Raw genomic sequence first — 57,671 nt, forward strand, 5'->3', positions numbered from 1 at the left:
ACATCGCTGAAAGCGGTATTCAGATTGATGCTGTATGGCGTAAAGTCTTCCGCCAAGGCTTGGTCTGCAATGCTGCTTTCAACCACAGGCGTGTCGTTCACCGCATTTACGGTGACGTTGACCGTCGCTTGGTCAGTCAGCGAACCATCGGTCACGGTGTAAGAGATTACAGCGTCACCATGGAAGTTCTCAGCCGGTGTGAACACCAGTTTTCCATCAATAATTTCGACAGAACCTTGGTCACTCGGCACAGACGCTGATTCAATCGACAGCTTATCACCATCAATATCGGTGTCGTTTGGCAGGACATCAATCGTTACTGAGCTATCTTCCTCTGTAATTGTTGTATCATTAGAGGCAATAGGCGCATCGTTAACTGAGTTTACTGTTACCGAAACTTGAGCTTCATCCTCTAACTCACCATCTGAGATGGTGTAGCTAATCGTTGCATTACCGTTGAAATTTTCAGCCGGAGTGAAAACAAGCTTACCATCGATAATCTCAACGATACCTTGCTCTTCTGGTACAGAAGCAGAGGTAATGATTAAATCATCACCTTCAATATCACTGTCGTTAGCGAGCACATCAATTACAACCAGGGAATCTTCGTCAGTTTGAATCGCATCATTAGTTGCTATTGGCGCGTCATTAACAGGCGTAATATCTAAGTTAGCAGTGCCATTAATAACACCACCATCATCAATGATGTCATAGGAGAATGACACTTCAGTGTCATCATCAGCTTCTGGGATGTAAGTCCAAGAGCCATCGCTGTTATCAATTAAGGTGCCATTCCCACTCTCAATAGTGACGTTTGTAATGACAAGAGTATCGGCATCATCAATATTGACATTCGATAGTAATTCTTCAGTAGTTATCGTGATTGGATCGCTATCTTCCTCAACAGCGCTTAATGTCACTGGAGAATTAGTAAGTGGCTTACTTGAGCCATCCCCACTTGTCTCGATACCTGTTGTGAAGAAGTCATTTAAGGTCAACGCTTGTGTTTCAGATAAGCCGAGGGATTCTAGGCCAATAGTTTCAAAGTTTGTTGAGGCTAGCACTTCAGTACCATCTCGTACAATCGTGGCACTATTTTGCAAACTGGAGCCACTATTTTCACCCGCTGCAGGTGCGAGTTCTTCATCAATAGCAGAAGGGTCTTGACCTTGCTCAATAGCACTAATAATCTGTGCTACATCGTCTGAAATATCTTTTAAACCTTGCTCTTGAGCAAGCTGAATTTTCAGGTCTTGAGGCGCAGCATCTGTCATTGCCACTATCACTTCACCTGGTAGAGGCTGCTGTCCTTCTGCAAGGACTCTCAGCTGCCCATCCAAACCTATTACGACGACTTGATTACCGAGTGGCACTAATGCTGTACGATCCATATAAACCTTAACCCTAAATAACTGTCAAGTTTTTGACTAACAATACTAATTTGCTATATATTGCCCGAATATATAGTGCAATAACAGCAATTTGATGCTCAATAAAGTAATTATGTGTCATACATCAATAAGAATCCAGATGCATAAGTGTTTTATTTTATTAAAATCTGGACTCTCGTTTCTAGCCATTACCTCCATGTTTAATTTGAGATCTTAATTCAATTTTTAGGCAGATTTAGTAGGTTGATTTATCAAAATTGAAACAAATGAACAGCGAATCAACAGGTTACTTCATCGCATATTAATGTTATTGTGCGCTAAATTATTGACGCCCTTATAAGTATTCCACTTATAAGCCCTATCACCTCGAGAATTTTTACCATTATCTAGGAGAATCACAGTGAAGTGGACTCGTGCCAACGCCTTTTGTATTGGTATGTTCACCGCTAGTCATGCTTTTGGGCAAACGCTAGAGCAAGCGGTTGAAAACACATTAAAAACCAATCCTGACATCAAAAGTGCGTTCAATGAATTCGTTAGCAAGCAGTATGTGAATGAAGCATCTGGTGGTGCTTACCTCCCATCCGTAGACTTAGATGCCGGTATCGGTTACGAAGGAATCAAACCTGCAGAGTCAGGGCGAGATTCAACCGATCTGACAAGAAAAGAAGCCACCGTGACACTAACCCAGCTAATATGGGATGGTTCAGCGACACTTAATGATATGGATCGAACAGCAGCTGATGCTGAATCGGTCCGTTATCAACTTCTAGCTGATGCCCAAGACACCGCTCTAGAGGTCGCGAAAGTTTATTTAGACTCAGTAAAAGCTTATGAAATTCTTACACTTTCCGAGAATAACTTGAAAGTGCATAAGAAGATCTATGAAGACATTAAAAAGCGAGTTAACTCAGGTATCGGTTCTACAGCAGACCTAACCCAGGTAGAGGCTCGTTTAGCAAAGGCTCACGGTAACTTGGTGGCAGCTCAGAACAACTTATATGACAGCCACACCACCTTTACACGCCTTGTCGGACAGTCACCACAAGGATTGATTTTCCCAAGAGCGGACCAAAACTTTATTCCCTACACCATCGATGAAGCGATTGACTTGGCATTCGAGTCACACCCAGTAATCAAAATCTCGGTAGCTGATGTGGACTCTGCAAAGTTCCAATACAAGCAATCTAAGGGAGCTTACTACCCAACGATATCGGTAGAAGCGGCTCAAACATGGCGTGATGATGCAAGCGGTATTGAAGGAAGCAGCGAAGAGACAACAGCGATGTTGCGCATGCGTTACAACCTCTTTAACGGTGGTAGTGACGTAGCCAACGCTGAAAGTTTTGCCTACCAACTAAATAAAGCAAAAGACTTAAGAGAACGTGCATACCGCCAAGTCGAAGAAGGTCTTCGTCTATCTTGGAGTGCGTTAGATTTAACACTTCAACAAAAAGAGTTCCTAGCGGATCACGTAGATTCGGCCTCTGAAACTGTCATCGCCTACGAAAAGCAGTATCGCATTGGAAAACGCACTCTGCTGGACTTGTTAAATACTGAAAACGAACTTTTCGAAGCGAGAAAGAACTACTTGGATGCTCGATACTCAGAGCAGTACGCCAAGTACCGCGTTATGAACGCGACTGGCCAATTGTTAAATGCCTTGCGTGTCGATGTACCTACAGAATGGAATGAAAAGGTGGAGTACTGATCATGAAACCAGTGAAGATTCTATTTGCATTGGGTATGCTCGCCATCACTCAACACGTTGTTGCTGAAGACGAATATGAGTATCGTCCTGTACCAAATGCAGAACAAATAGCAGATTTGCAAGATGACGATAACGATGGTGTCATCAATGCTCGAGATATGTGCCCAGGTACACCTGAAGGCTCAGAGGTCGACAACGACGGTTGTGGAGAATACATTAAAGCATCAGATAACATGCAAGTGCGGATACTTTTTGCTAACGACTCTGATGAGATCAATCCAGTCTTCAGAAGACAAGTTCGAGAGCTTTCCGACTTTTTAAAAGAGTACCCTACTACTTCGATAGAGCTGCACGGCTATGCTAGTAAAGTTGGTGGTTCAAAGCATAACCAAGATCTTTCTGAAAGACGAGCACGCAATGTCCGTGAAGCCCTACTAAGCTACGAAATCGAACCGAGTAGAGTCCGCATTGTTGGTTTTGGTGACACTCACTTAGCACAGCAAGGGACCGATGAAGTCAGCCATGCTTTAAATCGTCGAGTAACCGCATCAGTCGTTGGTTACAAAGGCGAGATAAAAAGAGAGTGGACAATATTCACAACTCTTCCAGAAAGGTAAAGTACCTGTTTTTGTTTGCTCTGTGAGCATAAAGCAAACAAAAACGAGTGAATACTTAACCTCAGAAAAGGAGCTTCGGCTCCTTTATTTTTACTCATTTCGACAACCGTATTATGCTTTAGGAATCGGCACTTTAGTGTTACTCTAGCCACGTCATAACAACGAGAGTTTTGAAATGAGCAAACTTACATCAGATATCCAAGCGAACCTTGACCTTTTTGTTGCAGAAACGAAAGAAAACCAATTGGTTTGGGGTTTACGCAATGAAGAAGGTTGGCTATCTTGCGATTCAACTGAATTCGAAAACAGCGAAGTCATGCCTTTCTGGTCTTCTAAAGAAGATGCAGAAGCACATAATGTTGAAGAATGGGCAGATTTTACTGTACTAGAAATCCCATTAGATATCTTTGTTGAGGATTGGCTTTTGACTCTTGCTGAAGATGGTGTTCTTGTTGGAACTAACTGGAACGATCAGTTAGAAGGCAAAGAAATGGAGCCTCAAGATCTAGCAAAGCTTTACATTGATTAAAGATTTCTGACCTCAACTTTATGTTGAGGTCTTTCTTTTTTATGCCTCTTTTTTCAATATCTCGACCAAGTACATAGTTTTACTGCTCTTTTTCTTAGTACACCCAACTTAATCACAACGCTGATGCGTTAAAAGCGCTATGATAACTCAACTTTAAAGGCACCTTAAATTAAAGGCTCGTTTAAACATGCGCGTGCTCTATCCCTTGCTTGCGTCACTTTTGCTCACTCCAGCATACGCAAGCGACACTCAAGATATTGAACCAAACCAAAATATCACACAGTGGCACTCTGTCTACCAAACCACACTACGAAGCAACCCTGAGTCGGCATTGAGCATGCTTCAAGATCGCTACCATACAGCGAAATCGGACAGCGAAAAGCTCTACGTAAGTGGATTGATTTATGAATATATGTCAAACATAAATCAGCCTTACTACGGCAGCAGTCAAGTCTTAGACAACCGTTTTTCTCAATTAGAATCAGAATATATTCTTGCCTTAAAGGAACGTAAGCATGGTAGTTACGAGGCCTCAGTAGATAGCTTTTCTTCTTTGCGACAGACAATGAAGAAAATATCCGATTCCGAAGGCAAGGCTCTGATGAACTATCAACTTTGTTATACGCTGAATCAACAAGGTCGTTATCACAAAGCAAACTTTTATTGCTCATCCTTAGAGAGCCACTTAAATCATAAGCATCAAGAAAACTTCCCTGTTGATCTTGCTTTGCGCGTAATAGCAAATAACTACAATTACCGCGGTGACTATGAAAAAGCCTTAAGTTTGTATCGACAGTTGATGGCCAACATGTCGACGCAAAGCGATCCTTCAGGGATTTACAATGACGTCGGCAATTTACTTGCAGAGCTGGGGCAATTTGAACAATCAGAGCAATATCTCATTCAAGCCTTACTGGTTCGCCAAGATGAAGGGACACCTCTTGAAGTTGCGCAAGTCGAACATAGTCTAGGAGCGATGTACAGAAAATGCAAAGAACTCGATAAGTCCATCAGCCACTACAAAAATGCATTAACGATTCTCGAACAACTTCATTATCCATACGGGCAAGGGTTGACCTATTTAGGGTTATCTGCTGCTTTGGCCGATTCTGGGCAATTGGATACCGCGGTAGATTACATTGGAAGAGCATTAAACATTGCCCAAACTTATGAGAATACGCACCTTGAAACAGAGGGTCATTTGGCTGCTGGATTGGCATATTTAAAGAACCATACACCCGAAAAATCGATTGAACACGGTACAATTGCGTTAAGATTAGCGGTAAAAAACGCTAGGCCCTTATTGCAAGCGCAAGCCCAATTACTCCTCTCAAAAGCATACCAAGCTCAAAATGATTACAAAAAGGCACTGGAGCATCACAAGGCCTACTCGACGATTGAACTAACGAACCGAGACGCGAGTAATATCAAGGCGTTAGAGGCACTAGATCTCTCTAAAAAAGAGTATGAATATGATCTACAAGTCGCGCAGTTGAACAACGAAACTCTTCTAAGTCAGTACCAGTTTGAAAAACTCACAGACCAACAACGCACTTATAATTTTGTTGTTTTCTGTTTATTGATTCTCCTCGCTCTGGCATTGATGGTTCAGCGACAAACACGCTTAAAAGCCAAAATAGACAGCTTAACGTGTGCATTAAACAGAGCGGCAATTATAGAGACGATTAAAAGCCAAACCTCCAAAGCGGAAGGAGACTTCCGCTACGTTCTAGCATTAATCGATCTAGATGACTTTAAGGCGATTAATGATCAGTACGGTCATCCGACTGGCGACTTAGTACTACAACAGGTATGCAAAGCGCTTAAAGCTAAACTTAATAAGGGAGATTACTTGGGTCGTTTAGGTGGAGAAGAGTTTATCTTGCTATTGAAAAACGTCGATGAGATTGACGTTCCCTTTAGAATACAAAGTCTGCATAAAACAATTTCAGAAAAGAGTGTACATTCGCTTAATGACCATCAATTGAATATATCTGCGAGTCTGGCCTATCTATCAACCTCAATGCCACTCACCAACTTTGATGAGCTCTATTCGATATTAGACCAAGCGTTATACAATGCTAAGAAGCAAGGAAAAAACTCCCTTGTGGACGCATACAACGAGCCGATCAGTTTAAGTGCTGAGTATATTCTCTAATAAAACCAAACCACCAGCGTAGTGGTTTGTTATAGGTGGAAGCATCAGTAAGCCATTCAGATGCAACACCATCATCAAGGAGTCTTTGTGCCCAAGGCAAGAAAAAACATTCAGTCTCTAGAGCGAGGTTTTCTAATCCTCGAGTTGCTCTCGATGAGTGAGTCTCCCCTATCATTACAGACGATCAGTAATGCGATCCAGTTAAATAAGACGACTGTTCACGGGTTACTTGCGACTCTACACTCTCTTGGATATGTATCCAAACACAACCATAGCTACAGCCTAGGGTTTAGATGCTATGAACTGTCTAAGCCGATTGAACAAAAAAACGAAGCTATCCGACAACATTTTGTTCCATTGCTGAAAAAAATGGCCCAAATGACTAACAACACTGCTTACCTCGCTGTACAAAGTGGCGCTAAAGAGTACTTGTATATCGATGCTATAGAGCAGGATAACCCTCTTACTATCCGTAGCCCGAGAGGGAAACGAGAAGGACTCACAACATCTGCGATCGGCAAGGTTTTTCTTAGTTTTGATGATGAGCTTCGCCGAACATTGCGCCTTGAAAGCCAAATATCCCCCACGTTAGAAACTGAACTTAATCAGGTTGTATTATCAGGTTACGCACTCGATTTAGAAGAGGCAGAGCCAAACCTCAATTGCTTAGCGATCCCCCTTTACTTGGATGGTAAGGTCGTTGCTGTTGCAGGTGTCAGCGGTGCTGCCTCCGAACTGACGGTCACTAGGCTAAAACACTTTGCCAGCATCTTTCTCAAACTTTAAGGTTTGACAATGTCGAATTCTAGGCCATTTTTATACTGTTTTGATTACATGCTTATACGTCGCCTCTAATATGGTCGTTGTTCAACTCAACAACGTAGGAGAAGCGATGTCTACTGTATTAATCACTGGCGCTAACCGTGGCTTAGGCTTGCAATTTGTCCGCCACTACCTTGGAAAAGGTTGGCAAGTTATCGCAACTTGTCGTTCACCAGAAAATGCTAAGCAGCTCAATGAACTAGTAACCCAATCTAATCAACTTCAACTGATGGCTCTAGACGTCACTAACCAACAAGATATCGATCAGTTAGCCACTCGATTAGCGGATCGTCCGCTCGATCATTTAATTCTGAATGCAGGTGTATTAGGCGAAGAGTGTGCAACGCTTGGCGAAATGACCCAGAAAAAATGGCTAGAAGTACTAAACATAAATACCGTCGCACCTGCCCTGCTAATTCAAGCACTACAAGACAACGTTGCGAAAAGTCAGCACAAAACCATCGTGGGAATCTCAACCCGAGTTGCGAGTTTAAGCGATAACAGTTCAGGTAACATGTACAGTTATCGAGCATCTAAAGCAGCGCTTAATCAGGTTCTAGTATCAGCAGCACGCAATCTCGAATCGCGAGGAGTAAAAACTGTCGCAGTTCATCCCGGCTGGGTAAAAACCGATATGGGCGGTGAGGACGCAACCTTTTCTGCCGAGGAAAGTGTTGCTGGTATTGTTTCGGTCGCAGAACAGCTAACACTTGAGCAATCCGGAAGCTTCCGCGTATTTGATGGCTCTACAATCGAATGGTAACTGTTCTCTAAATGACGTCTCCCGGCCAAATTGAAGGCCGGGAGAATACAGTAAACTAATAGGCCAAAAAGATAAAAGCTCGCACTATCGTCAGACAAGCGAGCCGTTATCGTCTATGGTGTTGTACTACCGTCAAACGCTGAGGAAGTCAGCGATTGCAGAGGTGTCATTTAGACAATGATTTCCCGTGAAACTCACTCAATCATCCCACTCAGGCGCTAGCCCTTCAGGGTTTACTTCGCGGCCATTTCTTTCCAACGCATCTATCTTTGCAATCGTCTCTTCACTCAGATTAAGTTCAAGTGCTTTCAGGTTACTTGCCAAATTCTCTCGTTTAGTTGAAGACGGGATCACCGCGTAACCTTTTGACAAAGCCCAAGCAAGCGCGACTTGAGCGGGCGTGGCCTGATAGTCCTCAGCAATACCTGCAATAGTTGGGTCCCCAAGTACTTTCCCATATGCCAAGGTCATGTAAGACGTTACCTGAATATCGTTTTCCTGCATGAAGCTGACCAACTTACGATTTTGCAAATAAGGGCTAAGCTCGATTTGGTTAGTAACAATATTCTCTTTACCGACCACTTCTATCGCTTGTTGCAACAAGTCAATATTAAAGTTGGATACGCCAATATTACGGGTTAACCCTTGCGATTTAGCTTCAAGTAATGAAGCCATGTATTCGTTCAAGTTATTGTTATTGCCAGGCCAGTGGATCAAGGTCAAATCCACATAATCTGTATTTAGCTTTTCTAAGCTCTCTTTTAGACTTGGAATGAGTTGTTCCGTGTTCATGTTATCAACCCAGATCTTGGTCGTAATGAATAGCTCATCACGTGCAATACCGGACTGTGTCAATACTTCACCGATTTCTGCCTCATTACCGTAAATCTGTGCAGTATCAATTACGCGGTAACCCACTTCTAACGCATTACGGACTGAATCCTTAACTACTTCACCCTCTAAACGAAACGTGCCGACGCCAAATGATGGTACTTTCATCTAAATCTCCTGAATTATCGATTTTATAGTTGATTCGAAGCAAAACTTTACGCCGCAAGAAATTTTCCGTAAAGTTAACAATACTCAAATCTAATTTGAAATATATTCAACAATGAAAGCTACTCTAGATGAAATGCGCACCTTTATGGCCGTGGTCGATACGGGTTCAATCAGCTCTGCGGCTGAACTGTTATCGATGACCGTCTCGGCGGTGAGTCGATCGGTATCTCGGCTAGAAGCCAAACTCGAAACGACCTTGTTAAATCGCACAACCCGTAAGTTAGATGTTACTAATGAAGGAACGATATACCTCGATAAAGTCAGACATATTGTAGAAGCAGTAGAGAATGCCGAAGCACAACTGAAAAGCCAGAAATATAAGCCTTCTGGCCTCCTACGAATAAACGCAGCTACCCCCTTCTTACTGCACGTACTAACGCCGCACATTGCTAAATATCAGAGCTTGTATCCAGAAGTCGAAATCGATCTCAATTCCAATGAGGAAAATATTAGCCTTTTAGGAACAAAAACCGATATTGCTTTTCGTATCGGTGAGCTACAAAACTCAACCATGCGCGCGATATTTCTTGGTAAAAGTCGGATTCGAATCGTCGCGAGTCCAGAGTATTTAAGACAACATGGTACTCCAACCTCAATAGATCAGTTACTCAATCACAAGCTACTTGGATTCAACAAGCCGGAGTATCTTAAGGAATGGCCGATCATGGATGATAAGAACAAACTTCTGCGTATTATGAGTAGCCTAAGATCTGATAATGGCGAGACGCTAAGATGTTTAGCCTTACATGGTGCGGGGATAGCTTGCCTGTCTGACTTTATGACCTACTCTGACCGACAAGCTGGTCGCTTAGTGGGCGTGCTTAGTGAACACACGCATAATGTCGAACAGCCAGTTCATGCGGTGTATTACAAAAATGCCAGTACCTCACGCCGGATCAGCTCTTTTATTGACTTCATCAAGCAAGAAATCAAGGTAGAGAACCACCAGTTCCTTTAAAGACCACCGCTGTTTGTGGCAAAACACTTTTGTCTTTTTGCCGCTTTTTCTCACAACAAAAATCTCATAGTGTCCTGAATATCAGGGAGGCACCTTGCCTCCTAGTACTCAAAGTAATAGTCAGGCTTCATAATGCATAAAGATTTAAGTAACAGATTCACCATCGGTGTTGAGCTCCCCCTAGATAATGACTGGACCCAAGAAGGCCAGAAAAAACGGCTGCTCCAACGAAAACCGTTCGGCGTACCAGACATGAGTGCACATAAACAGCGTATTATGTTAGCCGATAAGTTAGGCTTTAACGTAGCGTGGGTGAGAGATGTCCCGTTGTACGACCCTAACTTTGGAGACGCGGCACAAATTTATGAACCGTTCAGTTATCTTGGCTATCTCTCTGCGTGCACCGACAACATTCTACTAGGGACAGCAGCGATAGTATTACCGTTAAGACAACCTTGGCTAGTGAAAAAAGCCGCTGCGACCATCAACGAGTTAAGTGGTGACCGCCTGATACTCGGTGTGGCTAGTGGAGACCGTCCTAGTGAATATCCCGTTTTTAACGCCAACTTTGACAGCCGTGGCTCAGCTTTTCGAGAAAGTGTAGAGATTTTGAAAGATACGCAAAATGATAAGCTGGGTAACGATCTACAGTTATTACCCGAGTTTGCTGATATTCCTATCTATGTCGCAGGGTTAGCGCAGCAAAGTCCACAATGGATAGGAGAAAACCTAGACGGCTGGCTCGCCTACCCAGGCACACCTGATGATCATGAACACCGCGTTGCACTTTGGCGCTCCGTAGCGGGAAACAAACCCTACGCCAGCTTTATTCATCTTGATTTAGTCGATAACCCAAATGCACCAGTCGTTCGGCATCATTTTGGTATCCGGGCCGGAGTCAATGGCTTGAGCGATGAGCTAGAAAAAATGCAAGAAGCAGGAGTCAATCACATCGGGTTGCATTTCCGTCGTAATAGCCAACCAATTGATAAATCAATGGAACAGATCGCTCAGTACGTGTTGCCACGCTTTAACTAAGATCAAATAAAAATATGTGCCACCTTACTAAGGGGGTGGCACGCTAGGCTTGGCACTTGGAAAAACAAAAGCTGCAATAACGACAAAACTCTTTTGTTAAAACAACAATAATAGAGTTATTTTAAAGTAAGTCTTGGTTGAATAAAGTCGATGAACGCGGAAATACGTTTAGAGACTGAAGAAGATTTGTAGAAGACAGCATTGACCTGTTCTCGTCCAGTATTTGTGATTTTTTCCGATTCAAACAATGCCACTAACCGTCCAGAATCAAGATCATCTTTCACCATAAAGCCAGATAAACATGCAATGCCGTTCCCTGCCAGCACTAACTGTCTAACCGTTTCACCACTGCTGGATAGGGTATCAGGCTCTATCATCTCAAACCCTCGTAATGGCCACTGATTTAACACTTTAGCGCCAGAAAAACCGATCAAGTTATGACTGCGCAAATCGCTCACCGCTTCAGGGAAACCTCGTTTAGATAAATAACCAGGCGTGGCAACGATAAATAGTGGGCTTGTTCCTAAAGGTTTAGCATGCAGTGTTGAATCCGATAATCGTCCAATACGTATCGCCACATCGGTTCTTTTTTCCAATAGATCCACAAAACCCTCATTAGAGGTAAGATCGAGTTGAATATCAGGATAAGCCTCTTTAAATGGCTGAATTAACGGCACGAGTTGATGTAAAACAAATGGGCTAGCGGCATCAACTCTTAAGCGCCCCTTGGGTAATTCACCTCGTGTGATGATCTCTTCTTCAGCTTGCTGTATTTGTAGTAAACCTAACCGAACCGCTTCAACAAACTGATGCCCTTCCTCAGTAACTTCCACTCTGCGCGTCGTGCGATTCAGCAAGGTTACCCCCAACTGTGATTCAACTTTACTAACCGCACGAGATACCCTAGCGACTTGAATACCTAGTGCATCAGCAGCGGAAGAAAATCCACCACTATCCACAACTGCCATAAGAATCTCTAATTCATCTGATCGGGTTAACATTTCATCCCCTTTCTTAACTGCGCACTTTCATCATTTATAACAAAAGTATTTTGTTATAAACACCATTTTTCGCAACGAATAACTCTTTAATAATACACGACATGGAGACGGGCTATTCGTTTATCCATTCATATTCAATGATTTTAAGAGAGAGTTGTTATGCCTTTAGCTTTACTTGCATTGACGCTGAGCGCCTTTGCTATTGGAACCACGGAGTTTGTAATTGTCGGTCTGATACCGACTATGGCCTCCGACCTCAACGTATCATTACCTTCAGCGGGTCTTTTAGTTAGCCTGTACGCACTTGGTGTCGCGGTTGGTGCTCCCGTTTTAACAGCGCTGACTGGTAACTGGAAAAGAAAGTACGTTCTGCTTTCTGTTATGGCACTGTTTGTTCTTGGCAATCTGTTAGCCTGGCAAGCACCTGGATACAACACACTAGTTACAGCAAGGATACTGACCGGGCTTGCACACGGTGTGTTCTTTTCGATCGGCTCGACTATCGCCACTGGCCTAGTGTCAAAAGAAAAAGCCGCTAGCGCAATTGCTATTATGTTTACCGGTCTCACCGTAGCTCTAGTGACGGGCGTGCCACTTGGCACCTGGATTGGCCAGACATTTGGTTGGCAGGCAACCTTCCTAATCGTCGCGATCCTTGGAATCATCGCACTGATAGGAAGCGCTCTACTAGTGCCGAGTAATCTGAAACAACCACCAGCAACCAAGCTGTCATCGCAAGTAAAAGTCTTGACTCAGCCTCGTCTACTTTTGGTGTACGCAATCACCGCGCTCGGTTACGGTGGTACGTTCACAGCCTTCACTTACTTGGCTCCTATTTTGGAAGAAGTTTCGGGGTTTGGCTCTAGCGCTATCAGCCTAATTATGTTGGTTTATGGTGTATCGGTCGCATTCGGCAACATCTGGGGCGGAAAGATGGCCGACTCTATGGGGCCAATCAAAGCTCTGACAGCGATTTTCTCGGGCCTAATTGTGGTATTGCTCGTGTTTAGTGTCACAGCATTTAATCCAATTTCTGCAGTAGTGACCATTCTTGTCTGGGGTGCCTTTGCCTTTGGTAACGTTCCAGGACTTCAAGTTTATGTTGTCAAACTAGCAGAGAAATATTCACCTGATGCAGTCGACGTCGCTTCTGGTCTCAACATTGCTGCATTTAACGTAGGTATTGCACTGGGTTCTTGGGGCGGTGGCCTTATCGTGGCCAATGCTGGGCTGATGCACACACCTTGGATTGGCGCGATCGTAGTATTAGGTGCTCTACTACTAACCCGTTTCAGCGGAATGCTAGACAAGCGTGGAGAGCAGCACGCAACGGCACACTGATTCACGTTCCGAATCGATAAAAATCACTTAAGTTAGCCCGGCATTACGTCGGGCTTTCAATACAGAGTTTAAATACACCATTGACAGAGGTAGAAAGTTTATTCTACCCTTAGGTAAAACAAACGTTCTACCTGGTATGTCAAATAGTGAAAGAAAAAATCGCAGCAAGCCTAGAAAAAGCATTCAGTCAGTATGGCTTCGCCGAGCCGAGCGTACCCCAACTCAAAAACGCCTGCGAAGTCAGCCTGAGAACCCTGTACAAATACTACCCCTCCAAGGAAGCGATGATTGTTGCAGCTCTCGAGCATCGCCATCAAAGGTATTTGAGTTTTTTGCTCGAAGACGCCCCTGCCAATGGAACACCGGCTGTATTACACCTATTCACTCGCCTCGAGGATTGGATGAAGGAGTTTGCACCGAATGGCTGCATGTCCATCAATGCATTAGCAGCCTATCCAGAAAATCTATCTATTAATCAAGCAGTAAAACAACACAAATTGGCGGTTCGTCAGCTTATGGTCCAACTAAGTCAGCGAGAAGACCTCGCAACCACACTCTTCTTGTTACATGAAGGTTTATCCAACGCATGGCCGGTTCTCGGTCACGCTGCCTTTGCATCCGCTGAACACACTCTGCTAGAACTAATGAAGGAGAACAATCAATGACCACAATCCCGAAAGTCATGAAAGGCGTCCAACTTATCGGTCATGGTGGGCCAGATATGCTTCGTTACCGCGATGATCTACCTGTGCCAGTCCCCTCTCCTGATGATGTATTGATCCAAGTTGCCGCCGCCGGAGTCAATAACACCGACATCAATACCCGAACAGCATGGTATTCTAAAAACGACGCCAATAGCATGGATGCAAGTTGGTCAGGAGACGCGCTATCTCTCCCTCGAATCCAAGGTGCCGATGTATGCGGTACCATCGTCGCTGTTGGTGAGAATATCTGCCCATCACGAATCGGTCAGCGTGTGCTTATCGAACCATGTATTACGCGCTTCAACAGTCAAGCACTTAGCTCGCCTTGGTACTTCGGTTCAGAATGTGATGGTGGCTTTGCTCAGTTCACTGTTGTTGACAGTAAACATGCATTTGCTGTGAATAGTAGTTTATCGGATATCGATTTGGCCTCCTTCCCTTGTTCTTATTCAACTGCCGAGAACATGCTTGTCCGCTCTAATGTCACAGCGAGCGATACCGTACTGATTTCAGGGGCATCCGGCGGTGTTGGCTCTGCCGCAATCCAACTGGCGAAGGCGCGTGGAGCATACGTCATTGCTATCGCCAGCCCAGAAAAGAAAGAACAGATCACGGCATTAGGAGCAAACCAAGTTATCCCTCGCGATGCAAATTTGCCGGCGACTCTCGGAGAAAACAGCGTTGACGTAGTGATTGATTTGGTCGCAGGAGAGCAGTGGCCACAATTTCTTCAGGTACTAAAGCCAGGATCAAGATACGCTGTTTCCGGCGCCATAGGCGGCCCAATTGTCGAGCTGGATGTAAGAACTCTTTACCTTAAAGACCTAGCGTTATTTGGTTGTACCGTTTTGGCACCAGAAGTATTCGGTAACTTGGTTCGCTATATCGAACAGAACGCAATTCGTCCCTTAGTCGCGGAGTCATTTCCCTTGAACCAGATAGGTCAAGCGCAAGAAGTATTTTCACGCAAGCAACATATTGGGAAACTGGTTTTGGAAATCACATAGCTTTTGTGATTAACAACGACCTATACAAGTCATTGTAATTTGAGAACCCTTTAAGCATTCTACAAAATGTTCAGTAATTAGGAGTACGCTACGGTTGGCTTAGCTTGTTATCCCTTTTCATCACGCTAAGCCAGCTTGTAAAAATATGCGGTGTTTGCTTCTGAGTTATAAATGTTTAATACCAACATTATCTTACTTCTGGCGTTCATGAACAGAACCGAGATCTGAACGACTTCGGTGTTAAACCTACGATTCTATTAAATATTTTCCTGAACGCGCTCACATCTTGGTAACCCACTCTAAATGATATTGCGTCAAATGTTAGGGTTGTCGACTCAAGTAAATCACAAGCTTTTTGTACTCTTAAGCTTTGTATGTATTGGTTAACATTGAAACCTGTCGCCTTTTTAAAGCGTCGCTGCAATGTCCTTTCTGTTAAACAACTCAACTCTGCAAGCTCTTTATTGCTCAGTTTTCCTTGATAATGATCGTTTATATAGTGCTGTAGTTGAACAATTACCCCATCACCATGTTGGAAGTTTGGAGTAAACTGTTGATAAAAGCGTTGCTCTCTCGGACCAGTATCAATAACCAACATTTTTCCTAGCAGGCGCATTACTGCCGGTGACGCAAATAAGGAAACCAATTCCAAACCTAAATCCACCCATGACATCATACCCCCAGCCGTAATGATCGTTCCTTCGTTAATAAGGATGGCTTCTTGTCTTACATGGATATCGGGAAACTGACTCGCTAATGAAGGAGCCAAGCCCCAGTGTGTTGTACAAGACTTATTGGTCAACAACTGGGTTTGAGCAAGAATAAAAGTACCGGCGCAGGCGGAGGCTAAAATCGCACCTTTACTATGTTGGACATTTAACCAGTCGAGTAGCTCTGGCTCTGGTTCTAAGTAATATTGACCAGTGCCGCTAGGCGGAATCATTACCGCTGTTTTCACATCGAAGTGCGTGTTTGGCCAGTGATCCAATATCTCTACTTCAAAGTGCACATCAACGCCCAATTTAGCCGCCGCACGGTTTGCCATCTCGAAGAGTTCGCTTAAACCATATACGGAGGCTTGCGAGCTATCTGGGTAATTAACGAGTGCTATTTTCATTTTCAATTATCTTCAAGTGTCGCTTTTTGACTCTTTTGTGTCATTTTAGACTCTAAAGAAGGTGGCTAAAAGTCTTTATATTATTCGTACCGCAATGATCCTGAATAAAAGGAAAAGAAAATGACTCAAAAAGCCCTACTTGTAATTGATTTGCAAAACGACTATTTCCCGGAAGGAAAGTTTCCTTTATGGAATACAGAATCGACTTTAGACAATGTTAAGAGAGCAATAACTAAAGCCAATGAGCAAGACATTCCTGTGATTCATATTCAGCATATTGCCGATCCTGCCATGGGCATTGCACCATTCTTCAATGAAGGCAGCGACGGTGCCAATATTCACCCAGAAGTTCTTGCTTTAGCGCCGAATTCCGAAATCGTGGTAAAGCACTTCGCAGATAGCTTTGAAGGAACACGTTTAGAAGAAGTATTGGCAAGCAAAAATGTAACGGAGTTACTTGTATGCGGAATGATGACACAAAACTGCGTCACACATACTGCTATCTCAAAATCTGCGGACAAGTATGATGTTTCGATCTTAATGGATAGCTGTACCACGGTCGATGAAATGATTCACAACATTGCACTTCACGCTGTCTCAACGAGAGTTCCCCTCGTAACTATTGAAGATAAGCTGTAATACACGCACAACCTTTCGCTCACACAATGCGGGCGAAAGGTCACACATATATGCACTTTCATTGATATTTGCTTACTTTGTGTTAAACATTGGTTTCCAAATAGTTACAAGGAAACGTTTATGAAATGGATAGTCGTATTGTTTATTAGCTTATTTTCAGTTTTCAGCCATGCGAAAGAGTGGAAACAAATTCGCTTCACTGTTGAAGGGGCTTACCCCCCATTTAGCTGGACGACAAAAGAGGGAAAGCTAGAAGGGTTTGAAGTCGACCTCGCTAACGCGTTATGCAAAGAGTTAGAAGTAAAGTGCGTTATCTCAAAAATGGATTGGGATGGCATCATCCCTTCTCTCCTTAGTCGCAAGAACGATGCGATTATTGCTGCAATGACAATCACAGAAGAACGAGAAAAGAAAGTCGATTTCACCGTCCCTTATGCAAAAGTACCGACTCGTTTTGTAATGAAAAATGATAGAGAAATCAACATGGATGACGGCAGCCTAAATCGTTTATCTATTGGAGTTCAAAGAGCCACAATTGGTGATAAGTACCTTTCTGCCTTGTATCCAGATATTGATATTCGTCGTTATGGTACGTTCGATGAGGCATTTACCGATCTACTCAATGGACGGTTAGATGCTGTATTTGGCGGCTCAATCGGTTTAAGTGCTGGTTTTCTTGAAACTGCACAAGGTGAAGGCTATCACTTTACTGGACCAGCGTTTACAGAGGAAAAGTGGTTCGGCCGTGGCATTGGCGTAGCAGTGAGAAAACAAGACAAAGAATTAAAAGCATTACTCGATAGCGGAATACAAAAATTGATCCAGAGCGGTAAGCATAAAACCATCGCCAGCAAGTATTTCTCCTATAGTATTTACGAGTAACCTCGTTATTTTTTTATAGTCTGCGCGGTATAGGAAACTTCCCTTTCCCTATATGGCGACAAAAACAGAGCCCTCGAGCAATCGCCCGAGGGTTATTTTTATAAAAAAGCCCAGCTATATAAGTAACCCGCTCCCATGGCCATCGTTAAGATAACGATTAGGAAGGCAGCGATCATTTGGTTCTTAAAAATTGATTTCAACAAAATCACTTCTGTAAGACTTGCGCCAGCACTACCAATAATAAGCGCCATAACAGATCCAAGAGCCATACCTTTTTGTACTAGTGCCGCGCTAAGTGGAATGACCGCCTCTGCACGGATGTACAATGGAATACCAATGATTGCTGCGACCGGAATCGCGTACCACTTCGCTTCACCAGCGAACTCCGCAATGAACTCCGTCGGGATGAAGCCATAGATAAATGAACCAATCGCAATGCCCATCATGAGATAAGGGAACACTTGCTTAAAGTCTTTCCAAGTTGATTGCCAAATACGTACCCAGCGGCTAGGCTCTTTCTCTTCCACGACTGTCGCTGTTGCACTACCGCCAGATGAACAGCAAGATACTTCCACTTTAGGTTCAGGTTTTGGTACATCACCACAACAAGATGTTTTCGCCGCAACTGGCGTAGGTTCATTGCAGGCGCTGGTATCACAGCTTGATGCTGGTCTCGCTTCTTCTTTTTTCTTGCTTGAATCGCCACAAGAAGTACCGCACGAAGAAGAACCTACCGCTTGATATGCTTCTGGTTTGACGTAACGTTCAAACCCTAGTTTTTCAAGTACATAGCCTGCTACCACTGATACTGACATCGCGATAGCAAAGTAAAATACCGCAACTTTCCAACCAAAAGTCACCACAAACAAGCCAATAATCACTGGGTTAAGCAACGGGCTTGCAAATAGGAACACCATCATAGGTCCAAAACCTGCTCTTGCACGCAACAAGCCTTTTAAGAAAGGAATGGTCGAACACGAACAGAAAGGCGTAATCGAACCTAGCAACGCAGCAATGAAGTAACCTTTACCCTTTTTCGAGCTGAGAATAGATTGAATTTTTTCTGGCGTTAGAAAATCTTGCAACACACCGACAATGTAGCTAATTGCCAGAAATAAGATGATAAGTTCGGTTGCTAGAAACGCAAACATATCCAGCGCTTCTTTAGCCATAGTTATAATTTCTGTATTCACATTTACTCTCCTCGTCATTTTTCGCTAACAAGCTTACCTGATAGATAAGCCTTTATTTCGATATTTCTGGAATTATAGAATCACAAAACAAAAGATCAACAAAATATTTCCATAAAAATGGAATAATAAAACTAGTCATTACTTATCATAAAGTGACATGTCGTTAGCTATGCAGACTGGTTGTCGATGATAATTTCAGAGCATCTCGAATCCTTTTTATCAAACATAACCTAAAATTATCAAAATAAGAAAAAACCATAATTATTGCAGCAGCACCCTCTGAGTTAGTATGACTTTCGACCATTCTTAATAATAAGGAAAACCTATGAGAGCGATAACTTACCAACGAGATAAAGATACTTTCTCTTTATCCGAATTACCTACACCAAAACTAGAAACCCAATTTGATGTATTGGTTAAAGTTAACGCTGTTGGTTTGAACCCTGTCGATGCAAAAATCCATTATTGGTCAGACATGGTCACTAACATGGATAACAATTTTGTTGGCGGGTTAGACGTATCAGGAGAAATAGTCTCTGTAGGCGATGTGGTCGTTGATTGGAAGGTTGGCGATAAAGTGTTGTATCACGGAAACATGAGACGCCATCACGGAGGATTCGCTGAATTTGCTATCCATGATTCAAGAACGCTTATAAAGCACCCTCAGGTTCCGGTTGAAGTAGCAGCATCTACACCTTGCGCAGCCTGGACCGCATATCGCGCTTTGGTAGACAAGCTCGATATTTCAAATCGAAGCAGCATTTTTATCGCCGGAGGTGCTGGCGGCGTTGGAAGCTTTGCTATTCAGTTAGCAAAGACATTTGGTGTTGAACAGATCATTGCTACTAGTTCAGAAGCTAATCACGCATATTTGTCCTCGTTAGGAGCAACCCATATGATTGATTATCATCATGAAGATGTAGTTCAGCGAGTAATGGACATTACCGGAAATCATGGCGTTGAGGTTGCACTCGATTGTGTAGGCGGTGATAACGACCGAATTGCAGCCTCGGTGTTAACCTTTGAGGGCGAAATGGTGGAGCTCGTCAAGACTGTCGACCCTTCTCAATATCCAGATGCCTTCTTAAAAGGCTTGGGCTTCCACCAAATAAGTTTGGGCTCTGGTCATGTCTTTGGCGAGAGAGGGTTTGCAAGTATCGTTAATGCCGGAAAGGAAGTGTCTGAGCTATTAGAAAATGGAGAATTGGAAGTACCGAAACTGAAGATCATCGGCTTAGAGGATGTAGGTAACGCACTCTTGGACATGCGAAATCAGAGAACAGTTGGAAAGATTGTCGTTAATCTGAACCAAAAATAATTAATAAAGATCTCGAGGAAAACTGGCAAAGTAATGAGCAAGTTAAAGCATCTTGTTACTTTGCCAGATATGAAAGACCTTTATTTTGTCTATAACGATGAATGAAAAACAAAACCTCTTGCCATACTTCCCTGCGCTTCACCAAAATTAAGCGTTTTCGAGAGTGTCTCTCCAAGTCGCTAGCAATTTAATATGACGTGGTTCAATCCCACAGCAACCACCAATAATGCTCGCTCCCTGCGCATGCCACTTTTTAGCATACTCAAGATATTCAGTCGGAGAGAAATGACGAACTTCCTGAATGGTCTCGTTGGCTTGGTGCGCTTGCTTTATCGGAGCAAAGCTATTTGCGAAAACACCTATCGTCAATTCTCTACCTGACTCACACAATACTGCTTGTGTATCAATGATCGCTTGCTCGACAACTTCAGGAATAGAGCAATTGAAAAAGATACCTGAAACATTTGTTTTCAACAGCGTATTAACCGCGACTTTAAGAGATTCCCCTGAGCGAAGGCGAGGCAAAGAGTTAGGCTCGTCCATTAAGGTGAAAGCAATATAATTGGGCTTATCTGTTTTGGCTAAAATTATTGATAGAACTTCAACTTCAGCGAGGCTAGACACGGTCTCAGCTAACCAAATATCAACATATTGATCTTGAGCTTCAAATAACTCAGAAGCCACTTCCAGTGCCCTTTTCGGCTCGAATAATTCAGGCCTGTAAGACCCCATTACAGGAGGAAGAGACCCCGCAACGAGCACTCTATCGTTAGAGCTGGTGACTACATCTCTGGCAATTTTAGCTGCAGATTTTGCTAACTCAGTCCCCCGTTTTGCATAGAGTTCCTCGCCTAAGTGAAATGGAACACATGCATAACTGTTGACAGTGATAATCTCTGCGCCAGCGTCTATGAAATTCTCATGTGCCATTTTTACATATTGTGGTGATTCAATTAGCGCTTGTGCACTCCAAAGCGGCTGAGAAAAAGGGGCGCCAATACGTTTTAACTCTCGCCCCATGCCACCATCTAAAATTGTTACTTTCTTCATTTAGACATCCATACCGCCAAACATCCATAAGCTCTATTCAAACACAATTTTTATCAATTCAAAATGAAATTGTTATGTTTAAAGTGAACAAAAACTTAATGGCTGATTAAACACTCTAGTATTTACCAGACCTTTCATTCGGACCAAGCTAATGTTATCGCCATTAACTTCGAGTAAAAAGCCCATTATCTATGTCTCTCGGCGAAGCGAGCGTTACGAGCCACAATAGTGCATGAAGTGATTGAGGGACTCGCCCTCAATCAAATTTTCTTTTTATTATAAGACTTTAGATAAAAACTTCTGCAATCTAGGGTTGGTGGGGTTATCAAAAAATCGCTCAGGAGAGTCAGAAACCAAAAGCTCACCATCTTCCATAAACAACACCCTATCAGCGACCTCTTTTGCGAAACCCATTTCATGAGTAACCACTACCATCGTCATTCCGTCCTTGGCCAAATCTTTCATCACATCAAGAACTTCTCCAACCATTTCAGGGTCTAGTGCTGATGTGGGTTCATCAAACAACATAATGTTGGGCTTCATTGCTAACGCACGAGCGATTGCCACGCGCTGCTGCTGTCCACCTGATAAATGATTAGGATAATTATCCATTCTCTCCGACAGACCGACTTTATAAAGCAAATCTTTTGCTTCTTTCTTCACCGATTCAGGGTCACGTTTAGAAACCTTTAAAGGTGCTAACATGACGTTCTCTATCGCCGTTTTATGTGGAAAAAGGTTGAAGCCTTGAAATACCATGCCCACATCAGCGCGTAGTTTATTGATATCCGTAGATTTGTGGTACATATCGATACCATCTACGATTATAGACCCACTATTTATTGTCTCTAATTGATTGATCGTCCGTAAGAATGTTGACTTACCAGAACCTGACGGTCCTACGATGACAATCACTTCCCCTTTTTCTACATTTACCGATACGTCCTTGAGCGCATGGCAGCCATTAGGGTAAATTTTATTAATTGTTTTTGCTGAAATAATGTATTCCATTAATGACTCCACCATTAATCACTTGCTGCCAATTTCTTTTCTAACGTTTGTATTGCCCAAGATAAGGTACTAGTTAGAAGCAAATAAAGGGCCGCAACGGTAAACCAAACTTCAAATGGGGCAAAACTACCACTTACGACTTCCCTGCCCGCTTTTGTCAGATCAGTAATCGAAATCACGGAGACAAGTGAGGAATCTTTTATCAGGTTGATAAACTGCCCGGCTAAGGGAGGTAATGTCTGCTTAAACGCTTGAGGTAAAATGACATAAATCATCGCTTTGGGATAATTCATTCCTAGTGAACGCGCCGCTTCCATTTGTCCTCTTGGGATTGACTGGATTCCTGACCGCACAATTTCTGCGACATAAGCAGCGGTAAACACGGAGAGCGCTATCACTCCCGCAGTAAAACGCTCAAGGTCAAGCACAGTACCAATAAAGAAGTAAACGATAAAAATCTGTACTAAAAGAGGCGTTCCACGAATAACCTCGACATACACAAGCGCCAGCTTTTTTAATGCCGGATTGCTGGATATACGCATTAGTCCGACCACTAAGCCCAACGCTAGAGCAATGATAAGTGACCAGAGTGAGATTTTAATGGTCGTCACAACACCATCTAAAATTGGGCCAGAGCGCCACTCTTTTATAGTTGCTAAGGTATCTCCTTCAAAAATAAGATCACCTTCATAGACGTCCACAGACTTATATTGGCTTAGTTCAAGAACAATATCACCATGAATACTCTCCAGAGCCAGTTGGTTATTCTCGTCGAGAATGATGTTCCCATCGACAGGCGCGGTAATGGATGAAGCAGCGTTAGTGGCAATATAAGGAAGGACACGCTCCCAATTCCAGCTGTAATCGATTCGCTTACCTGACAGATAGACAAGACCGCAAATTGATAGCAAAACAAGAACAAAAACAGCGTTCCACAATAGGGATTTAAAGTTATTTTGCATGTGATTCCGAGAATGACTTTGATTAAAGTTGGTTGGGTATTTGAATAAAGAAAAGCGTTAGCTTCACAGCGCGAACCTCTTGATTGGCGAAGAACCGAGCCAGAAGCTAACCGCTCCTCTACAATAACAATATGATTACTTGACTTGCTTTAACCATTTATCGTCGTTAAACCACTTATCGTAAATGCGATCGTAAGTTCCATCGCCCTTAATTTGACGTAAATAGTTGTTTAAGAAGTTAAGCGTATCTGGATTTCCTTGCGGCACAGCCCAACCCAAAGGCTCGTAAGTAAACGGTTTAGCTAAGTGCATTAACTGCTTTTTGTTTTCCGCCACATAAATAGAGTTGTAAGGAAAGTCATAAACAAACGCATCTACCTTTCCGTTGGCAACCTCAAGTACCGCTTCAGACTGAGTTTCGTATAGATTTATCTTAGCTTTCGGAAGGTATCGTTTTACCGCTTGCTCACCCGTTGTCCCAAGCTTAGTTGCAACAACATATTCTGGACTATTGAGATCTCGGTAACTAGACACTTTACCTTCATGTTTGAGATCTACGAGAATGGATTGACCAATAACCACATAAGGATCAGCGAAATTCACCTGAGTATTTCGCATAGGTGTGATAGTCATCCCTCCCATAATCATGTGACACTTACCAGTCAACAGTGTTGGGATAATGCCATCCCATGAAGTGTTTACCGGCACAAACTTAACATCCATGGCACGCGCCATTTGCTTACCCAAATCGATATCAAACCCGATGTACTGCCCATTTTTTGCTGTCATTTCAAAAGGCATATACCCAGAATCAAAGCAGACTTTTAGCTCCCCTGTACTTTTGATGTCGTCTAAAATTGGGTCTGCATTAACCGTCGTCGAAACAGCTAACCCCAGTGCAGCAAAACACAATAACTTTTTCATGGATATTCCTTTATCATTTGTTGTAAAGTTTTTTTATACACGACAATAGAATAAAAAACCACAAACAATGACTTTTTAATCACTGGAATTTGTAGGATCGTTACTACGCTGGAAGATCTGAATGAAAATCTATACCAAGCCATTGCAATTGAATTGCATGCATTAAGTGATTAAGTTGTAGGCAGGTCACTATAACGACAAGAAACATACGCTTTGACTGAATAGTCAGCGTTTCCGAGAGTGGTTTAATTATTAACGAAACCATACAGATATTCGCTTTTTCACATTGACCGTAGTGTCAAAAGTGCTTGAGTTTTATTGTTGACAATTCTTCCATAGTTAATGGTCACAAATGTGATGTACAGCACATTTCTATAATGGCACTATCACCTTTGTCGAGAGATATTAACAAGGATTCGTTGGACATCTTGACTTTGTAATACAAATAAAAAGGTGACTATATGAAAAAACTAATGACGCTCTCATCACTATTATTATTCAGTTTATCTGCTACTGCTGGTATTCATGTCGAACACTCTACAAACAAAGTTGTTCTCAATGACTTTACGACAAAAGATGCCGCTTATAGCTCTGCGTTTGATCTTGTCGATGAATACCAAACGCTATCAAAACATGAACTTAGAAATCGTCTAAACATCATTGGAAGCGGTTTCCCTCGTGATATTGCAATCGATGATAGTAAAGTGAGAGTTGAAGAATACGCACTTAACCGTGATGAAGTTAAATATCGTGCAATCATAAACTTCGATTATCACTTCAGAACAAGTGACGGCGGTAAAAACTAAAAAATCATCTGCACCTTTACTTTCTTAGAGCCCTTCCTATTTTAAGAAAGTAAAGGTGTCTAATCATATTGAAACGACTGCTTTTCATAAATCGCTCTCTCCTTACATAAACAGTATCAATCCCTACCTCTATCGTTTACATAAAAATAATTTTTCCAATCTTCATTGAGATACATTTCGTCGTTTGGCGCTTTATCATTCACTTGGTTCGCCATATGGATTCCACATCACTTAAATGAAAAAGACCCTTGAAATTGAGTTCACTTTTTTATGAAGATTAACTCAACCTAAGATTGACAATTTTCGTTATATTTTTCTCGTTTATAGCAATATATAAAAAACTCTTTTTGTTTTAATTAACCATAAGACGTAAAAAAAAGGCAACAAGATACTTCTTGTTGCCAAAGAAAAAATCATCATTCAAAAAATATGAAAATGAAAACTAGCAGTGGACTAGCTAACAAAACAATTATATCCAAAACACTTTAACAAGTAACGATCAATATAATCCATTATATATGGATGAAAATCAGCACTTATAAAATTACACCGATAAAATAAAAAGCCTGAAAATAGTTTCAGGCTTTTTATATTTATTAATTTTTTAGAATGAATATCTCGCAGCTATTGCAAGAATATCGTCTTCATTGTCTACATCTGTAATTCTGTATTCTGCTAGTGCTTTAAAATTAGAAGTCAAATCGTACTCTGCACCTAGTGAGTAGTAATCGACGACATCTTCATCATCACGCTCTAGATTGTTATAGCCAACTAGTGCCCAAAGCTTATCTGTTACTTCATAAGTGGCAACTGCTTCAATACCGGTGTAATCAATATTACTTTCAGAACCATCTTTAGCCCAGTTTTCACCATCACTGTATAAAACAGAGGCATAAAACTTGTCGTATTCAAATGCAATAGCACCCGTTAGCAGCTCTGCATCTTCTGCACCCGATTGCCCTTCACCTTCGTTGTAACCAAGCGCAACTTTGAAGCCATATGGCAACTTGTAGTCCGCCGCCGCACCATAAGAGGCTGCATCTGTTGACACTTCATCGTTTTCAGCCTGATAGCTAACATGAATATTCAAACCTTCATAGCTTGTCGTTAGCTTAAATACTGAATCGGAGCGACCGGTACCATATAGATCCGCACTTACGCCAGCAGCTTCATTACCAAACTCCGGGAAAATATCCGTGTAGTCAGATACTAAAGTGACCGCACCGTATTGACGTCCATAACTTACTGTTCCGTAATCTGCACCAACTCCTACATAGCCTTTTCGGATATCAAATTCATCATCTTCAATCCCATCAGCATCTCTGCGATTAGACTTAAATTCCAACTCATATAAGCCGAAGGCATAAAGATCTTCATTTATTTTAGACTCACCTGCAAGTCCTACACGAATGTAGCTATTATCTCCGTCTGCATTTTTATCATCAGAGAAATAATACATCCCTTGCGCTCGGCCATGAATATTTAATACTGATTCTTGATCTTCATAAACTACGGCTGAATTTGCAGCACTTGCAGAAAAAAGTGCAGCGATTGCGATCGACGTTCTTGTCATTTTCATTTAATTACCACTACTTGTGTTGTTTGAATCGAGTGAAATTATGAACAGTGGCAATTATTTTTAAAGTGCAAATTCAACCATATTCTATGGATAAATATAAACAAGCCCTCAATCTAAAACATTATGTCCTAGTACTCATATTAGTTGAGATAATCCATCCAAACAGGAGGCGTCCCTATTATTTTTTGAACAGTATCAATGAACAGTTTGGCTAATGGTTGTTGATTTCGGTGAGTATACATTGCATATATTTCCCCTATCGCGGGAAGATTATAATCAGGAAGCAACTGTACAAGATCTTGTTTACTCAAACTCTCCTGAAGAAAGAACTGCCCTATTAAAGCATACCCTAGATCAGATTTTACGGCATCGAGCATTAACTCAGTTTCATTCACGAAGTACTGCCCGTTGATATTATACGTTCTAACGTCGCTTGATGACTGGCTTGGCGCTATACGTAGCTTATCCGCCTTAAAGTTAGCATTAGAGTATATTACTGCTGGCATTTTTATAAGCTCTTCTGGAGAGCTCGGGGTTCCATACTTATCAATAAAACTCTTCGATGCAACCAGTGCCATATTATTGCTTGCCAACTTACGTACTATCATGTTGGACTCTCGGATTGGTCCGATACGAAACACAACATCAAAACCTTCGTGGATAACATCGACTCGATTATCATCGAGCAGCAGCTCTACAGTAATGTTTGGGTACTGTTTTATAAACTCTTTAACTGCCTGATTTAAGTATGCTCTGCCAAAGAAAGTGGAGCTTGATATTTTCAAGTTACCCTTCGGTTCATCCTGAAATGTAGCAGCAATACTACGAGTTTCGGTTAGAACCTCTCTTACTTTCTTGGCTTGCGCCACCATCTCAACACCTGCATTGGTCAGGGATAGCGAACGCGTGGAACGGTTTAACAGCCGTAAGCCCAATTCATCCTCTAGCTTTTTGATCTGTTTTGACAAAGCTGAACGATCTATATGATTTCTGTCAGCAGCCTTAGCAAAAGTTCCGTATTCAGAGACATCCAGTAGTAATTCAAGTTGGCTTGCGAGATCCACTGCACAATTCCTTATTTAGTTTTTATTCTTTATGTGATGGGAAATGGATTTTACAAAATTAATTTCAATTTTTTATGGTTCAAATTGCATCAGTGAATTGCAAATAATGCACGAATTAAAAGCGCTTTAATTTTCGTCGCTATCTTTAGCTTCTGTTTAGTTATTCCTATCTATTATGGCTTATTACATTTAACAATACTCCACGTCTTTAAAACCCTAAACTGATCTTTTTCAAACCAAAAAATGAGCATTTTGACCAATATTTAATCGTGCATTTTTATCACTACTCTATGTTCGCTGAGGGCCTATTTACCCATAGGTACAATGAATACAATGCCGTTCCTTTTAGTATGAACAGAATCATTTAGGGCGCGACAAATGTTAAAGAAAGTTTTCGGCATTGGCCTTTTATCCGTTTTAGCTGCTTGTGCAGACGAAGAGATAACCAAAGAACCTAATACTCCCTTACCTACGATAGACGTCTCCAAAGTCATCTATGAGCCCGTTCAATCGTGGTTCACCTTTACAACAAGGCTTCAAGCCCCAGAGAAAGTTTCTTTAATGCCACGCGTTTCCGGAGTTATTGAAACGGTAGAGTTCAAAGACGGACAGAGTGTCAACAAAGGCGACTTACTCGTCACTCTTGATGATCGAACCTTCAAAGCTCAGGTCTCACGACTTGAAGCGCAAGTTAAGAGTGCTCGAGCTGCGCTAGAGCAAGCAGCAAACGAACAAAAGAGAGCCGCTCAACTTGTTAAGCGAAAGGCCATCTCGGCGGAACAAGCAGAGGCCCGAGATACCGCAGTAAAACAACGCTCTGCAGAACTAATGGCCTTGCGTGCTCAGTTAGAATCCGCAAAGTTAGATCTTGAGTTTACGAAGATATATGCTCCTATTAGCGGCACTATTTCAAGAGCATTCATTACTAAAGGAAACAATGTAAACGCAAATCAAAGCGTTATATCAAACATTGTCTCTAACGATCAGGTATATGCATACTTTGATGTCGATGAGCGAACTTGGAACCGTTACTTCTCGACAATCAATGCCGACTCTAACTTACCTACTCGTCTTGAACTATCTGGACAAAATGGGCAGGTGTTTTTTGGACGCGTTGACTTTGTCGACAACTCCATCAACGAAAACACCGGTACTTTGCAGGTTCGAGCGGTATTCGATGCAACAAAATCAAACTTAAAAGTGGGATCGTTTGGCCGAGTTCAGATATCAACAACCAAACCAGTTGAACGAGTTCTCGTTCCAGAGCGTTCTATTGGCACAGATCTAGAAAACCGCTTTGTATTAACACTCAATGAAGAGAATACGTTGCAATACAGCATCGTAACCTTAGGCGAACGTTACGGAACATTTCGTGCTATCGAGAATGGCTTGAACGCCGACTCAATTATTGCGGTAAATGGCCCAGCAAAAGTTGGCCCAAATAGCAAAGTCAAACCAAAAAATGTCACGCTAGATATTAGCAATACTTCATTGATTATGGCTTCAAACTCAACATCGTTGCCAAACAAACGTTTAGCTCAAGACTAAGAAGACAACCGAATGAAATTTGCACACTTTTTTATTCAAAGACCCATATTTGCCTCTATGTTATCGCTATTGATATTAATAGTAGGCGCAATTTCACTTTTACAGTTGCCTGTGAGTGAATATCCAGAGGTTGTCCCTCCTACAGTCGTAGTTACAGCAAACTATCCTGGTGCGAACCCAAAAGTAATCGCAGAAACAGTTGCTACGCCTCTGGAGCAAGAAATTAATGGTACAGAAAACATGTTATATATGTTTTCGCAGGCAACCAGTGACGGCAGAATGACATTGACCGTAACCTTTGCTTTAGGTACGGACTTGGACAAAGCTCAGGTTCAAATTCAAAACCGCGTCACTACAGCTTTGCCCCGATTACCAGAAGCCGTCCAACGGTTAGGAGTTGTTGCCGAAAAAGCCTCTCCTGATCTCACTATGGTTGTGCATATATATTCTCCAGATTCTAGCCGTGAAGTCAGTTATTTAGCTAACTACGCTAATTTAAACTTGAAAGATGAGATAGCTCGACTCGGAGGCGTTGGTGATGTGCGCCTTTTCGGTGGTGATGAGTACTCAATGCGCTTGTGGTTAAATCCAGATGAGCTCGCTTCTAGAAATCTAACCGTAATGGACGTTGTCTCCGCCGTCCGATCTCAAAACCAACAGGTGGCAGCAGGCTCATTAGGTGCGCAACCAGCCGCTAATGAAAACCAATTCCAAGTTTTGTTGAACGTAAAGGGCCGTTTGGAGAATATTGATGAATTCAACGACATTGTAGTAAAAGTTGACGAAACAGGGGCTTTGACACGTCTTAAAGACGTTGCACGCGTAGAGCTAGGTCAAAACTCTTATGCACTGCGCGCCTTGTTAAATGGTAAACCAGCGGTGGCGATGCCCGTATTCCAGCGCCCTGGTGCTAATGCTATTGAGCTATCTAATCAGGTTCGCTCAACCATGGACCGTTTACAAGCAGCCTTTCCAGCTGGAGTTTCATATGAAATAGCCTACGACCCGACCGTCTTTGTTCGTGGATCGATAGACGCAGTGGTTCATACTCTGCTAGAGGCAATTGTACTAGTTGTTGTTGTAGTCATTTTGTTTTTGCAAACATGGCGCGCGTCTATCATCCCTATCATTGCGGTGCCTGTTTCATTAATCGGTACGTTCGCCGTAATGCAAATGCTTGGAGTATCGATTAACACGCTTTCGTTGTTTGGGCTTGTTCTCGCCATAGGCATCGTCGTCGATGACGCCATTGTCGTCGTCGAAAACGTGGAACGGAACATCCATAATGGTCTTGCACCACTAGAAGCAACGAAACAAGCAATGACCGAAGTTACCGGGCCAATTATTGCAATTGCTTTAGTGTTATGTGCGGTGTTCATCCCGACGACCTTTATTACAGGGTTATCCGGTCAGTTTTATAAGCAGTTCGCACTAACAATTACGATCTCGACGATTATTTCAGCAATTAACTCGTTGACGTTATCGCCTGCTTTATCAGCACTGCTATTACAAGATAAGAACGCAAAACCCGATCGGCTAACCAAGCTATTGGATGCGGTTTTTGGTAAGTATGTTTTTGCGCCATTCAATAGAATTTTTGAGTACAGCTCGAACCAATATCAAGCTCTGGTCAAGAAGCTGATTCGCTTTAGCCTTGTTGTTGTGGTGGTATACATTGCGTTACTCGGGGGAACGGTTTCTCTATTCAAAGCGGTTCCTGGAGGATTCATTCCTCAACAAGATAAGCAGTATTTAGTTGCGATCGCCCAACTTCCAGATGCAGCAAGTTTAGATAGAACAGAGTCCGTTATTAAAGAAATGGAAAACCTCGCGCTGGCAACACCTGGCGTAGCACAAACCATTTCTTTCCCAGGCTTATCGGTCAATGGTTTTACTAACAGTCCGAATAGTGGCATCGTTTTTGTTACGCTTGAGGACTTCGATAAACGAAATGATCCAACTCTCGGAGCAAATGCGATTGTTGCATCTTTGAATAAGAGCTTTTCAATCATTGATGAAGCCTTCGTTGCGATTTTTCCACCACCACCAATCCAAGGACTTGGCTCTACTGGCGGCTTTAAACTTCAAATCGAAGACCGTGCGAACAAGGGGTTTGATGAGCTCTTCAAGCAATTGAACTTGGTAATAAGTGAGGCATCAACAAGACCCGAGCTGATGGGATTATATTCCACATTTCGTATACAAGTGCCGCAGATGGACATCCAAATAGATCGTGAACAAGCGATGCTGCAAGGTGTTCCTCTAGAGCAGGTTTTTGATGCGCTTCAAGTTTATTTAGGATCATTATACGTCAATGACTTCAATATGTTTGGTAGAACATACAAAGTGAATGCCCAGGCAGACATGAACTATCGTCTCGAACCTGACCAAATACTTAACTACAAAGTAAGAAATGCTGCCGGACAAATGGTTCCTCTCGGCGCTGTACTGGAGATCATACCCACGATTGGGCCTGACCGCGTGATGCACTATAACGGCTACCCTAGTGCAGAACTAAACGGCAGTCCTGCTTTTGGTTACAGTTCTGACCAAGCCCAAACGGCTATTGAGGAAGTACTGGATCAAAACCTAGCAGAGGGAATGGTTTATGAATGGACTGATGTAACCTACCAGCAGATTTTGGCTGGTAACACGATGGTGTATATATTCCCACTTGTTGTTTTGTTAGTTTTCATGGTGCTAGCTTCGCAGTACGAGAGTTTAAAACTACCATTCGCTATCATTTTGATCGTTCCTATGACCATTTTTTCTGCACTAGCAGGTGTTTGGTTCATTGGTGGTGACAACAATATATTCACACAAATTGCTTTGATTGTCCTTGTGGCTCTAGCGTGTAAAAATGCCATCTTGATGGTGGAGTTCGCTAAAGAACTTAAAGACAATGGCCAAGATACCTTATCAGCGATTTTGGAAGCATGTCGTTTACGTCTTCGACCGATTCTAATGACATCAATTGCATTTACCGCTGGTGTTATTCCATTAATGATTGGTACAGGGGCCGGAGCGGAAATGCGACAAGCAATGGGTATTGCCGTATTCTCGGGTATGGTAGGCGTAACGGTATTTGGATTACTACTCACACCTGTTTTTTACATGTTAGTGAGTCGAAACAAAAAACGTCAAACACTATAACCATAATATAAATACTCATTTAAATTCATACTAAAGGGAGCTATTGCTCCCTTTTCTTTTGGTTATTAAGTATATTAATAATTTCTAGACAGAGCAGCAGTTATACATGAAACTAATACGCTAATATCTAACGTGGATAAACATTGTGGATTTAGCAAATAAACTACACCTGCTTTTAGAAGTCTCTAAAGCTGGATCTTTTGCAAAAGCAGCAGATGGGATGAATATCGACCGCTCTGTTTTGTCTAAACACATCAAGCAGTTAGAAGAGCACTTAGGCGTTAGGCTATTAAACAGAACGACTCGCTCTCTTTCATTAACACAAGTCGGCCAGCAAATAGTTGAAAAAGCAGACCAAATATCTCAACTCCTTGATGATACTCAACAAATAGCGGAGAACTTTCAGACTGAGCCTTCAGGGAAAGTACGAATTTCAAGCTCAACATTATTTGGAAAACTCTATCTACAACCTTCGATAGAGAAGTTTTTACATAAGTACCCAAAAGCAAGTGTTGAACTAATGCTAGATGATCTTCATGTAGACGTGATTAGAAGTAATTTTGATATTGCTTTTCGAATCGGACCTATGAGGGATTCATCAATGGTAGCAAGAAAATTAGCAAAAAATACGACTGCAATCATTGCTTCTCGAAATTTAATTGAAAAACATGGTAACCCAGAAACGCCTGATGAGTTAGTTAAGCTACCTTTTATTATTTATTCAAATGGTAATTTTATTGTCGATAAACTTAAATTCTACGACAAAGCAAAATCAGATGGTTTAGATACATATCCAATATCAGGGTCATACATGGTAAATGAAGCTGAGCTAATAATTGAAAGCGTAAAGTCAGGTCTGGGCGCAGCACTTATAGGTCAATTTATGCTCCCTAACAACCTAGAGTCTTCTAATTTAGTTCAACTTTTACCAGAATATGAAACTCAAGATTTTGGTGATATTTATGCCATGTACTCACACCGTCAGCAATCACCATTGGTTAGGGCATTCATTGATATCGTTCAAGAAGAAATTGGCATACCACCAATATGGGAAAAGCATTTCAATAAAAGCTAGGTGATTCTATTTAACCAAAATTAACAGCAAATAAAACATCAAATAAAATCAATAAGTTAAAACAGGAAAATTTAAGATTCATAGAAGTTTAATGTTAGGTGAATTAAGTTCCATTCTAAATGGCGCTTAATTCACTAAATATAAAACATTCTTGATTTATAATACTAACAAATCCATCACCTATACAAGTTACGATGTATATTAAAGAAAAACACACCTCGGTCACTAGTTTGTTAGTATATAAAATATCATATCTTATTTTTTTGGTTATTTACACGTTAGCAACGATTTATTTTAGCGTACAAATGGACAAAAGCACATCGGAGAACTCTCTTATAGAAATTACTCAAATAGCATTTGTGCTTTTTTCATCGTTAATGTGTTTGTATAAATCTAAGGAATATCTTGAACTCAAACACATATTAGTAATAATGTCTTCATTTTTTATGGTTATATTCGTTAGAGAAATGGACTACCACATAGAGCAGTATTTCTCTCACGGTTCATGGAAGTACCCTGCGTGGATTATAATAGTATCGGTCTGTTATTTTTGTTTTAACAACATAGTCAACATAAAAAATGAGGTCAAACTTTTCATTTCTCATTCTAGCTTCACGACATTAACGATTGGCTTTTTCATTGTTTTCTTATTCTCACGCTTTGCAGGGTATGGTGATTTTTGGGTCGAGTTTATGGGGAACTCATACAATAGAGACGTGAAAAACTTGGTCGAAGAAAGCTTAGAGTTACTAGGTTACGCGATACTTTTAAACGGTGTTTTACTTATTAAAGTAGAAAACCACTAAGTATAAATAAAAGTTCATAGCTTGTAGTTCAAGCTTTGAACTTTTTTGGCTAAAAAAAAGCAGCAAATTATATTTGCTGCAAATGATGAAAAAAACAATATGCGTAAGTTAACTTCCTAGCAATGGATGCGTTAACGAGTTAATAATAACGAACCGTAACAATTAAGTCTCGTTGAAAATAATCCATAAAGAATGGAATTTATTACACTGTTAATTATGTAACCTTATCTAATCTAGTTATCACACGCCGTCGTTTTTATATCTTATCTCTTTCCGTCAATAAATAGCTCTTCGCATCAGATCCCATTTATCATCCCACAACAGTCGGATTCAAAATAAAGCAATAAAAATCAATAAATTAGAAGTAGCCACTTAAAAATAAAAAGGAGTAAAAACGAAACTATGTCAGATAGAACATATTAAAGATCACCGACTCTGAGTAGAAAGCCGTTCATACTCGTTACGCATACAATCAATAAAGACTTCCATCGCCGGCGTCACACACTTCCCAGCATGATAAGCACAGAGTGGCTTGATCATCTGTGAAAACTCGGTGAACTCAAGCTCTTGTAAACTGCCCTCTTGCAACTCTTTTTCAACCGTAAAACGAGGTAAGTAAGAGATACCAATATTACTCTCAACGCAATTTTTGATCGTATTAATACTACTAAGTTCGATCATGTTGTCGATGCTAATATCACGCTCTTGAATAATGCTCTCAAACATCTGTCGAAAAAGGCACTTAGGGCCATTGCTTATAAACCCTAAATCAATATGTTGCTCTCTCTTCTTTAAATCTAGCCCTTTTAAAAGCGGCGAAGCAACCAATACCAGTGGCTCCTGCTCAAACTCGTGGACCTTGAGCGTATCGTCATTACCTACTCGATAAAACACACCTAAATCAGCTTTATCCGCTATCAACTCATCTCGAATCTGATAGCAATTTTGTGATTGCAGAGAGAGTCTGACATTGGGCGCTCTGATCCTGAACTCTTTTAAAACATTAGCCATCTTATAAGCAAGTTGAGTCTCAGCAACCAGCACTTTCAATTCACCGGTCGGCTCCGAGTTTTCTTGCTGTGCTGTTCCCTCAATATTTTCCATCACTCGCGCCAGTTCATAGACGTAAGGCAGTATCTTTTCTCCTGCTTGAGTCAAAACCATCTTACGCCCTATTTTTTCGAACAGCTGCAAAGACAGATCTTGTTCCAACTGCTTGATTTGAAAGGTGACGGTTGATTGCGTGCAATAAAGCTTCTGTGACGCTTTTAGAAACGATCCTTCTTCAACAATAGCTTTAAAAGTAAGAAAGCGTTTTAGATTCATGACTAGACTCCACAACCAACAGTTCAATAAATTAAAAGTCTAAGTTTTAATTTATTCAATTTTTTAATCAATTGTAGCGAAGTATAGTGCAGTAAAAACAGGAGAGATAGAGATGACCGCCATCTACACCGCATTTTTTACTTACGTAATCATTACTTCAATTACACCAGGGCCAAACAACATTTTATCGCTCAGCATCGCGACGCAATATGGACTAAAACGCTCAACAAAAGTGATTTCGGGGATGTTTTGTGGCTATGTTGTTTTGATGCTACTTTGTGGCGCTTTCACGTATAACATGATCAGCCTCTTGCCCGTGATTACACCTTGGCTAACATGGATTGGAGCAGCTTATATTGTTTGGTTGGCTTGGGGGCTTGCTACGAGTGAGATCAAAACTTCATCGGATAATTCTAAAGGTATCAGTTTCTTAACAGGTTTCGGTTTGCAGTTCGTTAATGTGAAAATCATTCTTTATGGAATTACCTCTATTTCTACGTTCGTACTGCCCCACACGCAGAATATCTACTGGATCTTAGCGACTAGCCTCATTCTTGCTTTGATCGCACTTCTTAGCAACGTAGTTTGGGCCGTTGCAGGAAAGCTACTTCAATCGCAATTCCAGAGATATGGCAAAGTCATCAATATGAGCTTAGCAGCAGCTCTGATCTATTGTGCGACACAGTTATTTACTTAAGTATATAGTTGATCATCAAGAACAATATTGCTCTTCAACTTAGACGACTACGTTTATGTGAAGAGCAAATTCTGCTCTACAAATCGCTGCGGTTTCTCCTGCCCTTACTCGTTCCTCCCGCGCCTCCATACGGCAGTTTTTGAAGAAGTAGATTCAACGTCACTTAATCAACCTAAAGAGACGAAATCTTTTTTAGTTATACAGACACGGCCTTGGCGACCTCGGTAATAACTAAGTATTACTTAGTATACACAAATCAGAAAAACTAAGATAATCTTAGTCATCCAAGTCCTTCGTATGAACTTTAAGTGTTGTTTAATAATCCACTCCCAGCCCGCCTTAAGCATGCGCGTAAACAAGCGAATCTGTCCCAAAAAGCACTGGGCATCCGTATCGGCATGGATGATAGTTCTGCAAGTGCAAGGATGAATCAATACGAAAGGGAGCGCCATACTCCCGACGTAAAAACGCTCAAACTTATCGCAGATGAGCTAAACGTGCCTCTAAACTATTTTTTTTGTGAAGATGAAATCACCGCTGAACTTGCTGTGAATCTCCACAAGCTGTCAAATGATGACAAGCAAAGAGTGCTTGAGAGCACAGCCCAGCTGATTGCGGACGCAATCGCCACGAAGTCGAGTACGTAATTGGGATTAAACGCCTAAGAATACGTATCAATACCAAAGAATCAAAGAGCATAACTAAGGGTTCAACATGGCTACAACAAAAGCACTTGTGGTTTTTTCCGGTGGGCAGGACTCTACGACCTGCTTAATCGATGCATTAAATACATATGATGAAGTTCATGCTATAACGTTTGATTATGGCCAGCGCCATTCAGATGAAATAGATATCGCTATCGAATTAGGTAAGCAACTTAACATCAAAAGCCACAAAGTCCTGGATGTAAAATCAATTAATGAGTTAGCGATAAGCTCGCTGACAAGAGACAACATTCCGGTATCTAATGACTTAAGCGACGCTAACGTACCCAATACATTCGTTCCAGGGAGAAACATTCTCTTTCTTACTTACGCATGTATCCATGCTTACCAGCTTGGCATTCAAGACATCATTACGGGAGTCTGCGAAACAGACTTTAGTGGTTACCCTGACTGCCGAGACAACTTTATTCGCTCTCTAAATCTCTCTTGCAATTTAGGTATGGATAAAGCCTTCAATATTAAGACTCCTTTGATGTGGCTTACTAAAGCCGAGACCTGGGCTCTAGCTGATAAGCACAATATGTTGGAGTTTGTCCAAAACAATACTTTAACATGTTACAACGGAATCGTTGGTAAAGGCTGTGGTGAATGCCCAGCGTGCCTACTGCGACAAAGCGGCTTAGAAGAATACTTAGCGAGCAAATAGTCTTTGTTAGCGGTAATAGCGGTGGATAAAACCTTTTGCGTTAGCTTCTAAACGTTTTATCTCAGCGTGAAACTCCAGCCAACAGAGCTTCATTTTGATGCCGCCAGATTGGTGGCATCAATTAAATGCGAAACGATTGTCGAACCAAAGATAGCACCACACCACAACAGCCAACACTTCTTAGCTTTTACAACGCTATAAACTGTTTAGATATATCGACAATGTTTCGATAGCAAAGCTACCAACGGCATTACTCGCGAAACCGGGATTAGATAGAAAAGCCACTTCGAATGATGACGAGCCTCTCGTCTAAGCAATACTCAAATATTTATGAGTTTGAACAGACAAACGCCAATTGCGAGCAATGCACGTATCAATACACAATTGCGTAGCACGAGGCTTCTGGCTAATTGGTTGTAGTGCAATGATAGTCTCAGCCGCTACGTTCGCATTTGCTAAAAGGTCATCAAGGTGGTCGATGTCTTTCTGGGTGCCGACTGGATGCTTAATCTCATTTGCCCGCTCTAACGCGCTATTAAGCACTGGCAGTTTACCTTTCATTGCTACTTTTGGTGACACTGTCACCCACGTATTTTCTGAAGTAATCACTTCTGATGTGCCACTGGTTTCAATTTGGCATTGGCACCCCATATCTTCAAACGCCTTTGTTAAAGGGCGCAGATCATAAATACAAGGCTCTCCACCAGTAATCACGATATGCTTAGCATTAAAGCCTTGCTGTTGATATTGCTCTACGATGTTCTCGGCAGATGCAACACACCACGTCGGAGAATCTTCCGTTTTCACCAGAATATCGCCTATTTGACGTTGATCATTCTCATCTGCATACCACGTTTGTTTGGTATCGCACCATGAGCAACCAACCGGACACTCTTGAAGCCGAACAAAAACAGCAGGGACTCCAGTGAAAACCCCTTCCCCTTGGATGGTTTCAAACATCTCATTTAGCTTATACAACGCAGAACTCACTCAACTCATAACATTTCGAGGCGAAGACCATAATGGACACGCGTGTCTAGGTCAATTTAAACCAAAAATTAATTGTTAAAATAGACCATTTTGTAGTTTCATAGCGTAATGAATATAGGTTTCTGGTTAACGTTAAACCAAGCCTTTTTCACTGACAGATCCCAAAAAACTTTAAGGTAAGAAATGATGTATAAACTGATCGCACTAGATATGGATGGCACGCTACTCAATAGTGATAAAGCCATTTCTGAAGAAAACAAACAAGCGATCGCAAAAGCTCGAGAAGCAGGCGTTACTGTCGTTCTCGCTTCTGGTCGCCCATTAGAAGGAATGCAAGACAAGCTCGACGAACTGAATATCCATTCCGATCGAGATTTTGTTCTTTACTACAACGGTTCGATGGTCAAGAACGTAGGCACAAACGACATCATCCACCAGCAAATCATAGATGGTAAAGCTGCAAAATTGGTGGCGCGAAAAGCCGAAGAGCTAGGTGCGTACGTCCATGCTTTTAGTCAAGTTCATGGTTTAATCACCAACGAACACAACCCTTACACCGATATTGAAGCAAAGATAAATGGCTTAAATGTCACCGAGATGAACTTCGAATCACTAGAAGACGATCATCCAATCATCAAAGCTATGATGGTTGCAGAGCCAAGCAAACTAACAGAAGTTATAGCAGCACTGCCAGCTGAAATGCGCGAAGCGTTTACGGTTGTTCAAAGCGCTCCGTTTTTCCTTGAGTTTCTTAACCCTGCGAGCAACAAAGGTATTGGTGTTGCCGCAATTGCCGAGTATCTGGGAATTAAACCGGAAGAAGTTATCTGTATGGGTGACGCAGAAAATGACCACCACATGCTGAAATACGCTGGCCTTGGTATCGCGATGGCACATGCAATGGAAGAAACCAAGCAAATCGCTGACTACATTACGGCAAGTAATGATGAGCACGGTGTCGCTAAAGCTATAGAAAAGTTCGTGCTCAATGCATAGCCCTTTCCGCCATGTCTGTTGCGTTAAGCCTCTTACGTTTAACACCCCTAGCCGTCCAAGATAGGCAAGCGGCGTTGTTCGTGGACTAAACGTGTAAAAGCCTTGCTGTAATGCAAGGCTTTGTTTTTACTCAAATACTAATAGATAACAAATACAGCCATCAATCTAGCAACGTTTTGCTCGGTTGGTTTTCACAAGTCAGCTTCCTTGCAAGCAGCATAAATAACAACATTAATAATGGATAATGTAACGTCGACAAGACTAATGACCACAAACCGCTAAACGATACGATATTAGCCGAGTACAAATAGAGTTGATCAACAAGCAACAATGCCAGCGTCACAAAGATCATCTGCCGAGTATCTAAATGTGCTTTCGACTCTTTAAATGTCATGACCAACGCTGATGCAGTGATTAAAATTGCTAGCCAGCGACCAAACACAGGTAATGGCCAGATGACGGAGATGACCGCTGTTGCCGCAGTCATAACGAACCAGACGCCTTTTGAGCTTAGAACTTGATCAACGTTCACATCTTGATTTGTCTCCAGTCGAAGAACATGCCAAGCCACCAAGCTGCCTAACAGCGCGCCAAATAACATATCTAAAATAAAGGCACTGCCGAGGAAAAACTTACCTAACACCACAGTAAGAGTGATGAACACGAAGACTGCCGTTGTTCCATTCAAACCAAAATACTGGGTTCTATGAAACAAGAACGTCAGCACACAAAACCACACAGCGATAGGCAAGCTAGGAAAACTAAAGCCAAAGCTGTGCGTTAACTCCATCATTGGTATATAGACATGTGGGCGCGGTAGCGAAAAGCCTTGTTGAGCGACAAGCACCATAAGCGACGTTGCACTAATTGCGAAAAAGAGTCGGTACACAAACCGGCTACCAAAGCGCATCATGGCAAAAGGAAATAGAAAGAGTAGTACCGTTGGTTCTGTCAGATCTATAACCAGTTTCGAGAGCTGACTAGCTACCTCGTAACTCGTTTCTGACAACGCCCCTACCCAACTCTGTAAATCTATCAGCCACGCCAATTCAACCTGACGAAATGAAGGCGCGGATTCGATCAGCTGAGTAACATAAGATACTGATTGCTTGGTAGCTTGATCAAAAAACTGAGTGACTTGTGGCCATTGCTCAGGATAACGATACAAAGATGATGGTAATTCAGATGGGCTAAGCAGCATCGCTGACGCAACTTCTACTCCATAATGAGGGGCAAACCAAATAGGCAGTTCATTTCCACCTAAAGAATTATTCATAGAAAAAGCGATAATGTCAGAGTCTGATATACAGTCGTAAAAAACCGCAGTGTCCGTTCTGCCAAGCTCCTCTCCAACCGTAACCACTATACCGGTTTCTTCCCACGTTTCTCGTTGAGCAGCAACTTGTGGAGACTCACCATCAATAATGGTTCCGCCAGGTAGAGAAATCTTATCCGTTAATACTTCATGAACTAGCACTAACTTGTCATCAGCGCGAACAATACAGAGCGCTCCTTTAACTTCGCTCGCAGTGGCTTTAGCCGTAGAGATCGGTGAAACAGGTAACAAAATAAAACAAAGGATGAGTAATAACAGCTGTCTCAACACAAAATATGACCTTAAATAAACATAATGATAACCAATGAATCATGGCAGTTAATCTTATCTTTTTCGACAAAAATTAAGTAACGAGTTATGCCAAACTGAGTTGATCGCGTAAAACCTGAGCTCAACGCTCACTGGAGAATAATTTAATGCAAACCTGACAAAAATCAGACAAAACATAAAATGTTGATCGCAATTCTGCCAGTTATATAAAGATAACGTCAGGAAAAAGTCATACACATTTTGTGGGTTCTCATAGTTGACACAATAAAAAAGGGCTTATTATTCGCAAACAATAAACCCCAGTTATAATAACTATGTACTGATCGTTGAAACCAAGAATGAATCTTATCTCATGGTCAACGAATCAAGTTCACTGGCCCGATAGTTAGTTAGACTTGCAATTCGCATCGCCTACTTTTTGCCAAACACCCCAAGGCCCTGAGTCTGCTGGATTATCACCTTGAGTCCACCACTGCGCTTGCCAAACTTTACCATTCCAAGTAACCGTATCTCCTTTGAGATACACTAAGCTGGCTTGCCATACAGTTGTACAGCTATCTGTGGGAGGCGTTGTCACCGTTTTCGCTTGAGCGGATACTAACGCTTGGTATTGTGTGCTGGTCTTATCAACGTTGAAGTTCAAAGCCACTCTTGCTTCTCCGCTCTGAGTAGCACCAAATTCAACATCAACACGACAACTTGCATTCATTGCTAACGTCGCCTGAGAGCACTGATCATTGGCAATAACAGCTGCATCAGTAACACCCGAAGCAAACGCGCGAACATTTTCCACAGTGAAGGTGGTGCTCCCTGAATTCTGGATAACAAAGCTATGTTGCTGTAACTCCCCAACATTAAATGATGCCAGTGTCTGTTCGGTGGTGTATCCAACAGAAACATTTTCTTTTGGTGGTGTTGCTGTTCCGATAACACCATCGACAAAATTGCGCATAGCAGCGATATCGCTATAAACCCCATACATACCAGGACGAGCACAACCTATTCCCCAACTGACCACACCAAGTTGAGTAATTACACCACTGCGATTAATAACGATTGGACCACCACTATCTCCCTGACAAGAATCTATCCCACCTTGAGGAATACCCGCACAGAATGACACTTCTCCAACCGTTGTGTAGTTGCCACCGGCTTGACGGCAAGTCATATCCGACACAAGTGGGACGTCAACCTCTTGCAATCGAGACGGAGAGCTTCCTCCTTCAGAAGTTCGCCCTAAGCCAGCAACACTAAGCCAATCTCCGATGCTCGCGTATTGCGTTAGACTGCCATTCGCAATCTCAACTGAAGAAACACCTTGAGGCACAGAGTCGAGCTTCAATACCGCGAGGTCATGAGAAAGCGTCGCGCGGCGATATGCCGGGTGCATATGGATCTCACTGACGTTTGCACGAACACCGTCACTACCGTTATAAACAACGCCACCGATTTTAACCGCTATCTGATTCGGAGAATCACCCTCAACACAATGCGCAGCAGTCAGGACGTAACCATTCCCGATATAACTGGCCCCACAATATGATCGGTTACCATAACGACTAACAATTTGGGTGTAGAATTTCCAGTCACGTGGGTCGGCAGTTACTCCGCCTACGATCTGGGGTTGGATAGTATGATTTTGCGTCTGTGACAAATCATCAGCACTTGCGAACATTGGCAAAACGGCTAAAGCAAGTAACGATTTTGTTAGTTTCAAAATATTGTCCTCTTGTTTTTGTAAGCACGATCCTCGTGCTACTAATAAACAAGCAGACAAAAACGCCGATACCAATGTGGGTGCATATCAATTTGTTAACATTGCGAGCAACTTATAGAGAAAAGTCTATTGACGAACTGAATGATTTCAATTCGATAGAACCTAAATCACAATATTAAAGTTAAATACGATTATTCGTTCAGCGGTTTTCTTAAATAGTGGATATGATGTGCAAATCCTTGTTTTTCATACAAAGATATTGCGCCCTGGTTAAAATGCCATACTTCAACAAACATCTGTTTTGCACCGTAATCAGAGAACGTTGACTCAATTTTATTAATCAATGCCTGCGCCGTACCTTGTTTTCGATATTCAGGCAGCACATAGAGCTCATCCACACTTCCCATCATAACTGGCTGGCTGACGGTAGAAATAAGTTCACAGAAGTGACCAGAGATAAAGCCAATAATTTCATCTCCTTGTTTTGCTACGTAAACAAGGCACTCAGGGTCGTCAATATATCGAGCAATGCTTTTTTCTTGTTCTATCTCCTCTGCCGTTTTGAAAAGCTCAGGAGATTGAAGATGATGCTCATCATGAAGCTCGAACATAAGATCGTTGAGCAACTCTAGGTCGCTAAAACACGCAGGTTTAATCGCAAACGTGGTCATACAAAGGGTCACTAAAAATGGAATGGCTGTAGTTTGTGAGGAAAACGTCGTATTGGCAAGTCACAAATGCTTTCACGATACGTTTGTACTGTTTGAACAACAAAAAGGCCCCTGTACTTAATAAACGTACAGAGGCAGAACCAACCTACAGAGTTCGAGGATCAGGGGTTAGTTAGAATTGAGTTTTTATCAGCGTCGTAGCACTCGCTCAATTTCGTTCAAGCTACTTGGGTCATCAATCGTTGACGGAACGGTGTATTTTTCACCATCAGCTATTTGACGTATAGTTCGACGCAAAATTTTACCTGAACGTGTTTTCGGTAAACGGTCTACAACCAACGCATGCTTGAAGCAAGCAACTGCACCTATCTCACTACGCACTTTGCCAACAAGCTCACCTTCAAGGTCTAGCTCATCCACTTTGACGCCGTCTTTCAGTACAACAAAACCAAGTGGAAGCTGACCTTTTAGATCATCGTGGATACCGACCACCGCACATTCTGCAATCGCTGGGTGGCCTCCTACTATTTCTTCCATTTCACCTGTCGACAATCGGTGTCCCGCGACATTAATCACGTCATCAATACGTCCCATAATAAACAGGTAACCGTCTTCATCCAGATAGCCACCATCACCTGACACGTAGTAGCCTGGGAATTGGCTAAGATAACCAGTTTCAAAACGGTCATGATTACGCCAAACCGTTGGCAGACAACTTGGTGGTAGCGGACGTTTTAATGCGACAAAGCCTTGTTGGTTAGGCCCGACAGCCTCTCCAAGTTCATTCAGAATCTCGACCTGATAACCCGGAATGGGCTTCGTCGAAGAACCAGCTTTAACTGGCATCATTTCGACACCTGTCGGGTTGCCAGCGATGGCCCAGCCCGTCTCGGTTTGCCACCAGTGGTCAATAACGGGCTTGTCCGCTTTGCTCTGAACCCACTCCAGTGTCGGAGGGTCAAGGCGTTCTCCCGCCATAAAGATGGTTTTCAGATTCGACAAGTCGTGCTGTTTTAAGTGCTCGCCTTCCGGGTCCTCTTTCTTAATCGCACGAAACGCCGTTGGTGCAGAGAACAACGCATCTACTTTATATTCATCACACACTCGCCAAAATGCGCCAGGATCCGGTGTTCGAACAGGCTTGCCTTCGAATAGGATAGTAGTGCAACCGTGAATCAGTGGAGCGTAAACAATGTAAGAGTGCCCTACTACCCAGCCCACATCAGATGCCGCCCAAAAGACGCCATCTTGAGGAATGTTATAGATTGCGCTCATGGAGTACTTCATCGCGACAGCATGGCCACCGTTATCACGCACAACGCCTTTCGGCTTACCTGTCGTGCCCGATGTATAAAGTATGTAGAGCGGATCGGTTGCTAACACCGGAACACAACCATGTGGCAGCGCTTGTTTGTACTCTCGCTGCCAATCTAAGTCTCTTTCTTGGTTTAGCTCAGCGTCGCACTCTGGACGTTGGAAAACAAACACTTTCTCAGGCTTCCAACGGCTGTCCATAATGGCTTTGTCTACCATTGGTTTGTATGGAATGACTTTGTTGATCTCAATCCCGCACGACGCCGTCATGATCACTTTCGGCTCTGCATCTTCAATTCGTACAGCAAGCTCATTAGGTGCAAAACCGCCGAATACTACGGAATGAATAGCCCCCAAACGCGCGCAGGCAAGCATCGCCATTGCGGCTTCTGGGATCATCGGCATGTAAATAACGACTCGGTCGCCTTTTTCAACACCTTGAGCAGACAGCATGCCAGCAATTTTGGCTACTTGGTCACATAGATCGCTATAGGTGTACGTGGCTTTACGACCTGTCACTGGCGAGTCATAAATGAGTGCAGTATTATCACCGCGTCCTTGCTCGCAATGGTAATCTAATGCTAACCAGCACGTATTCATTACACCATCTGGAAACCAACGTTCTATGCCGTTTTCATCAGATTTCAAGATAGTTTTAGGAGATTCGAACCAATCGATATTCTCCGCTTGAGCGCGCCAAAAACTCTCCGGTTCATTCTTCGCCCATAAGTATTCTTTTTCGTATGAAGACATATTGCTTCCTCCAGTATGTCCTGACATTGCTCTCGTTCTACTCAAAGATCGCTCTTTTAATCCAAAGATCGTCTCTTTTAATCGAAGACATAGAAGGGTACACGCACAAATCCCTCCATCAGTATTCTCGCACTTCGGCTCATAATGGCTTTTTGCACCACCCAGCCCTGCTCAGTTTGCTTCGCTTGTGCCCCAACTTTTAACGTTCCTGACGGGTGACCAAAAGTCACGGACTCTTTTTCACCGCCACCAGCGGCTAAATTCACTAACGTTCCGGGCACACACGCAGCAGAAGCAATAGCAACGGCTGCTGTTCCCATCATTGCATGATGTAGCTTGCCCATCGACAGCGCGCGAACGAGCACATCAATATCCGACTCATTAACGGCTTTACCACTTGAAGACAGGTAACTTTTCGGTTTAGAAACAAACGCTATTTTCGGCGTATGTTGGCGTGTTTGAGCTTCTTCTAAATCAGAAATCAGGCCCATTTTTAACGCGCCATATGCACGGATGGATTCGAACATTGCTAATGCTGTGTCATCGTTGTTGATATCGTCTTGCAGCTCGGTGCCCTGATATCCTATCGATTCAGCATCAATAAAAATGGTTGGTATGCCCGCGTTAATAAAGGTCGCGTTGAACGTACCCACATCCGGCACCACCAAATCATCAACTAAGTTGCCCGTTGGGAACATACTTCCTTCGCCATCGGAAGGATCAACAAAATCCACTTGAATCTCTGCCGCTGGAAACGTAACACCATCGAGTTCAAACTCTCCGGTTTCTTGGACGAAACCATTGACGATTGGCACGTGAATCAAAATCGTTTTGCTTATGTTCACTTGCCAAACACGCACCGTCACAATGCCATTTTCTGGAATACGGTCTTGTGGGATCAGACCAGCATGAATGGCGAAAGGACCGACAGCGGCAGACAAGTTGCCGCAGTTACCACTCCAATCGACGAATGGTTTGTCGATCGACACTTGGCCAAATAAGTAGTCAACATCGTGATCGGCTCTGCTGCTGCGCGAAACAATCACTGTTTTACTGGTGCTTGACGTCGCGCCCCCCATGCCATCAATTTGCTTCGCGTAAGGATCAGGGCTGCCAATAACGCGTAGCAACAGTTTGTCACGTGCGGCTCCAGCCACTTGCGCTTCTTGAGGTAAATCCTCTAGGTTGAAAAAGACACCTTTACTCGTGCCGCCACGCATGTACGTCGCGGGCACTTTTATTTGGCTTGTTTGATTCGGAGTATTATTTGACATACGCACTCCTTATTGTGCCAAGAAATCTTGCGCGAAACGCTGCAGAACACCGCCTGCGTTGTACACGTGAACTTCGTCAGCGGTATCTAAGCGACAAGTAACCGGAACATCGACTTTATCGCCGTTGGTGCGTGTGATAACCAGCGCTAAATCAGCGCCCGGCTTGATTTCTCCAACCACGTCGTAAAGTTCCGTACCATCCAGCTCTAGCGTATTGCGGTTAACGCCCGACTTAAATTGCAGTGGTAGTACGCCCATGCCAACCAAGTTAGTACGGTGAATACGCTCAAAGCCTTCAGCAACAATGGCTTCTACGCCCGCCAGTCGAACGCCTTTTGCTGCCCAGTCACGGGATGACCCCTGACCGTAATCCGCGCCAGCCACCACGATCAATGGTTGTTTACGATTCATGTAGGTTTCAATCGCTTCCCACATACGAACCACCTGTCCTTCTGGCTCTACACGCGCCAGAGATCCCTGCACGACTTCGCCGTTTTCCTTCACCATTTCATTGAACAACTTTGGGTTAGCGAAGGTCGCGCGTTGCGCCGTTAAGTGGTCACCACGGTGAGTCGCGTAAGAGTTGAAATCTTCTTCTGGCACACCCATTTTCGCTAAGTATTCACCTGCTGCGCTGCTTGCGAGAATCGCGTTGGATGGTGATAAGTGATCAGTGGTGATGTTGTCGCCCAGAATCGCCAATGGACGCATACCAGACAATGTTCTTTCTCCCGCTAGCGCACCTTCCCAGTACGGTGGTCGGCGGATGTAGGTACTCATCGGACGCCAGTCGTACAGCGGGTTGGGATTTTGCTCTTGATCATTCAGCTTAAACATCTGAATGTAAACTTGCTTAAACTGCTCAGGTTTAACATGAGTACCGACAACTGCATCGATCTCTTCATCGCTTGGCCACAAATCATTGAGATAAATTGGTTTGCCGTTTTGGTCCGTGCCAAGCGCATCGCGCTCGATATCAAAACGAATTGTACCGGCTAGTGCATAAGCGACAACCAATGGTGGTGAAGCCAAGAAAGCTTGTTTGGCGTACGGATGGATTCGACCATCAAAGTTACGGTTACCAGAAAGCACCGCTGTTGCATATAAATCACGGTCGATGATCTCTTGTTGGATTTTTGGATCCAGCGCACCACTCATACCGTTACAAGTTGTACATGCGTAACCAACAATGCCAAAGCCAAGCTTCTCTAGCTCTGGTAATAAGCCCGCTTCTTCCAGATACAAGCGTGCAACTTTAGAACCCGGAGCAAAAGACGATTTCACCCAAGGTTTACGTACAAGACCAAGTTCGTTGGCTTTCTTCGCGACAAGGCCAGCAGCAACCACGTTTCTTGGGTTACTGGTATTCGTACATGAGGTAATAGCAGCGATGATCACTGCACCATCTGGCAACTCGCCTTCTTTCTCTTCCCACGCTCCAGAAATACCGCGCTGTGCCAACTCAGAAGTTGGTAAACGACGATGAGGGTTTGACGGACCAGCCAAGTTACGGCTAACTGATGATAAATCGAACTCAAGTACGCGCTCGTAAACGGCGCTATCAAGATCGTCTGCCCAAAGACCGGTTTGTTTTGCGTAATTTTCTACTAGAGCAACTTGTTCTTCATCTCGACCAGTTAGTTTCAAGTAATTGATGGTCTGCTCATCAATATAAAACATGCCAGCTGTTGCGCCGTATTCTGGTGTCATGTTTGAAATCGTTGCGCGGTCTCCGATCGTTAGATCACGTGCGCCTTCTCCGAAGAATTCAAGATATGAAGATACCACACGCTCATTACGCAGAAACTCAGTAATCGCGAGGACAATATCCGTTGCGGTAATGCCCGGTTGACGTTTACCCGTCAGTTTGACACCGACAATATCTGGTAGACGCATCATTGATGGTCGGCCAAGCATGACGGTTTCAGCTTCCAGACCACCGACACCTATCGCAATAACACCAAGAGCGTCTACGTGAGGTGTGTGACTGTCCGTACCCACACAGGTGTCTGGGTAGGCAATGCCCTGCTTTGCTTGTACCACAGGAGACATTTTTTCCAAGTTGATTTGGTGCATGATGCCATTCCCAGCTGGAATCACGCTGACGTTTTCAAACGCTGTTTTACACCACTCAATAAAGTGGAATCGGTCTTCATTACGGCGCTCTTCAATCGCGCGGTTTTTGTCGAAGGCATCAGGGTCAAAGCCCGCATGTTCAACCGCTAAAGAGTGGTCAACGATCAATTGTGTCTCAACCACTGGGTTCACTTTTGCAGGATCACCGCCCTGATCTGAAATGGCATCGCGCAGACCCGCTAAATCGACTAGAGCGGTCTGACCAAGAATGTCATGACAAACAACGCGTGCTGGATACCAAGGAAAATCAAGATCGCGTTTGCGTTCAATTAACTGTTTCAGGCTATCTGTCAATGTGTTCGGGTCACAGCGACGGACCAGTTGCTCAGCTAGCACGCGAGAGGTATAAGGGAGTGTTTCATAGGCTCCAGGAGAAATGGCATTGACGGCTTCGCGTGCATCAAAATAATCCAGTTGAGTTCCCGGAAGCGGCTTACGATATTGGGTATTAATATTTGTATTCATGGTTTGCTTCCATTCAGTCTTTACATCTTGCCTTCATCAAGGTTTTCCATTGCTCCAGAAACACAGTGATGAGAGGTTCTCCTTCCTCTGTTAGAGAGAATGACAAAGGAAGGAGGTGGTCAACCAAAGCATATAATGCCCTCGTTGACCTTCGCGCTAGCGATTCTCGATAGGCACCCATTCTTGATGATCTGGGCCCGTGTAATCAGCACTTGGGCGAATAATACGGTTATTGGCACGCTGTTCATAAACGTGTGCAGCCCAGCCCGTTAAACGACTCATCACAAAGATTGGGGTAAATAGTTTGGTTGGAATGTCCATGAAGTGGTAAGCCGATGCATGGAAGAAGTCCGCATTACAGAACAGACCTTTCTCTCGCTTCATCACTGATTCAACACGCTCAGAAACCGCATATAGATGTGTATCACCAACTTGCTTCGATAACTCTTTGGACCAGCGTTTTATTAAGGCGTTGCGAGGGTCACTTTCACGATAAATCGCATGACCAAAGCCCATGATCTTGTCTTTATTGGCTAGCATTTTCATGATGTTCGCTTCCGCCTCGTCGGGCGTTTGCCAATCTTCAATCATTTCCATCGCCGCTTCGTTCGCACCTCCGTGAAGTGGTCCACGAAGCGTACCGATTGCTGCCGTGATACAAGAATGGATGTCTGACAACGTTGATGCACAAACGCGTGCTGCGAATGTAGAAGCATTAAACTCATGTTCAGCATAAAGAATAAGCGAGCAATGCATCACTTGTTTGTGCAGCGCAGATGGCGCTTTGTCTGTAAGTAATCGCAAAAAGTAACCACCGATGCAATCTTCAGTCTGATCCTCGGTGTTGATACGCACGCCATCATGACTAAAGCGGTACCAGTAACAGATGATGGCAGGGAACAAGGCTAGCATACGTTCGGTTGCTTTCAGTTGCTCCTCGAAGCTCATTTCCTGCTCTAGGTTACCCAATACAGAACAACCCGTGCGCATTACGTCCATTGGGTGTGCGCTTGCAGGAATCAACTCTAAAGCTTGTTTTAGCTCGGCTGGCAAACCTCTAAAGCTGAGTAGGTGTGTCTTGTACGCATCAAGTTCTTGTTGATTCGGCAAGTGACCGCGTAACAGAAGGTGAGCCACTTCTTCAAACTGTGCGTTGTTCGCAAGATCAGTAATATCGTATCCACGATAAGTTAAACCAGTTCCCGTTTTTCCGACAGTACATAAAGCTGTGCTTCCTGCGCTTTGACCACGAAGGCCTGCGCCACCTAATTCTGCTTTCTTTTCTGCAGTTTGAGACATTGTTTGAACTCCTTTTCTGTCTGACTTTTCCCTCTCTGGGGTGTTTTTAGCCAAACGAATTTCACGTTATTAGATGAGATAAATTCCGATTATCTTTTTCTTGGGCTTCCGTTTATTTTTGCTTTTCCCCGCTATTTCCCTTCAGAGAATAACTGGTCAAGTTTGTCTTCGTAGTCGTGGTAATTCAGGTGCTGATACAACTCTTTACGTGTTTGCATCGAATCAACCAGTGCTTCCTGATTACCCACTTCTAGCAAATGTTTGTAGACCGTTTCAGCAGCTTTGTTCATGGCACGGAACGCACTTAATGGGTAAAGCACCATATCGACTTTCGCTTTTGCAAGCTCATCGCAGCCGTACAGTGGCGTTGCGCCGAACTCGGTAATGTTGGCCAGAATAGGAACGTGCTTTCCAGTTGCTTGCTCAAGTGCGTTTGAGAACTGAAGGTACTGATCCAGCTTGGTCATCGCTTCTGGGAAGATCATGTCTGCGCCAGCTTCCACACACGCAATCGCACGCTCGATTGCGCTGTCCATGCCTTCAACAGCTAGCGCGTCTGTACGAGCCATAATCACGAAACTTTCATCATTGCGTGCATCAACCGCGGCTTTTACACGATCAACCATCTCTTGCTGGCTGACTATTGCTTTGTTCGGACGATGACCACAACGTTTCTGTGCGACTTGGTCTTCCATGTGCACCGCTGCCGCGCCCGCTTTTTCCATCGCTTTGATCGTGCGAGCAATGTTAAATGCACCGCCAAAGCCCGTGTCGATATCAACCAAAAGAGGCAAATCACATGCGTTAGTGATGCGGTCAACGTCAACCAAAACGTCGTTTAATGTTGTGATACCGAGATCCGGCAATCCGTATGACGCATTTGCGATACCGCCACCAGACAAGTAAATCGCTTGGTGACCCAAGTTTTTTGCCATCATGGCGCAATACGGGTTTATAGTGCCGACAATTTGTAGTGGATTATTTTGTTCAATGGCGAGTCTGAATTTCGCTCCCGGTGTTAAGCTCATGACGAATTCCTTCTAGTCTTTGTCTAAACTTTCTGTATGTATAATTTGAGATTGGATGAGCTTTCGACTTCCTGATATGTGTCTTCTCATCAACATTTCTGCAAGCTCTTCATCGCGATTGCGAATGGCTTCCAAAATGAATTTGTGTTCGGTGAGCGCCTCATTCGGGCGAGATTGCGCACGTGGCGACTGGTAACGATACATCCGTAATAAGTGATAGAGTTCATCACACAGCAGAGATATTAACTTACTGTTTCTGCTCGCTTGGATGATGCGATAGTGAAAATCAAAGTCACCATGTTGATGGAAGTAAGACGCGCCTTCCATTTGGTCTATATGCTTGGAATGTGTCGACAATAGCATTTCCAAGCTTAAGAGCTCTTCTTGCGTAATGTGTCGCGCAGCTAACCTTGCCGCCATGCCTTCCAATGCTTCTCGAACGGCATAAAGTTCTATCAGCTTTTCCGGAGAAAAAGTGGTCACTCTAGCCCCAACATGAGGAATTCGCTCGATGAGCCCTAGCCCCTCTAAGCGCATCAATGCTTCACGCAAAGGCCCACGACTGACTTGATATTTCTTTGCTAGCTCAGGCTCTGATATCTTATGGCCAGGCTTCACGTCGCCATTAACAATGACTTCAATGAGTGTTTCGGTCAGCGTTTCGGATTTGGTGTGTTCTTTCTCAGAACCCAGCACTTTATAACGAGCTTTCAACTCAGAGTTCATATTCAGATACTCTTGTTACCGACATCGAAATGTCTACAATTTCTTAACCTGAATATAAAGTAGTCGATCAAAGTGTCGACAATCAAGTAAATTGTCGACAATTTAGACTAAGGTCGTAATTTAAATTGGCCTAAAATGCCTATTAAGTGCCGTTTTTAGCAGAAATAAAGAATGGGGAACTCATATTGTCGACAACTTGTAAACCTTTAAGCTTATGATCTAAAAACTAAAAGCTCAGCTGTCGAACAATAATCGGATAAAAAACTATTCTTTAGGTACAAATTGATCAAAGACTTGTTGCGAAGTCATCTTTTGTGAAGCGGAATTGAGGTCATAATAAGCTGGCTTTTCATCGGTAAAAATCTCTAAAGTGAGTTTGAAATCTGGGTTATCGAACAAACCAGCGGAAAGAATGTACTCACCTGTCGGCAACAAATGATAGAAAAGGTTTGTGCCGCATTCGCCACAAAAACCTCTCACCACCCAGTCTGACGACTGATAACGTTTAGGTTCGCCACCTTTAAACGTCACGTTAGGCCCACAATGCACCGCATGAAGTGCGCCACTCGACCATTTTCGACACATAGAGCAATGGCACAGGCTAACCTCATTTTTAACCTCAGCGACGACTTCAATTGCGCCGCACAAACACGTCCCTTTCATTCTCTTTTCCTCGTTCATTTTCCGTCATTTTATTATGGCCTACCAAAGCGTAAAGCCGCGTGACCTAACACCAACTTCTCGTCGTGAACTTTATGAACAAAATAACCGAAATGCTCAATATTCTCTTTATATCTCTTTTACAGACAGATATTTAACACTTAATTAACCTTTACACCAAGTTCAGCTTTAACGCTTACAAGGCATAACAACTGAGCAAAAACAATAAGGCTCAACTAAATAGAGTCGCCAACATAAGGAACGTGAACATGTTAAAGGTACTCAAACCAACGCTCGCCGCTTCAATCATCGCAGCTTCATTTTCATTCAACGCTCTTGCTGCAGATATTGAAAAAATGCACTTTCTTATCCCTGGAGGTGCCGGTGGCGGTTGGGACATGACCGCCCGAGGTACTGGTGATGTATTAATAAAGTCGGACATCGTCGAAACCGTATCATTTCAAAACCTATCTGGTGGTGGCGGTGGCAAAGCAATCGCACATTTGATTGAAACGGCTGATCGTCAAGAAGATACACTCATGGTGAACTCAACACCGATCGTCGTTCGCTCGCTCAGTGGGATCTTCCCACAATCTTTCCGCGACTTGACTCCTGTTGCCGCAACGGTTGCCGATTATGGCGCCATTGTTACATCAGCCGATTCTCCTTACAGCTCTTGGGAAGATGTCGTTAAAGCTTTTAAAGAAAACCCACGTAAGGTGAAGGTTGCTGGTGGCTCTGCTCGTGGTTCTATGGATCATTTGGTTATAGCAGCAGCTTTCAAAGGTGAAGGTTTTGATGCGCGTAAAGTTCGTTACATTGCCTATGATGCAGGTGGAAAAGCCATGGCAGCCCTACTTTCAGGCGAAACACAACTGCTCTCTACAGGGCTAGGTGAAGTACTCGAAATGTCTAAGTCTGGGCAAGTGAAAGTGTTAGCGATTACAGCACCAAAACGTTTAGAAGCTGCGCCTAACATTCCAACTCTCACCGAATATGGTAATGAAACTGTCTTTGCTAACTGGCGTGGATTCTTTGCAGCACCAGGCACAAGCCAAGAAAAGCTAGATGAATGGAATGCCGCATTTACTAAAATGTATAACACCGACGAATGGCAAGTCGTTCGAGACCGCAATGGTTGGATCGACAACTATAAAGCGGATAAAGCATTCTTCGCGTTTCTTGAAGATCAAGAGCAACAGATGGGTGACTTAATGCGCGAGTTAGGCTTCCTGAAGTAACAATCGAATTGGGGTCCCTCAGATACCAACCTCAATGAATAACGTAGGTTGGTATTTCCCCATTGTATTTGCACTCTAAGTTTCACCGCATATGGACATTGTCGACAATCGGCATGCACACTCCTTTGTTTATATACCCAAAGCGGCTCGACTAGCAGCGAAATGCTTAATTGTTAATGGTTTAGTTTATTCATTGACGTCCATATGCGGTCTTTTTTACTTTTGTTAGGAGTTGAATATGCCTCGTTCAACCAACTTTTTCACCAAAGAGTACTTGCTCTGTCGTGACCGCGTCGGCGCAATGATCTTTCTACTCTTCTGTCTTTGCTACGGTTATCAAACCTCGCAGATTCCATTGTTTCCAGGTGATGAGTATGAACCATTCACCGCACGTACTCTGCCAACCATCCTGACTTACGTTGGTGTCGGCCTTTCTTTGCTGTTGCTGGTGACAGGACAACCAGATAAAAAAAGTGGCGCAGTGCTGACCTTCAATTGGAAGTTACTGATTGCCTTTTTAATTTTAATGGCACTCTACGGCGTGGGCCTGACTTATCTAGGTTTTGTGATAGCTACTGGCTTCTTTTTATTGGCTGGCTTTTATCTGCTCGGGGAAAGACGTAAACCCGTTCTGTTTGGCGCGTCGTTTCCATTCGTGATCGCGTTCTACTTATTACTCACTCAAGGTTTGGACATCTATCTCGAACCGGGTTTGATTTTCACCATCTGGTAGTCAAAGAAAGGACTGAATTATGTTAGATGGAATTCTACAAGGTTTATCCACCGCAGTAATGCCAATGAACATTATGATGGTGATCGTGGGTTGCTTCGTCGGTACATTTATCGGCATGTTACCTGGACTTGGGCCGATCTCAGCCATTGCTTTGATGATCCCAATTACTTATGGCCTAGAGCCCTCCTCGGGCCTTATTTTGATGGCGGGTGTTTATTACGGTGCGGTATTTGGTGGTTCTACATCGTCGATTTTAATTAACGCACCGGGTTGTTCTTCAACCGTGGTCACAGCATTTGACGGCTACCCAATGGCCCAAAAAGGCCAAGCAGGTAAAGCATTAGCTTTGGCAGCTTATTCGTCTTTCACTGGCGGTACGCTATCTGCCATTATGTTGCTTGTTGCCGCACCAGCATTGGCTAGCGTCTCCCTTAGCTTCCAATCGTCGGACTATTTTGCGTTGATGCTACTTGGGTTATCAGCAGTCGCGGCTTTTGCGGGGAAAGGTCAGGTAATCAAAGCGTGGATGATGACCATTCTTGGTTTGATGCTATCTACAGTTGGAATCGATAAAGGCGTAGGCGTTGAACGCTTTACCTTCGGTTTAACGGATTTAATGGATGGCTTTAGCTTCTTGTTGCTTGCAATGGCGACATTCGCACTGGGTGAAACATTGATGGGCATTCTTAAACCATCAAAAGACACCAGCGATGAAGAACAAGAAAAGCTGAGCAACATTGGCTCAATGAAAGTGACCAAGGAAGAAATCAAAGATGTTGCGCCTGTTTCAATTCGCTCTTCAATATTAGGTTTCTTCACTGGCGTTCTTCCTGGCGCAGGGGCAACCATTGCTGCTTTTTTAAGCTATGGTATGGAGCGCAACCTCGCACCTAAAGAGAAAAAGGATGAGTTCGGTAAAGGCAGTATCCGTGGCTTGGTTGCGCCAGAGTCTGCGAACAATGCAGCATCTAGTGGTTCATTTGTACCGCTATTAACGCTTGGTATTCCGGGGTCTGGTACAACAGCAATAATGCTCGGCGCTCTGATCGCTTATGGTATTCAACCTGGCCCTCGCCTGTTTGTTGAACACCCAGATGTGTTCTGGTCAGTGATCATTTCCATGTACTTCGGCAACATCGTACTTGTGATCCTGAACTTACCGTTGATTCCGTATATTTCAAAGCTTTTGGCGGTTCCAAGAACGGTGCTTCTACCGATGATTTTATTCTTCTCAATCACCGGGGTTTATTTGGTCTCCTTTAACACTATGGATGTGTTCGTGATGCTGATTGTTGCTATGGCTGCCATTGCACTTCGGCTCGCTAACTTCCCGCTCGCACCTTTATTGCTGGGCTTCATCCTTGGAGGATTAATGGAAGAGAACTTACGCCGCGCATTAATGATTTCAGATGGAGAACTGAGTTTCCTATGGGAGCGTCCTATTACCCTTACCTTTACTGTTTTAGCTGTATTGGTATTGGCAAGTCCACTAATCGTAAAGCTGATTCAAAAGTTTAAAGCACAGCCAGTCAGCGTTGAGCAGTAATCGCTGTCTCTTTCAACCTAGATAAAGCCATCCATCGTGATGGCTTTATCTTCCCCCTTCCAAATCGTTCGCTTGTTGTACAGATGGTATTGACAAATCACTGTCGTTATATGAAGGTGATTGTATGAACACACACTTAGCGCAACTTAACCAACGAATTATCATCATTCCATAGGAATGGTGGGATTTTTTGATGCGCTCAGTATTTATCGAACCCACCCATAGCGGTGGGTTTTCTGTCTCTACCGTATGGGAAAAGCTCTCTTGGAGGCGGTCACAATGCAAAAAATAGCAGTTTTTGGTAAACCCGGCAGTGGAAAATCGACGGTAAGTAAAGCAATCGCGTCGGCTACCGGTCTTCCTCTTCATCAATTAGATTCAATAGTCTATAAACCAAACGGTGATCCCGTTGAGCGTAGCGTTTTTGATGAAGCCCATAGCAATATACTAAGCTCAGATCGTTGGATTATAGATGGCCTTGGACCGCTCAGCTCTTTCAACGCTCGTTTAGATGCAGCCGATACTCTCATTTATATTGATCTACCATACTCAGTAAGCTATTGGTTTGTGACGAAACGTCTCCTTAAAGGACTTTTCATTAAACCTGAAGGTTGGCCTGATGGTAGTTCGGTACTGAAAGGAACGTTACAAAGCTACAAAGTTCTTCAGCAATGCCCTGCATTCTGGAATGATGACTTTATGTCTCGCCTCGAAGGGTACTCTCAAAGTAAAACCGTTCATGTCATCAAAAACGTTACAGAACTGAACAATTTTGTTTTAGAACGGGTAAAGTAAACCTCATATCAGAACATTAGAGCATGTAGGTTAGATCATCTGAAGCTCTAACAATGAAAAAGAACATAACAAGGATTGTTTATGCTTTTAGAACTCGCACT

At 43.0% G+C, this 57,671-nt stretch carries 50 protein-coding genes (1 of these 50 running past the window's edge); 27 read left to right on the forward strand and 23 right to left on the reverse strand.

Translation table 11 applies throughout. From position 1 onward, the window contains the following. Positions 1-1,391, reverse strand: a 1,391-nt coding sequence (locus IJ23_RS09625) for a cadherin-like domain-containing protein (RefSeq protein ID WP_033906130.1), incomplete at its 3' end; no start/stop codon positions are given. 400 nt (positions 1,392-1,791) lie between these two features. On the opposite strand from IJ23_RS09625, the gene IJ23_RS09630 reads away from it, so the two are divergent. From IJ23_RS09630 to IJ23_RS09655, 6 genes are all read left to right on the forward strand, one after another. Continuing rightward, positions 1,792-3,102 carry a TolC family outer membrane protein gene (locus tag IJ23_RS09630; protein WP_017821962.1) on the forward strand — a complete coding sequence of 437 codons (1,311 nt, stop codon included), beginning with the start codon at positions 1,792-1,794 and terminating at the stop codon, positions 3,100-3,102. A 2-nt stretch (positions 3,103-3,104) separates the two neighbouring features. Continuing rightward, a complete protein-coding gene (locus IJ23_RS09635; protein WP_033906131.1) occupies positions 3,105-3,719 on the forward strand; it encodes an OmpA family protein in 615 nt (204 codons plus the stop codon). A gap of 175 nt (positions 3,720-3,894) precedes the next feature. Continuing rightward, on the forward strand, positions 3,895-4,248 hold the full coding sequence (locus tag IJ23_RS09640; protein ID WP_005377352.1) for a DUF2750 domain-containing protein: 354 nt from the start codon (positions 3,895-3,897) through the stop codon (positions 4,246-4,248). A 187-nt stretch (positions 4,249-4,435) separates the two neighbouring features. After that, the gene (locus tag IJ23_RS09645; protein WP_033906132.1) at positions 4,436-6,406 is read left to right on the forward strand and encodes a tetratricopeptide repeat-containing diguanylate cyclase; all 1,971 of its coding nucleotides are present in this window, start codon (positions 4,436-4,438) and stop codon (positions 6,404-6,406) included. Positions 6,407-6,493: 87 nt separating this feature from the next. Then, positions 6,494-7,192 (forward strand): IclR family transcriptional regulator, encoded by a 699-nt coding sequence (locus IJ23_RS09650; protein WP_017635969.1) that lies wholly within the window; start codon positions 6,494-6,496, stop codon positions 7,190-7,192. Positions 7,193-7,298: 106 nt separating this feature from the next. After that, entirely contained in the window at positions 7,299-7,991 is a 693-nt protein-coding gene (locus IJ23_RS09655) for an SDR family oxidoreductase (RefSeq protein ID WP_033906133.1), read from the forward strand. A gap of 198 nt (positions 7,992-8,189) precedes the next feature. Here the strand turns inward: IJ23_RS09655 and dkgB are convergent, their stop codons facing one another. Continuing rightward, positions 8,190-8,990 (reverse strand): 2,5-didehydrogluconate reductase DkgB, encoded by an 801-nt coding sequence (gene dkgB, locus IJ23_RS09660; RefSeq protein WP_017821668.1) that lies wholly within the window; start codon positions 8,988-8,990, stop codon positions 8,190-8,192. Between the two features lie 112 nt (positions 8,991-9,102). Here dkgB and IJ23_RS09665 point away from each other — a divergent pair, with 112 nt between their 5' ends. After that, positions 9,103-10,008 carry a LysR family transcriptional regulator gene (locus IJ23_RS09665; RefSeq protein WP_005377343.1) on the forward strand — a complete coding sequence of 302 codons (906 nt, stop codon included), beginning with the start codon at positions 9,103-9,105 and terminating at the stop codon, positions 10,006-10,008. A gap of 132 nt (positions 10,009-10,140) precedes the next feature. Continuing rightward, positions 10,141-11,046, forward strand: coding sequence for a TIGR03571 family LLM class oxidoreductase (locus tag IJ23_RS09670; protein WP_033906134.1), 906 nt, complete (start codon positions 10,141-10,143; stop codon positions 11,044-11,046). Between the two features lie 116 nt (positions 11,047-11,162). Here IJ23_RS09670 and IJ23_RS09675 read toward each other — a convergent pair whose 3' ends face one another. Beyond that, positions 11,163-12,047, reverse strand: a complete 885-nt coding sequence (locus tag IJ23_RS09675; protein ID WP_033906135.1) for a LysR family transcriptional regulator — start codon at positions 12,045-12,047, stop codon at positions 11,163-11,165. A 159-nt stretch (positions 12,048-12,206) separates the two neighbouring features. Between IJ23_RS09675 and IJ23_RS09680 the strand changes: the two genes are divergently transcribed. The 3 genes from IJ23_RS09680 to IJ23_RS09690 all read left to right on the forward strand — a co-directional run bounded on the left by IJ23_RS09680 (position 12,207) and on the right by IJ23_RS09690 (position 15,099). Beyond that, the gene (locus tag IJ23_RS09680) at positions 12,207-13,388 is read left to right on the forward strand and encodes an MFS transporter (protein WP_017635963.1); all 1,182 of its coding nucleotides are present in this window, start codon (positions 12,207-12,209) and stop codon (positions 13,386-13,388) included. Between the two features lie 143 nt (positions 13,389-13,531). Continuing rightward, positions 13,532-14,053, forward strand: a complete 522-nt coding sequence (locus IJ23_RS09685) for a TetR/AcrR family transcriptional regulator (RefSeq protein WP_031777252.1) — start codon at positions 13,532-13,534, stop codon at positions 14,051-14,053. Continuing rightward, positions 14,050-15,099: an alcohol dehydrogenase family protein gene (locus IJ23_RS09690; protein ID WP_033906136.1), complete on the forward strand. Its 1,050-nt coding sequence runs from the start codon at positions 14,050-14,052 to the stop codon at positions 15,097-15,099. Before IJ23_RS09685 ends, IJ23_RS09690 begins: the two co-directional genes overlap by 4 nt. Before the next feature lie 205 nt (positions 15,100-15,304). Here IJ23_RS09690 and IJ23_RS09695 read toward each other — a convergent pair whose 3' ends face one another. Then, positions 15,305-16,216: a GlxA family transcriptional regulator gene (locus IJ23_RS09695; RefSeq protein ID WP_033906137.1), complete on the reverse strand. Its 912-nt coding sequence runs from the start codon at positions 16,214-16,216 to the stop codon at positions 15,305-15,307. Positions 16,217-16,336: 120 nt separating this feature from the next. Between IJ23_RS09695 and IJ23_RS09700 the strand changes: the two genes are divergently transcribed. Next, entirely contained in the window at positions 16,337-16,855 is a 519-nt protein-coding gene (locus tag IJ23_RS09700) for a cysteine hydrolase family protein (protein ID WP_033906138.1), read from the forward strand. 120 nt (positions 16,856-16,975) lie between these two features. Further along, positions 16,976-17,737: a transporter substrate-binding domain-containing protein gene (locus IJ23_RS09705; protein ID WP_005388903.1), complete on the forward strand. Its 762-nt coding sequence runs from the start codon at positions 16,976-16,978 to the stop codon at positions 17,735-17,737. Between the two features lie 98 nt (positions 17,738-17,835). Here IJ23_RS09705 and IJ23_RS09710 read toward each other — a convergent pair whose 3' ends face one another. Beyond that, positions 17,836-18,909, reverse strand: a complete 1,074-nt coding sequence (locus tag IJ23_RS09710; RefSeq protein WP_228010009.1) for a permease — start codon at positions 18,907-18,909, stop codon at positions 17,836-17,838. A gap of 346 nt (positions 18,910-19,255) precedes the next feature. Here IJ23_RS09710 and IJ23_RS09715 point away from each other — a divergent pair, with 346 nt between their 5' ends. Beyond that, on the forward strand, positions 19,256-20,248 hold the full coding sequence (locus IJ23_RS09715; protein ID WP_033906140.1) for a zinc-binding dehydrogenase: 993 nt from the start codon (positions 19,256-19,258) through the stop codon (positions 20,246-20,248). A gap of 147 nt (positions 20,249-20,395) precedes the next feature. Here the strand turns inward: IJ23_RS09715 and IJ23_RS09720 are convergent, their stop codons facing one another. The 4 genes from IJ23_RS09720 to IJ23_RS09735 all read right to left on the reverse strand — a co-directional run bounded on the left by IJ23_RS09720 (position 20,396) and on the right by IJ23_RS09735 (position 24,195). After that, entirely contained in the window at positions 20,396-21,298 is a 903-nt protein-coding gene (locus IJ23_RS09720) for a homocysteine S-methyltransferase family protein (protein ID WP_033906141.1), read from the reverse strand. A gap of 276 nt (positions 21,299-21,574) precedes the next feature. Next, the gene (locus IJ23_RS09725; protein ID WP_284143211.1) at positions 21,575-22,324 is read right to left on the reverse strand and encodes an amino acid ABC transporter ATP-binding protein; all 750 of its coding nucleotides are present in this window, start codon (positions 22,322-22,324) and stop codon (positions 21,575-21,577) included. Continuing rightward, positions 22,324-23,271 (reverse strand): amino acid ABC transporter permease, encoded by a 948-nt coding sequence (locus IJ23_RS09730; protein ID WP_005377325.1) that lies wholly within the window; start codon positions 23,269-23,271, stop codon positions 22,324-22,326. The genes IJ23_RS09725 and IJ23_RS09730 overlap by 1 nt, the downstream gene beginning before the upstream one ends. A 135-nt stretch (positions 23,272-23,406) precedes the next feature. Next, a complete protein-coding gene (locus tag IJ23_RS09735; protein ID WP_033906142.1) occupies positions 23,407-24,195 on the reverse strand; it encodes a transporter substrate-binding domain-containing protein in 789 nt (262 codons plus the stop codon). A 461-nt stretch (positions 24,196-24,656) separates the two neighbouring features. Between IJ23_RS09735 and IJ23_RS09740 the strand changes: the two genes are divergently transcribed. Beyond that, on the forward strand, positions 24,657-25,001 hold the full coding sequence (locus tag IJ23_RS09740) for a DUF3316 domain-containing protein (RefSeq protein WP_005377323.1): 345 nt from the start codon (positions 24,657-24,659) through the stop codon (positions 24,999-25,001). A 604-nt stretch (positions 25,002-25,605) separates the two neighbouring features. On the opposite strand, the gene IJ23_RS09745 is transcribed toward IJ23_RS09740, so the two are convergent. Together IJ23_RS09745 and IJ23_RS09750 are read right to left on the reverse strand one after the other, a co-directional pair. Beyond that, positions 25,606-26,580 carry a porin gene (locus tag IJ23_RS09745; RefSeq protein ID WP_033906143.1) on the reverse strand — a complete coding sequence of 325 codons (975 nt, stop codon included), beginning with the start codon at positions 26,578-26,580 and terminating at the stop codon, positions 25,606-25,608. Positions 26,581-26,720: 140 nt separating this feature from the next. After that, positions 26,721-27,644 carry a LysR family transcriptional regulator gene (locus IJ23_RS09750; protein WP_005377321.1) on the reverse strand — a complete coding sequence of 308 codons (924 nt, stop codon included), beginning with the start codon at positions 27,642-27,644 and terminating at the stop codon, positions 26,721-26,723. 378 nt (positions 27,645-28,022) lie between these two features. Here IJ23_RS09750 and IJ23_RS09755 point away from each other — a divergent pair, with 378 nt between their 5' ends. The 3 genes from IJ23_RS09755 (at position 28,023) to IJ23_RS09765 (ending at position 33,420) form a co-directional block, all read left to right on the forward strand. Further along, the gene (locus IJ23_RS09755) at positions 28,023-29,192 is read left to right on the forward strand and encodes an efflux RND transporter periplasmic adaptor subunit (protein WP_033906144.1); all 1,170 of its coding nucleotides are present in this window, start codon (positions 28,023-28,025) and stop codon (positions 29,190-29,192) included. A gap of 12 nt (positions 29,193-29,204) precedes the next feature. Next, entirely contained in the window at positions 29,205-32,345 is a 3,141-nt protein-coding gene (locus IJ23_RS09760) for an efflux RND transporter permease subunit (RefSeq protein ID WP_005377311.1), read from the forward strand. A gap of 145 nt (positions 32,346-32,490) precedes the next feature. Then, positions 32,491-33,420, forward strand: coding sequence for a LysR family transcriptional regulator (locus IJ23_RS09765; RefSeq protein ID WP_033906145.1), 930 nt, complete (start codon positions 32,491-32,493; stop codon positions 33,418-33,420). Between the two features lie 1,232 nt (positions 33,421-34,652). On the opposite strand, the gene IJ23_RS09775 is transcribed toward IJ23_RS09765, so the two are convergent. Next, positions 34,653-35,552, reverse strand: a complete 900-nt coding sequence (locus IJ23_RS09775; RefSeq protein ID WP_033906147.1) for a LysR family transcriptional regulator — start codon at positions 35,550-35,552, stop codon at positions 34,653-34,655. Positions 35,553-35,664: 112 nt separating this feature from the next. Between IJ23_RS09775 and eamB the strand changes: the two genes are divergently transcribed. The 3 genes from eamB to queC all read left to right on the forward strand — a co-directional run bounded on the left by eamB (position 35,665) and on the right by queC (position 37,620). Beyond that, positions 35,665-36,249, forward strand: coding sequence for a cysteine/O-acetylserine transporter (gene eamB / locus IJ23_RS09780; RefSeq protein WP_005388201.1), 585 nt, complete (start codon positions 35,665-35,667; stop codon positions 36,247-36,249). A 308-nt stretch (positions 36,250-36,557) separates the two neighbouring features. Beyond that, complete coding sequence (locus IJ23_RS09785) at positions 36,558-36,896, forward strand: helix-turn-helix domain-containing protein (protein ID WP_005388200.1); 339 nt, start codon at positions 36,558-36,560, stop codon at positions 36,894-36,896. A 67-nt stretch (positions 36,897-36,963) separates the two neighbouring features. After that, positions 36,964-37,620, forward strand: a complete 657-nt coding sequence (queC, locus tag IJ23_RS09790; protein ID WP_005377298.1) for a 7-cyano-7-deazaguanine synthase QueC — start codon at positions 36,964-36,966, stop codon at positions 37,618-37,620. A gap of 309 nt (positions 37,621-37,929) precedes the next feature. Here the strand turns inward: queC and queE are convergent, their stop codons facing one another. Continuing rightward, entirely contained in the window at positions 37,930-38,580 is a 651-nt protein-coding gene (gene queE / locus IJ23_RS09795) for a 7-carboxy-7-deazaguanine synthase QueE (RefSeq protein ID WP_005377296.1), read from the reverse strand. A gap of 216 nt (positions 38,581-38,796) precedes the next feature. On the opposite strand from queE, the gene IJ23_RS09800 reads away from it, so the two are divergent. After that, entirely contained in the window at positions 38,797-39,606 is an 810-nt protein-coding gene (locus IJ23_RS09800; protein ID WP_033906148.1) for a Cof-type HAD-IIB family hydrolase, read from the forward strand. Between the two features lie 160 nt (positions 39,607-39,766). Here IJ23_RS09800 and IJ23_RS09805 read toward each other — a convergent pair whose 3' ends face one another. The 10 genes from IJ23_RS09805 to IJ23_RS09850 all read right to left on the reverse strand — a co-directional run bounded on the left by IJ23_RS09805 (position 39,767) and on the right by IJ23_RS09850 (position 53,258). Continuing rightward, complete coding sequence (locus IJ23_RS09805) at positions 39,767-41,212, reverse strand: bifunctional NUDIX hydrolase/phosphatase PAP2 family protein (protein WP_033906149.1); 1,446 nt, start codon at positions 41,210-41,212, stop codon at positions 39,767-39,769. 385 nt (positions 41,213-41,597) lie between these two features. Further along, entirely contained in the window at positions 41,598-42,929 is a 1,332-nt protein-coding gene (locus IJ23_RS09810; protein WP_031781180.1) for a trypsin-like serine protease, read from the reverse strand. A 191-nt stretch (positions 42,930-43,120) separates the two neighbouring features. Beyond that, positions 43,121-43,600 carry a GNAT family N-acetyltransferase gene (locus IJ23_RS09815; RefSeq protein ID WP_005377290.1) on the reverse strand — a complete coding sequence of 160 codons (480 nt, stop codon included), beginning with the start codon at positions 43,598-43,600 and terminating at the stop codon, positions 43,121-43,123. Between the two features lie 189 nt (positions 43,601-43,789). Beyond that, entirely contained in the window at positions 43,790-45,667 is a 1,878-nt protein-coding gene (locus IJ23_RS09820; RefSeq protein ID WP_033906150.1) for a propionyl-CoA synthetase, read from the reverse strand. A gap of 77 nt (positions 45,668-45,744) precedes the next feature. Further along, positions 45,745-46,941, reverse strand: a complete 1,197-nt coding sequence (prpF, locus tag IJ23_RS09825; RefSeq protein ID WP_005377286.1) for a 2-methylaconitate cis-trans isomerase PrpF — start codon at positions 46,939-46,941, stop codon at positions 45,745-45,747. 9 nt (positions 46,942-46,950) lie between these two features. After that, positions 46,951-49,542 carry a Fe/S-dependent 2-methylisocitrate dehydratase AcnD gene (acnD, locus tag IJ23_RS09830; protein WP_033906151.1) on the reverse strand — a complete coding sequence of 864 codons (2,592 nt, stop codon included), beginning with the start codon at positions 49,540-49,542 and terminating at the stop codon, positions 46,951-46,953. A 156-nt stretch (positions 49,543-49,698) separates the two neighbouring features. Further along, complete coding sequence (gene prpC / locus IJ23_RS09835) at positions 49,699-50,841, reverse strand: bifunctional 2-methylcitrate synthase/citrate synthase (protein ID WP_033906152.1); 1,143 nt, start codon at positions 50,839-50,841, stop codon at positions 49,699-49,701. 131 nt (positions 50,842-50,972) lie between these two features. Further along, a complete protein-coding gene (gene prpB, locus IJ23_RS09840; protein WP_005395068.1) occupies positions 50,973-51,869 on the reverse strand; it encodes a methylisocitrate lyase in 897 nt (298 codons plus the stop codon). A 12-nt stretch (positions 51,870-51,881) separates the two neighbouring features. Continuing rightward, entirely contained in the window at positions 51,882-52,595 is a 714-nt protein-coding gene (locus IJ23_RS09845; RefSeq protein WP_005377279.1) for a GntR family transcriptional regulator, read from the reverse strand. 264 nt (positions 52,596-52,859) lie between these two features. Beyond that, entirely contained in the window at positions 52,860-53,258 is a 399-nt protein-coding gene (locus IJ23_RS09850) for a GFA family protein (RefSeq protein ID WP_033906153.1), read from the reverse strand. A 266-nt stretch (positions 53,259-53,524) separates the two neighbouring features. Between IJ23_RS09850 and IJ23_RS09855 the strand changes: the two genes are divergently transcribed. The 5 genes from IJ23_RS09855 to IJ23_RS09875 form a co-directional block, all read left to right on the forward strand. Beyond that, a complete protein-coding gene (locus IJ23_RS09855; RefSeq protein ID WP_005388181.1) occupies positions 53,525-54,496 on the forward strand; it encodes a tripartite tricarboxylate transporter substrate binding protein in 972 nt (323 codons plus the stop codon). Between the two features lie 238 nt (positions 54,497-54,734). Further along, positions 54,735-55,229 (forward strand): tripartite tricarboxylate transporter TctB family protein, encoded by a 495-nt coding sequence (locus tag IJ23_RS09860; RefSeq protein WP_033906154.1) that lies wholly within the window; start codon positions 54,735-54,737, stop codon positions 55,227-55,229. A 19-nt stretch (positions 55,230-55,248) separates the two neighbouring features. Beyond that, on the forward strand, positions 55,249-56,775 hold the full coding sequence (locus IJ23_RS09865) for a tripartite tricarboxylate transporter permease (RefSeq protein ID WP_005388177.1): 1,527 nt from the start codon (positions 55,249-55,251) through the stop codon (positions 56,773-56,775). Positions 56,776-57,054: 279 nt separating this feature from the next. Then, positions 57,055-57,570, forward strand: a complete 516-nt coding sequence (locus IJ23_RS09870; protein ID WP_033906155.1) for an adenylate kinase — start codon at positions 57,055-57,057, stop codon at positions 57,568-57,570. Positions 57,571-57,651: 81 nt separating this feature from the next. Next, on the forward strand, positions 57,652-57,671 hold the start of the coding sequence (locus IJ23_RS09875) for a sulfite exporter TauE/SafE family protein (RefSeq protein WP_033906156.1). It continues 751 nt past the right edge of the window; the window shows 20 of its 771 coding nt (coding positions 1-20); its start codon is at positions 57,652-57,654; its stop codon lies beyond the right edge, outside the window.

The sequence above is a fragment of the Vibrio sp. OY15 genome (assembly GCF_000742455.1).
GTDB lineage: Bacteria > Pseudomonadota > Gammaproteobacteria > Enterobacterales > Vibrionaceae > Vibrio > Vibrio alginolyticus.

What these genes read in the sequence shown, in the direction of transcription:
- IJ23_RS09635 (WP_033906131.1), top strand. Translation starts at nt 3,105, where the DNA reads ATGAAACCAGTGAAGATTCTATTTGCATTGGGTATGCTCGCCATCACT.
- IJ23_RS09640 (WP_005377352.1), top strand. Translation starts at nt 3,895, where the DNA reads ATGAGCAAACTTACATCAGATATCCAAGCGAACCTTGACCTTTTTGTT.
- IJ23_RS09645 (WP_033906132.1), top strand. Translation starts at nt 4,436, where the DNA reads ATGCGCGTGCTCTATCCCTTGCTTGCGTCACTTTTGCTCACTCCAGCA.
- IJ23_RS09655 (WP_033906133.1), top strand. Translation starts at nt 7,299, where the DNA reads ATGTCTACTGTATTAATCACTGGCGCTAACCGTGGCTTAGGCTTGCAA.
- dkgB (WP_017821668.1), bottom strand. Translation starts at nt 8,990, where the DNA reads ATGAAAGTACCATCATTTGGCGTCGGCACGTTTCGTTTAGAGGGTGAA.
- IJ23_RS09665 (WP_005377343.1), top strand. Translation starts at nt 9,103, where the DNA reads ATGAAAGCTACTCTAGATGAAATGCGCACCTTTATGGCCGTGGTCGAT.
- IJ23_RS09670 (WP_033906134.1), top strand. Translation starts at nt 10,141, where the DNA reads ATGCATAAAGATTTAAGTAACAGATTCACCATCGGTGTTGAGCTCCCC.
- IJ23_RS09675 (WP_033906135.1), bottom strand. Translation starts at nt 12,047, where the DNA reads ATGTTAACCCGATCAGATGAATTAGAGATTCTTATGGCAGTTGTGGAT.
- IJ23_RS09680 (WP_017635963.1), top strand. Translation starts at nt 12,207, where the DNA reads ATGCCTTTAGCTTTACTTGCATTGACGCTGAGCGCCTTTGCTATTGGA.
- IJ23_RS09690 (WP_033906136.1), top strand. Translation starts at nt 14,050, where the DNA reads ATGACCACAATCCCGAAAGTCATGAAAGGCGTCCAACTTATCGGTCAT.
- IJ23_RS09695 (WP_033906137.1), bottom strand. Translation starts at nt 16,216, where the DNA reads ATGAAAATAGCACTCGTTAATTACCCAGATAGCTCGCAAGCCTCCGTA.
- IJ23_RS09700 (WP_033906138.1), top strand. Translation starts at nt 16,337, where the DNA reads ATGACTCAAAAAGCCCTACTTGTAATTGATTTGCAAAACGACTATTTC.
- IJ23_RS09705 (WP_005388903.1), top strand. Translation starts at nt 16,976, where the DNA reads ATGAAATGGATAGTCGTATTGTTTATTAGCTTATTTTCAGTTTTCAGC.
- IJ23_RS09710 (WP_228010009.1), bottom strand. Translation starts at nt 18,909, where the DNA reads ATGGCTAAAGAAGCGCTGGATATGTTTGCGTTTCTAGCAACCGAACTT.
- IJ23_RS09715 (WP_033906140.1), top strand. Translation starts at nt 19,256, where the DNA reads ATGAGAGCGATAACTTACCAACGAGATAAAGATACTTTCTCTTTATCC.
- IJ23_RS09720 (WP_033906141.1), bottom strand. Translation starts at nt 21,298, where the DNA reads ATGAAGAAAGTAACAATTTTAGATGGTGGCATGGGGCGAGAGTTAAAA.
- IJ23_RS09725 (WP_284143211.1), bottom strand. Translation starts at nt 22,324, where the DNA reads ATGGTGGAGTCATTAATGGAATACATTATTTCAGCAAAAACAATTAAT.
- IJ23_RS09730 (WP_005377325.1), bottom strand. Translation starts at nt 23,271, where the DNA reads ATGCAAAATAACTTTAAATCCCTATTGTGGAACGCTGTTTTTGTTCTT.
- IJ23_RS09735 (WP_033906142.1), bottom strand. Translation starts at nt 24,195, where the DNA reads ATGAAAAAGTTATTGTGTTTTGCTGCACTGGGGTTAGCTGTTTCGACG.
- IJ23_RS09740 (WP_005377323.1), top strand. Translation starts at nt 24,657, where the DNA reads ATGAAAAAACTAATGACGCTCTCATCACTATTATTATTCAGTTTATCT.
- IJ23_RS09745 (WP_033906143.1), bottom strand. Translation starts at nt 26,580, where the DNA reads ATGAAAATGACAAGAACGTCGATCGCAATCGCTGCACTTTTTTCTGCA.
- IJ23_RS09755 (WP_033906144.1), top strand. Translation starts at nt 28,023, where the DNA reads ATGTTAAAGAAAGTTTTCGGCATTGGCCTTTTATCCGTTTTAGCTGCT.
- IJ23_RS09760 (WP_005377311.1), top strand. Translation starts at nt 29,205, where the DNA reads ATGAAATTTGCACACTTTTTTATTCAAAGACCCATATTTGCCTCTATG.
- IJ23_RS09775 (WP_033906147.1), bottom strand. Translation starts at nt 35,552, where the DNA reads ATGAATCTAAAACGCTTTCTTACTTTTAAAGCTATTGTTGAAGAAGGA.
- eamB (WP_005388201.1), top strand. Translation starts at nt 35,665, where the DNA reads ATGACCGCCATCTACACCGCATTTTTTACTTACGTAATCATTACTTCA.
- queC (WP_005377298.1), top strand. Translation starts at nt 36,964, where the DNA reads ATGGCTACAACAAAAGCACTTGTGGTTTTTTCCGGTGGGCAGGACTCT.
- queE (WP_005377296.1), bottom strand. Translation starts at nt 38,580, where the DNA reads ATGTTTGAAACCATCCAAGGGGAAGGGGTTTTCACTGGAGTCCCTGCT.
- IJ23_RS09800 (WP_033906148.1), top strand. Translation starts at nt 38,797, where the DNA reads ATGTATAAACTGATCGCACTAGATATGGATGGCACGCTACTCAATAGT.
- IJ23_RS09815 (WP_005377290.1), bottom strand. Translation starts at nt 43,600, where the DNA reads ATGACCACGTTTGCGATTAAACCTGCGTGTTTTAGCGACCTAGAGTTG.
- IJ23_RS09820 (WP_033906150.1), bottom strand. Translation starts at nt 45,667, where the DNA reads ATGTCTTCATACGAAAAAGAATACTTATGGGCGAAGAATGAACCGGAG.
- prpF (WP_005377286.1), bottom strand. Translation starts at nt 46,941, where the DNA reads ATGTCAAATAATACTCCGAATCAAACAAGCCAAATAAAAGTGCCCGCG.
- acnD (WP_033906151.1), bottom strand. Translation starts at nt 49,542, where the DNA reads ATGAATACAAATATTAATACCCAATATCGTAAGCCGCTTCCGGGAACT.
- prpC (WP_033906152.1), bottom strand. Translation starts at nt 50,841, where the DNA reads ATGTCTCAAACTGCAGAAAAGAAAGCAGAATTAGGTGGCGCAGGCCTT.
- prpB (WP_005395068.1), bottom strand. Translation starts at nt 51,869, where the DNA reads ATGAGCTTAACACCGGGAGCGAAATTCAGACTCGCCATTGAACAAAAT.
- IJ23_RS09845 (WP_005377279.1), bottom strand. Translation starts at nt 52,595, where the DNA reads ATGAACTCTGAGTTGAAAGCTCGTTATAAAGTGCTGGGTTCTGAGAAA.
- IJ23_RS09850 (WP_033906153.1), bottom strand. Translation starts at nt 53,258, where the DNA reads ATGAAAGGGACGTGTTTGTGCGGCGCAATTGAAGTCGTCGCTGAGGTT.
- IJ23_RS09855 (WP_005388181.1), top strand. Translation starts at nt 53,525, where the DNA reads ATGTTAAAGGTACTCAAACCAACGCTCGCCGCTTCAATCATCGCAGCT.
- IJ23_RS09860 (WP_033906154.1), top strand. Translation starts at nt 54,735, where the DNA reads ATGCCTCGTTCAACCAACTTTTTCACCAAAGAGTACTTGCTCTGTCGT.
- IJ23_RS09865 (WP_005388177.1), top strand. Translation starts at nt 55,249, where the DNA reads ATGTTAGATGGAATTCTACAAGGTTTATCCACCGCAGTAATGCCAATG.
- IJ23_RS09870 (WP_033906155.1), top strand. Translation starts at nt 57,055, where the DNA reads ATGCAAAAAATAGCAGTTTTTGGTAAACCCGGCAGTGGAAAATCGACG.